We start from the raw sequence: 55,153 nt of genomic DNA, 5'->3' as shown, positions 1-55,153 counted from the left end.
CATCGACATGACAACCGGCGCCCCCTGGTTCATCCCCCCACCCCACATCGACCCCCACCAAAAACCCCGACGCAACCACCACCACACACCCCAACGAACATAAACCCAACCCACAACAACCCCACGCCAGCGACACAGTCCCGCGCCCGTGGACACATTCCCGCGCTGCGTCGCAGCCAGGCGCCCGTCGGCAGAACCGGGCGTTGGGCGACACATCCGGCTCTGCACACCCCGGCGGTCGCTGCACAGCTGCGCGCCCGTTGGTACATACCCGCGCTGGCGGCGCAGCCCGGCAAAACCCTGCGCCGGGTCCACCCGGTTCCGGCGCGCAATGCGTGCCCCTACCCCCTCGTTACAGGGGCCAGAGCAAGGGGCCGGCCGTACTAGTGTGAGGCCTCGTTCAACATGCCGTCTCCGTCGGGCTCGGAAAGGGAGGTTCACCAGTACCGAAACAGCTTTGCTGCCTCTTATGCGCCAGTGCGGAACTGCCAGGTTGAGGTCCGCTCAGACACCAACGACCGCATCTTGTAAAAGAATAAGGGCCTGAGCACGGCTCAATACCGTGCCCAGGCCCTCGCTTCTTGGTATCCCTGCCTATTGGGCAAGTCCGGCTTTCGGGGTCCAGTTCATATCCGCTTCCAGTTCATATCCGAGTCCGGTTCACTTCCTGGGACCCCGTGGCCGGGACCTCCTTCACTGTGACGTTAGCGGCCGCCTCCTCCGATGACCCCGGCTTCGACTGCTTTGGTTACTGCGTCAGCTTCGGCTTGCGTCAACTTGCCGTCAGTGACCGCTTTGTCGAGCTTGGTCTTCAGGGCGGCGGAACGTTCTGCCTGGCCTGCTGCGCGGATCTCTTCCAGGGCTGTGGTGACCTTGGATTCGTCAACAGCCAGCGATTCGGCGAGCGACTTCGCCAGGGCAGCGTCCTGTGCTGCGCGGTCCGGCTTGGTTCCTTCCGTTCCTTCTGCAGGAGGCGTGGTGGGCTTGTTCGCCTCACGGAACGCTTTCAAGGCTTCAGCGACTTTCGCTTCGTCCACGCCGAGCTTTGTGGCCAGTTCCGCGGCGATCTGGCCGCCGTCCCGCCCGTGTCCGTGACCGCCGGGCCTACCACCGCGATCTGACGGGGTGGTGGCGTCCGCGGATGACGTGGCACTGGGCGATGGTGTGGTGGCAGCTGTAGCGATGCTGGTTGCACCCAATCCTGCCCCCAGCGCCAGAGCTCCGGCCGCAAGTCCCAGTGTGATTCTCTTGGTTTTCGACATATGCCTCTCCTCAATGAGCCGTTGGTACGGCTTGTGTCTGAGGGACGGTCAATGGTTCCGTCCTCTTAACACGATGGGAGACCCACCACAGTCCAGGCTGTTCTGAACCTGTCATTCGGCTGTGAAAGTGAACGGGAGTCTGTGAGGGTTGCACCCAACGGACTTGCCCCTATCGGACGTTGCTCCTATGGGATATTGCCCTTATCGGAAACGGTCCAGAGCGTCCAGCAGTCTCTTGACCGATCCACCCAGGTTCCATTCTGTGGCCAACTGCTCAAGTTCTGTCCGCGCGTCTCCTGTGACGGGGCGCAGCTCAGCGCCAGCGTCTCGAAGTGTCGGGACGTCCAAATCACGCACAACATTCACGACGGCGGGCGCCACCTTGAGATAGTCAGCCGCCGCGGACAGCTTGGCCCGCACGGTAGCCGACAAACCGCCGTCGGGAGCTTCCGCAGCCTCAAGCAGTCCCTCCAGCGACCCATGGGCAGCAAGCAGCGACGCAGCCGTCTTTTCGCCGATGCCTGCGACGCCGGGGAGGCCGTCGGAGGCATCGCCGCGAAGTGTTGCGAAGTCGGCGTACTGCTGGGGCAGGACACGGTACTTGCCCACCACGACGACTTCGGTGAGAACTTCCAGGTTCTTCATACCGCGTGCTGTGTAAATGACGCGGACCTCTCGGTCATCATCGACAAGCTGGAAGAGGTCCCGGTCACCGGTGACCACGTCCGTCGGGATGGTTGCGTGGCTCGCGTAGGTTCCGATGACGTCGTCGGCCTCGTGTTGGTCGACGCCCACAACGGCGATCCCGGCGAGGTCCAGGACGTGTCGGATCATCGGGATTTGTGCCTCAAGAGGGTCCGGAACAACCTCCACATCCGGACCGTTGGGCACAATCTCCGCCACCCTGTGCTGCTTGTAGCTGGGGATGAGGTCCACGCGCCATTGCGGACGCCAATCATTGTCCCAACAGGCCACCAAGTGCGTGGCTTCGTAGTCGGTAGTGAGGCGGGCAATCATGTCCATCAATCCCCGCACTGCGTTCACAGGCGTCCCATCGGCTCGGCGAATGGAATCTGGCACGCCGTAGAAGGCACGGAAATACAAAGAGGCAGTGTCCAAGAGCATCAGTCGCGGCATACCTGATCCTGACATGCCCGTGACCTGATGCGCAGGAGGCAGCACGAGGTTCTGGCAGAAGAGACGCCAGGGACTTGAACCGGGATGTGAGCCGCATTACGATTATGTGAGCGATAATAGAACAGGTTGTTCTATTATCGAACATCGTTCTCTGTTATTGCCCACAAAGAAGTGAGGAAAGCCCGTGCAGTTTCATCACCACGGTTACGTATCCGGTGACCCGCGAGTTGAGCCGGCCGCCGGCGTAGGGATCGATCGTCCCGCCGAGCTTCCTGACGAGGTGGATGTTTTGATTGTGGGCACTGGCCCCGCGGGTATGCTCACGGCGGCGCAGCTCTCCCAGTTCCCGAACATCACTACGCGCATTATTGAGCGCCGTCCAGGGCGTTTGGCCATCGGTCAGGCGGACGGCATCCAGGCCCGCAGCGTGGAGACGTTCCAAGCGTTCGGATTTGCCGAGCGAATTATCGCGGAGGCCTACCGCATTACGGAGATGGCGTTCTGGAAACCGGACCCGGCCGATCACTCCCGCATTGTCCGGGCTGCCCGGGCCGTGGATGACCCGGCAGGGATCAGTGAGTTCCCGCACTTGATCGTGAACCAAGCCCGTGTCCTGGATTACTTCGCGGAGTTCATGGCCAACTCCCCCACACGAATGAAACCCGACTACGGCTATGAGTTTCAGGGCCTCAACGTCACCAGCGAAGGTGATTACCCGGTTGAGGTGACCTTGGGTCACACCTCAGGACCCAATGAAGGCCAGGAACGGGTCATCCGTGCCAAGTATGTTGTGGGTGCTGACGGTGCCCGCAGCAAGGTCCGTGAGTCGATCGGATGTCACCTGGCCGGCGATCAGGCGAACCATGCATGGGGTGTCATGGATGTGCTGGCAGTGACGGATTTCCCGGACATCCGCACCAAGTGCGCCATCCAGTCCGGCTCCGGTGGCAGCATCCTGCTGATCCCGCGCGAGGGCGGGCACCTGTTCCGCATGTATGTGGACCTGGGCGAAGTCAACCCTGAGGACAAGGGTGCAGTGCGAAAGACCACCATTGAGCAGATCATTCAGAAAGCTAATGACATCCTCCACCCGTACACTCTTGACGTCCGTAACGTCGCTTGGCATAGCGTTTACGAGGTAGGTCATCGGCTCACGGACAGGTTCGACGACGTTCTGCCGGAGGACCGCGGTACCCGCACCCCGAGGGTGTTCATCACCGGAGATGCGTGTCACACCCACAGTGCCAAAGCCGGGCAAGGCATGAACGTGTCCATGCAGGACGGCTTCAACATCGGCTGGAAACTCGGCCACGTCCTGGAAGGCCGCAGCCCCGAATCTCTTTTGGACACCTACTCGGCTGAACGGCAAGTGGTGGCGAAGAACCTCATTGACTTCGACAAGCAGTGGTCAACGCTGATGGCCAAGAAACCCGAGGAATTCGAAGACCCGGCGGAACTGGAAACCTTTTACACCAGCACTGCCGAGTTCCCTGCCGGTTTCATGACCCAATACGCGCCCTCGATGGTGGTTGCCGACGCACGGTACCAGGACCTTGCCACCGGCTTCCCCGTAGGAAAGCGCTTCAAATCAGCGCCCGTCCTTCGGGTCTGCGACACCAACCCCATGCACCTGGGCCACCACGCCAAAGCGGACGGCCGGTGGCGCATCTACGTTTTCGCCGACACCGCAGAGGCAGGAGCGCCGGGCCCGGTCGCTGACTTTGCCGAGTGGATCGCGAACTCGCCTGCTTCGCCGCTGGCCGCTACGCCGTCGGACGCTGACCGCGACGCCTGGTTCGACGTGAAGGTGGTCTACCAGCAGGACCACACCAAGGTGGACATCAATGCGGTACCCGCGGCCTTTAAGCCTACTGTTGGACCCTTCAGGCTGACCTATCTCGAAAAGGTGTTCGGCACCGACCCCAACAACGACATCTTCGAGCTGCGTGGCCTCAGCCGTGACGGAGTGGTGGTTGTGGTCCGCCCTGATCAGTACGTCGCCAACGTCCTGCCCCTGACCGCGACCAGCGAACTCGGTGAATTCTTCGCATCGCTTTTAGCCGTGGAGCGGAGTAAAGGTGTCCGAACCGAGCCGGGTTTGGTCAGTAACCAGGCCTAGCGAGCGAAGGGCAGTGCCGGGGAGCCGAGTGCCGGCTTCCCGGCAGTTCCAACGCCACACCCTCACCGCTGTTCTATAGTGTCGGAGCCGTCGGGCAGAATGTGAGGCATGGGGCGTTGGAGCGAAGAGACAGTCATTAACGCGGCCCCGGACTCCTCCTCACTGGCAGCAGCACGGAAGCTTGCGCATCCGGGTCCGTGGACGGACTGCGGCAGCAACGACGACCTTGTGTGGGGTAAGTGCCAAGGCAGCGGAAAAACGCCATACCAAGTGAGCGTAGACATTGTGGCGCCCGCCTACCGGTGCTCGTGTCCCAGCCGAAAATTCCCGTGCAAACATGCCTTGGCTCTGCTCCTGCTCTGGGCACGGGGCGAGGCGGCAGAGGCGGGAGCCGAGACCGCTGATTTCGCTAAGGAGTGGGCAGACCAACGGGCTGTTCGCGCCACGGTCAAAGAACGCCGGAATGCGGTGCAGCCCGCCGATCCGGAAGCGCAGGCAAAGCGTCTCACCGCCAGACTCGCCCTGATGGACGCGGGGGTCGACGATTTTTCGCGCTGGCTGACGGACCTTGTCCGCACTGGACTTGCCGCTGCCCGCAACCAGCCCTATTCATGGTGGGATGCCGTTGCAGCACGTTTGGTGGACTCCCAGCTTCCTGGTCTGGCCGAACAGGTACGGGACATGGCTTCCCAAGTCCACGGCAGGACCGACTGGGCTGACCATCTTCTACGCCACGCGGGCCGTTGGTGGGCCTTAACCAAGGCATGGTCAGGCAGGGACAACCTCACGCCGGAAGAATTCGCGGACGTCAAGGCTGCCCTCGGGTGGGCCACGGCGTCTGCCGATGTACAGGGCACTGAATCGCTGCCGGGTCCTTGGCTGGTTCTGGGAGCGCACCGGAGCGATGACGGACGCCTGCAGCAACAACGAACGTGGATACAAGGCCCGGACGGAACGGTAGTAGTGCTCCTCGATTTCGCCGCGCAGGGCCAAGGTTTGGCGGCGCCGCAACTTGCCGGGGCTCTGCTTGATGTCACAGTTGCCCGTTACCCCGGAACAACACCGCAGCGCGGGATGTTCACGGGCCCTGTCACTCCCTTGGACGTGGCTTCAAGCCTCGGCACGGGGCACAGTATTGTGCAAGCCCTTGAGCACGAGTCTGCCGCTGTTGCCCGTTCACCGTGGCGGACCAGGATTCCCGTGCTTTTGGACGAAGTCACGGTCAATTCCGAGGGAACCGGGTGGCTGCACGATCCGCACGGCGACGCACTCCCATTGGTGGACGCCCCGCTCGACTCGTTGCTGGCACTGACCGGTGGCCATGCTGCCAGTATTTTTGGTGAACTGGAAGATGGTCGAGTGCGTCCCCTGACCGTGGTGGTTGACGGAAGGGTGGTGACCCCATGATGTGGTTGGCGGAGCTGCGAACAGCAGCGCTGGTGGGTACCGGACGGCACGACGCCCCCCAACCGCCCGCCGAGCTGGGATTTCAAGCACCCGATGGACTGAGCCGGGAGGAATCTCTGTTGGATCAGGCCGCGCTGGCTGACATTGTGACCCGGGCGACGCGGACAGCCTCTGCCGCCTCCAGTGCAGGATTTCCTTCACCGGCGCCTGCTGACGCAGTGCCACAAGCCAGCGGAGAGGCCGCACGGCTGTTGGAACTTTTGCTGACCCAGGCACCTGTGGGTCCTGGCCTGAGGACCCAGCTGGTAGTGGATTGGCTGACGTTGGCTGAAGAAGCACGACGACGGGTCCCCCACCGGCTGCTGCCGGCGTTACTGACGTTGGCTGAGACACAGTCCATTGTCTTCAGGCGTATGGAACCGGCAATTGGAACCCGCGGCCGGTGGATGCAGGAGATCAAAGGCCAGCCTTCTCAAGAGCCCGCAACCCAAAGTACTGGCCTCCGCGGCTCTGATGCTGCGGCAGGCTACGGACCGCTGAGAGGCCGTGATCCAGCAGCTGCACGCATACAACTTAGCGAGTGTTGGACGTCGCTCAGCGCCCGGGAACGGGCAGGCAATCTGGCGTTGTTCGCCGGAAACCTCCATGACAACGACGAAGCTCTGCTGGAGAAGGCCTTGGACGACAAAGCAAAAGGCGTACGGGACGTGGCACTCCGGCTCCTGGACCAGCTTCCCGGAAGTGCGCGTGCTGCTCGGATGGCCGCCAGGCTGAAGCCTTTGCTGCAGCTCAAAGGGCTCCTGAGCAAACGGCTGGAGATAGACCTCCCCCCGGACCCTGACAAGGAGGCTCTGCGGGACGGCGTTCCAGCGGACCCACGCAAGGGCGAACCGGACCGGATGGCACGGTTGGAGGCCATCGTCAGAGGGGCACCGCTGGACGTGTGGACGTCGGTAACAGGCCGTAACCGCCCGGCTACCGTTGCGCTGCTGCAGGACGAGCCCCGCGTCCTGAACGCGATGATCGCTGCAACTGCCGCCCGCAACGATGTTGAATGGGCCCGTGCGCTTCTTGGGGTCCTGACAGACAGGAGGCTGCTCGATTGCCTCCCTCCCGATGAGCGGGCACATTGGCTCGAGCGCCACGTCCGGGAAAGCAGTGACGAGCCACTGACACTGGCTCCACTCCTGCAAGACCTGCCGCAGCCGTGGTCCGTGCCGTTGGCAGAGGCGGTATTGACAGTGATTTCCGGCAAGGATGGGGGCCGTCTGGCCGTCATCCTGTCCGAAGGCCTGCCTACCGCGCTTCCACCGGAGGTCACCGAGCGTTGCCGGCAGCTTTTGGCACAGGCTGACAAAGACGCTTCCCGGCGCCGTGCGCTGCGCGACGCTGTCCAATACCAATCATTCAAACAATCCCTGACGGAGGCTTTCCGATGACCGATACCCAGAACGCCACGGAGGTTCTTCGCGCGCACGCCGAAAACGCGTACGCCGATGAACTCAGCGCTTTGGACGCTGTTGACGACCGCCCCCGCCCACCCAGCTGGCGGCTCTCTCCCTGGGCTGTCACCACCTATATCCTGGGGGGTACGTTGGCCAACGGTGTTCAGATCAGCCCAAAGTATCTTGGCTCGGAACGCCTGGTGGAAATCGCCGTGGCGTCACTGGCCACAGACCGGGCCCTGCTGTTGCTGGGTGTGCCGGGAACCGCGAAGACCTGGCTTGGTGAACACCTCGCCGCAGCCATCTCCGGTTCATCCACGCTGGTAGTGCAGGGCACTGCGGGTACCCCTGAAGAGGCTCTGCGGTACGGCTGGAACTATGCCCGGTTGCTGGCCGATGGCCCGTCCCGCGCCGCCATGGTTGCCGGCCCGGTGATGCGCGCCATGGAGACCGGAAGCCTTGTGCGGGTTGAAGAACTGACCCGTATTCCTTCCGACGTGCAGGACTCCCTCATCACTATTCTCAGCGAGAAAACGTTGCCCATTCCTGAGCTCAACGAGGAAGTCCAGGCACGGAAGGGCTTCAACGTGATCGCCACCGCGAACAACCGCGATAAAGGCGTCAACGATCTCTCGTCCGCCCTTCGCCGCCGGTTCAACACGGTGATCCTGCCGCTCCCGGACAGCATCGACCAGGAGGTGGAGATCGTGACCACCCGTGTTCGTAGCTTGGGAGAGTCATTGGAGCTGCCCGCCGATTTGGCTGCACTTTCCGAGATCCGCCGAGTGGTTACCGTCATGCGCGAACTTCGGTCGGGGGTGACCCAGGACCAGCGGACCACCATCAAGTCCCCATCTGCCACATTGTCTACAGCAGAGGCCATTTCCGTGATGACCAATGGGTTGTCCCTGGCAGCACACTTCGGTGATGGCACGGTCCGGGCAGAGGATGTAGCCGCCAGTCTGGTGGGCGCGGTGATCAAGGACCCTGTGCAGGACCGTGTGATCTGGCAGGAATATCTGGAGACCGTTGTGCGGAACCGGCCTGACTGGAAAGACCTGTACCGGGCCTGCCGCGACCTCGAATCGTCCAACTGAAAGATGACAGACGTCCACGTTCTGGGGATCCGGCACCATGGTCCGGGCTCGGCCCATTCCGTCGCGGAAGCCCTTGCGACCCTTCGGCCTGATGTGGTGCTGGTGGAAGGGCCACCGGAGCTTGACCAGGTCATCCCGCTGATCACGGACCCGGACATGCTTCCCCCGGTCGCAGGCCTGATCTATGCGGTGGATGAGCCTCGCCTGGCGTCCTTCTACCCCATGGCCGCGTTCTCGCCCGAGTGGGTGGCAATCCGCTGGGCCTTGTCCACGGGTAAGCCCGTGCGTGCCATTGACCTGCCCGCCGCCCACACGTTCGCGCTCCGAGCAGCAGAGGAACGAGCAGCAGAGGAAGGAGCCGCACAGGAACGAACCGCACAGGAACGAACCGCACAGGAGCCAGCCTCGGCGGCTTCGGAGAAGGAAAAACCATTAGTTGCCACTTCCGACGACGGCGGCGAATATGCCGCCGTCGACGGTAAGCCTTCGGATGACATGGAGAACCCCCCGGCCGCCCCGCAGCAGGCGTACAGACCCGATGCGATTGGCATGTTGGCCGAAGCTGCGGGCTACAGCGACGCGGAACGATGGTGGGAAGACTCCGTGGAGCACCGCAACACGGACCCCGTTGAGCGCTTTGAAGCTCTCATCGAGGCGATCACGGAAATCCGGGCCATGGATCAGCGTCCCGCGGACCATCCTGACGTGCTGGAGAATAACCGCCGGGAAGCTGCCATGCGACGCTTCCTGCGGGCAGCCATGCGCGAAGGGCATGAACGCATCGCCGTGGTGTGCGGCGCCTATCACGCACCGGCCTTAGTGCCGTCGGGGTTCCCTTCGGTTTCCGCCGACAACAAAGTCCTCGCCGGTTTGCCGAAGGCCAAAGTGGCTGTCACGTGGGTTCCCTGGACATCGAACAGGCTTAGCTTGGCCAGCGGATACGGAGCAGGGGTCACTGCCCCGGGCTGGTACCAACACCTGTTCGCGCATTGGATGGCCAAGGACCCCGGGCAGGATGTTGCCACCACGTGGCTGGTCCGGGTAGCCCATGCGCTGCGTAAAGAGAATCTGGATGCATCCACGGCGTCCGTGGTGGAGGCCAGCAGGATGGCTACTGCGTTGGCAGCTGTTCGTGGGCGGCCCACCCCTGGCTTGCCGGAGCTGGACGATGCCGCGCAGACAGTCCTGTGCGATGGTTCGCCGCTGCCGCTGGCCTTGGTTCATCGCGAATTGACTGTTGGTCGCGAGCTAGGGAACGTCCCGGACTCCGTGCCCACCCTACCGTTGGCAGCGGACCTCGCCGCTACCCAGCGAAAGCTGCGCATGAAACCCAGTGCCATGGAAGAGGTCATGGTCCTGGACCTGCGCAAGCCGAACCAGTTGGCCCGTTCGGTCCTCCTGCACCGCCTGGAACTGCTGGGTGTGGCCTGGGGTCAGCTGACGGACGCCGGCAGGACTTCCGGCACCTTCAAAGAAGCATGGACCTTGCTGTGGAAACCAGAGTTGGCTGTCTCCTTGGTGGAAGCGAGCCGTTATGGCACCACTGTCGCCTCAGCCGCTGCTGCTTTTGTCTCTGAACAGGCGCAGGCAGCCGAAGGCCTGCCGGTTCTCAGCAGCTTGCTGGAAAGCTGTCTGCTGGCCGAGCTACCCGACGGAATTGCCGGCGTCGTGTCCGCTTTGGCTGAACGCACCGCCCTGCAGCAGGACGTTGCTCCCCTCTTGGAAACCATCGCGCCGTTGGCCCGCACATGCCGGTACGGCAACGTCCGTGGAGTAGACGTCAGTGATGTGGGGAAAATTCTGCAAGCCACGGTGATTCGCTCGTGCGTTGGACTGCCCACCGCCTGCGCCGGCCTTGATGATGAGGCCGCGGGTGTGATGCGCCGCGCGATCGACTCTGCACAGAATGGCTTGAGCTTACTGCCGGAACTGCCACTGGATGACTGGCATACGGCCCTCTCATCCGTGGCCAACTCTGACTCGATCCATGGCTCGGTGGCGGGCCGGGCCACCAGGCTCCTGTTGGATGCGGGCCTGGTGGAAGGAGACGACGTAGCATCACGCCTTAGCCGGCGCTTATCGATCGCTACCCCAGCCTCGGAAGCCGCAGCCTGGTTGGACGGCCTGCTGTCCGGCGACGCCACCTTGCTCATCCATGATCGGCGGCTTCTGCAGATCGTTGATGAGTGGGTGGAAGGAGTGCACGATGACGTTTTCGAGGACGTCTTGCCCTTGATCCGGCGGACTTTTTCCGCCTTCAGCAGGCCTGAGCGGCGCGAAATCGGCGAACAGTTAAGCCGGGTCGGTTCTACCGGCTACGCAGCAGACTCCTCTCCCATTGACCTGTTCGACGCCGGCCCTGCGCTGCAAACCATGGCAAGAATTCTGGGATGGAAGGCAATCGCATGAGCAACGATGCAGCTGTGACAGGTGACTCTGGCGCGCTGGAGGATTCCGCCGGGCCCGGGCGTGACCGGTTGAGCCGTTGGCGTTTGGTGCTGGGCGGGCATGATGCTGACGGCATCTCAACCGAGGAAGGGGTGCCGGTTCAACTGTCGGACGATGATGTCCGCCGTGATGAGGCCTTGGAAGAACTCTATGGTGGCGGGTCGGCCCGGCGCGGAGGTCTAGGCTCGTCCAGTCCGCGGGTGGCCCGATGGCTTGGCGACATCCGCGGCTATTTTCCCTCCTCGGTGGTCCAGGTCATGCAGGCCGATGCCATGGACAGACTCGGCTTGAGGCAGTTGCTTCTGGAACCGGAAATGTTGCGAACTGTCCAACCGGACATCGGTCTGGTGAGCACCTTGGTGGGCCTGGGGCGGGTGATTCCGGAGGAGTCCCGGGAGACAGCCAGATCGGTCATTCGGCAGGTCACCAAAGAGCTGGAAGAACGGCTGCGCGCCAAAACAATTCAGGCAGTCTCCGGGGCGCTCAACCGTTCAGCACGGACCCGCCGTCCACGGCATAGGGATATCGACTGGAACAGGACCATTGCCGCCAACCTTAAGCACTATCAACCCGAGTACCGGACGGTGGTGCCCGAGCGGCTCCATGGACACGCACGGCGCAGCACCGAAATTCAGCGCGAGATCATTCTGTGCATTGACCAATCAGGCTCCATGGCCGAATCAGTGGTGTACTCCAGCGTCTTTGGAGCGGTCCTTAGTTCACTCAAGTCAGTAAGTACCCGGTTGGTGGTCTTTGACACCGAAGTGGTGGATCTGACCGAAGACCTGGACGATCCAGTGGACGTGCTGTTCGGCGTGCAACTGGGCGGTGGCACGGACATCAACCGGGCCCTCGCCTATTGCCAGGACCAGATCACCAAACCCGCCGAGACCATCCTTGTGCTCATCAGCGACCTCTACGAAGGTGGAATAGCAGAAGAGATGCTGCGTCGTGCCGCTTCCATTGTGGGCGGCGGGACCACCATGATCGCCCTGCTGGCTTTGAGCGACAGCGGTCACCCATCCTTCGACTCCAGCCACGCCGCAGCACTTGCGGGGATCGGTGTTCCTGCCTTCGCGTGCACGCCGGATCTGTTCCCGGACATGATGGCGGCAGCCATTGAGCGCCGGGATGTCAGCGAATGGGCAGCCTCCCAGGACATCCCTACGAGTCACGAAAAGTAGCCCGCAACCACTGGTTTCTCTGGCGGCGTGAGGGCAACGGGACGAGAATTAGCTGGTGGTCCATCCTGGCACGGGTGAGGGCGGCGACACCCTCAATGACGCCGCCCGAAAGATCCAGCGCGTCTACCTGACCTTGACGCTGGGCAATACCGTTGCGGCGTCCTTCATCTGGGGCATCAACACCCTTTTCCTGCTGGATGCGGGCCTGAGCAACCTGGAGGCGTTTTCCGCCAACGCCTTCTTCACTGCAGGCATGGTTCTTTTCGAAGTTCCCACGGGCGTGATTGCCGATGGGTGGGGGCGGCGCGTCTCATTCCTCCTGGGCACGGTGACGTTGGGCGTCTCCACCTATTTGTACTTCGTGATGTGGCAGATCTCCGCGCCGTTCTGGATGTGGGCCGTGGTTTCGGTTCTCCTGGGCCTGGGCTTTACGTTCTTCTCCGGCGCTGTTGAGGCATGGCTCGTCGACGCACTGCGCTTCTCCGGCTACGAAGGCGGGTTGGAATCCGTACTTGGCCGAGGGCAAATGGTTCAGGGCGTAGCGATGCTGGTGGGCTCGGTGGCGGGCGGGGTGATAGCCCAAGCCACCAACCTTGGCGTTCCGTTCCTCCTGCGCGTGCTGGTGCTGCTCGCCATGTTTGCTGTTGCGTTTGGGCTCATGCACGACGTCGGCTTCTCGCCGGAGCGTTCGACGCACCCTCTCCGCGCGACCAGAGCGGTTCTGTCCGCATCAATCGAGAACGGTTTGAAGAACCCGCCCGTCCGGTACGTGATGTTGGCAGCCCCGTTTACGGCCGGCGTCAGTTTCTACGTCTTCTACGCACTGCAGCCGTACCTTCTGGACTTGTTTGGCGACCCCAAGGCCTATTCAATAGCCGGTCTGGCCGCTGCGATCGTTGCGGGATCGCAGATCCTGGGCGGCTGGCTGGCCCCACACGCGAGGCGGCTGTTCCATAAGCGCACCACTGTGCTGATCGTCGGTTGCCTGGCAGGCTGCGTCATCCTTCTGGTCCTGGGATTGACGCGTGTCTTCTGGGTGGCTCTGGTCCTGCTCGCCATCTGGGCCGTTGTGGGCTCGGCAGCCATGCCCGTCCGGCAGGCGTACGTGAACGATATGATCCCGTCGAAGCAACGGGCCACCGTCCTGAGCTTTGATTCGCTGATGGGATCCAGCGGCGGCGTCGTCATCCAGCCAGTGCTGGGCCGGGGCGCAGACCTCTACGGCTACCCGGCATCATTAGCCATGGGCGGCGTCCTTGAACTCATTGCCCTACCGTTCCTGCTGGCCAGCCGGAAGCAAGGATCACCAGCCGACAACGCCAGCACCGCGGAAACCACCCCAAACCCTGAACCGCTTCCGTAAGGACGGCGACCAGAAGCTTTGGGGGCAGCGGCCCGTTGCTGCTATTGGGGCCCAAGTACGCCAAACTGGTGGTAACACTACTGAAAGCGCGGTTGCCACGTGATCTCCCTACACCAGGACGCCCAAGGATTCATCCGGATGAAGAGGCACTTTCCCGCCACCGCTGCGGTGTCCGTGGTTTTTTCCGACGGGACCGAGGAAATCTTCACGGCGCAGCGGCTCAACCAGATCTACGACGACGCGCTGGCCGCCTACCGTGCGGCGAACCATCTGGATGCCAAGGGCTTTGACCGGGGCCCCAGGAAGAAGGTCCAGCAGGGCATTGAATTCGTCCCGGTGTCACCGGGCATGTCCAGCTGAACCACCTTCCTGGTACGTCAAGCCCGCTTGCCCGAGGCATGGTGGACGCAGAACGGTGTCCATGGCCTGACCTCGAGTCTTTCTTCGGGAATGTCTACGCCGCACACCGCGCACTGCCCATACGTTCCCTCCTCGATCCTCGCCAGGGCCTCCTCGATCTGTTCCAAGCCCACCCGGCTTTGTCCCATGAGGGCGGATGCCTGGGAAAGCTCGAAGGCGATGGTGCTGCCCTCGGGATCGTGCTCGTCGTCCACATTGGAATCCTGACGGGCAAGACTCACCGAGGTGATGTCGCTTCGCAGCGCCTTCAGCAGCTCGAGTTTACGGTTCCGTTCACTCTCCAAAAGAACCCGAAACCGTTGGATGTCAACCACGGCGGGTCATAGGTCCACGGTGCCGCTCTCGCCCACGCTGAACCGGGAGTTTGTGACCTTGGACTTGACCCACTGTAGGACCGTGGCGGCCGTTCCGCCCGGGCTGGTCCAATACTCTGCCGAGTCCGAGTCAACCCGAAGCAGGCAAACCTCCGGAGTGTCGGGGCCATCGGGGTACCACGCCTCAACTACCTGGTTCCACAGCTCATGGATCTTTTCCCGATCGGTGACGACCTCTGCAGTCCCGGCCACAGAGACCCATTCCGTGTTTTTGCCAAAGGAAACGTTAACCCGTGGGTCCTGGCGAACGTGGGCAACCTGTGAGGTTCCCAGGCCCGTAAAGAACCACATGTCGCCGTCGTCCTTGACTTCCTGAACGGCAAGCGGCCTGCTGACCAGCGCCCCTGTCTCGTTCACAGTGGTTAGCATCCCGATCTTCGAATCGTTGATGATGTCGGTGACCTTCTTAATGGATTGTTCGTCAGTCATAGGGTCCTCACTTCTCCTTTGAGACTCGACTCATCGCCGTGCCCGGGGTACTTCCCATAGCCACCCTATTAGTAAGGCTACTGATTTGCTAGGCGATCGAGAAATGTCGCTGTTGGACTTGGAAACAGGATGCGATTGATGAGGGAATCATGCTGGGGCTTCATCCGTTCACTTCATAGTGACATGCCGACGGCGGTCAGGCTTGCTCCCGGGGGCAAGCGAAAACGACGGGAAGTTTGGGGACTACCATGACGTTGAGTGAAACCATTGACCGCTTGGAAACGGCGCACCTTATGGTCCGCGACGCCGAAGAATGGGACGGACTAACCGCCGCCCTCGCGGACGCGTATCGCACCCGTGATGATGACCTCGTAGAACAGCTGCTGCCGCCTTTTCTTCAGTCCTGGCGTACCGTGACCCACTATGTCCTCCGCGATACCTTCGACTCAGCAGGCATCTCAGTGACTGAACCCAGCCACCCCTGGGGAATTGCCACGTTGACCGCCTTCGGCGTTAGACGCGAACCGGTACTCTGCCAGATGGACCAGGTGGATTCGGCGGATCAGGTAGGTGCAGCTGTCGGAGCACCCACGTTGCTCACTTTTGCCGAAGCCATGAGGTACTACGCCGGGTGCCTGGCATCTCTGCTGGAACACGCTAACGGTCAGCAGGAGCAGTACAGGAACTAGCCTGATCAGCGCGTGTATGGATAAGTACTGCGTAGGAGCCATTGTCCCAGCCCGCGCCTCTATGATCTCAACCCCGTCTTGCTGTTGGCGGCCCGTCAATCACAGTAGGAATGTACTCCAGCAACTGCGACCTGCCGTCGAACGTCCGGCTGTCCACCAGCTCCAGAGAAACATCCGGGTATCCGTCGTAGATCCGCTCCCTGCCGGTCTTGCCCGTGATCACGGGAAAGACAACCAGCCGGTACCTGTCCACCAACCCGGCCGTCAGGAGGGAACGGCAGAGGCTCAGGCTGCCCAGCGTACTGAAGGTTCCGGACCTGCTCCTTTTTAGCTCTCTGACATTCTCCACGGCGTCACCGGAGATGAGCTCACAGTTGGGCCAGGCCAAGGGCCCCTTCAACGTGGACGAGAAGACAATCTTGGGCATGTCCGCCAAACCGCCCAGACTGGCGCCCTCTTCCTCCGAAAACCCGGAACTGTCTGCGGCGGCCTGCTCCGACATACTGGACATCAGTCGATACGTGGTGGCCCCCATGAGCGTAGTGAATTCCTTCTTTCCCTCTTGCTCGAGCCACGCGAGGTATTCCGGGCCTTCCAAACCCCACCAACCTGGCCAACCATCCGCTGAAGCGTAGCCGTCCAGTGAAATGATCAGGTCCACCATCAAGGTTGCGGGGGTCTCACTCATAGCAGTCTCCTCGTTTGACCGCGGGCTTTAGCCGCGCTCATTGCCCGTGCGCGGGAAACGCTAGTCCTGAGCAAGCCTTCATTCAAGAGGTCGGCACTAGAAGAGGAGTAGGACGAATCCCCCGAGCGTGCTGAGTATCCCGACCCCGGTGAGGATCCAGCCCAGAATGAGCACCGTGTTGTCGTGACGCGGTGGCCTGAGCGAGCATCGCGACGGATGGCAGAGGTCATAGTGGACCACCACTGCACCTGAAACAACGTTGTTGTCGTGAGCCGGAATATCCAGCAGGACTTTTTGTTCCTCGTTCGATTGATCGTGCCACCGCAGCCCCAGGAATCCACCTGCGGCGAACTGTTCTCCGTCCGCGGTGGCCCACACGCAACGACGCTTGGCTATGATCCATGCGCTGATCAACAGTGGCACGCCCGGAACGAACCCCACCCACGTCATCATTTCCAGGATGGGGCCAAGGACATCGAGGGAACCGGCCATGACATGATCCTAAGCGCAAGGAATGAAAACGATGTGGGGGGTGACAACTGCAGGGCGACAATGTTGCTTGGCACCAGGCCTACCTGGAAACTGGAACCGTGCCGGCGAACGTCACTGCAATCGCGCCGGACTGGACGTCCGTGACGTGCAAAGCTTGATCCATGGACCTGGATATCCCGCCGTCGCTGACTATCCCCGCCGCGGAACTTAGCTGGCGGTTCTCCCGCTCGTCCGGACCAGGCGGCCAACACGTCAACACTACGGATAGCCGGGCGGAATTGACGTGGAATGTTGCCGGATCCACAACCCTGACTGATGAGCAGCGGCAGTTGCTCCTTAAGCGCCTGGGACGCAAACTCATCGGCGGTTCCATCACCGTGACGGCATCAGAGGAGCGGTCCCAGCTTCGCAATCGGGAGATCGCCATGGCCAAGCTCGCTGAGATCATCAGGGTGGGACTCGTCCCGGAATCAATCCGTCGCGCGTCCAAGCCGACGCGAGGTTCTGCCCGGCGTCACCGTGCAGCAAAAGAAATCAGATCTGCCACCAAACAACAACGACGCCGACCCGCCGCGGAATGAGGTTTCTTCCCCTGTGACTGGAGGACTACTGGCGGGATCATACAGTCATAGCACCCGTCCAACTCACCTGTCCGGACGGGCCAGTGACCGGTGAGGCCCTGGAGCGCCACTCCTATCTGCTACTGATCTCCACCCACTGTGAACGCCATTCCGGAGCCGGAAAGGCCTCACTCCAGTAGGCAGTTTCCCTGGCGATCCTGCCGTCCCGGAACTCGAAGATGAAGACTGTCTGGTACTGAGGTCCGTCGTAGTCAAGCAACGCCTCAGCTACTACCAGATTGCCGCCGCTGAGCAGTCGTCGGGGCGTGATGGTGGGCAACTGCGGAAAGGCATTGTAAATACCCCTGCGGTTCCCGGCCCCGCGCACAACTTCCCCGGACTGCGGCCAATGCATGACGGCATCATCATGGAACAGCTCATTCATGACTTCAATATGGCGTTCGTTGATGCACTCGATCAGCCGCCTGACCACGTTCTCGTTGACGTCCTGTGGTTCGCCGCCCTGTTCCCCGAGGCCGCCCGGGTTCCCGGCGATTTGTTCAGCCATGAACCGCATTGTCCTCCCGGGGACCGGAAAGCACCATGCCTTGCGTCCTCAACGTGACCTTGCCGGGACTGCGGGCCGATAGAGTCATGTCAATGGACAGTAAACTGACAATCCCCGGGCACCCCGCTTCCAAGCAGCCGAAACCACAGTCTGCCGACTCTGAAGATGGCTTCGTCAGAGTCCGTGGAGCGCGCGAAAACAACCTCCACAACGTGGACGTGGACGTACCCCGCGATGCAATTGTCGCGTTCACCGGGGTTTCCGGCTCGGGAAAGTCGTCCCTGGCATTCGGCACCATTTTTGCCGAAGCCCAACGCCGCTACTTCGAATCCGTGGCCCCCTATGCCCGGCGCCTCATCCAACAGGGCCACAACCCCAAGGTTGAATCGATCACCGGGCTGCCGCCCGCCGTCGCACTCCAACAGCGCCGCGGCACGGCAACCGCCCGCTCCAGCGTTGGCACGGTGACCACGTTATCCAACTCAGTCCGCATGCTTTTCTCCCGGGCCGGCAGCTATCCCGAAGGGGCCAGCCAGCTGGACTCAGACGCCTTCTCCCCCAACACTGCTGCTGGAGCTTGCCCCCAATGCCACGGACTGGGTGTTGCCCACACGGTCACGGAAGAGACCTTGGTTCCTGATCCCTCGCTCAGTATCAGGGATGGTGCGATCGCCGCATGGCCCGGCGCCTGGCAAGGAAAGAATCTCCGCGACATCCTGACTCACCTGGGCTACGACGTGGACACACCCTGGCGGAAGCTGCCCAGGAAGGATCGTGACTGGATCCTCTTCACGGAAGAGCAGCCCGTGGTGGAGGTTACGCCCCAACGAGACCGCGTCGCCAAGCCCTACAAGGGCCGCTTCTGGAGCGCCAAAAGCTACGTGCTCCACACTCTGGCCGACTCAAAAAGTTCCACAATGCGTGAGAGGGTGCTGCGATTCATGGAAACCGGCCGGTGCCCCCAATGCAGTGGCAGCGGGCTTCGCCCGGAGGCACTAGCGGTCACCTTCGCCGGAAAAACCATCGCCGAACTCAACTCCCTGCCCATGACCGAACTGGCCGACATCATCCGCCCCACCACTCAAGTGACGGCGGCCAGTACTGCCTCACGGACCCAGACTTCCGGTGAAGTCAACGAAGTAGCCCTCGCCATCACCCGCGACCTCCTGAGCCGGGTCACGGTACTCCTGGACCTGGGGCTTGGCTACCTGGCGCTGGGTCGCCCAACACCAACGCTCTCCCCCGGCGAGATGCAACGACTCCGGATAGCCACGCAGCTGCGATCCGGGCTTTTCGGTGTCATCTACGTCCTTGATGAACCTTCTGCCGGACTTCATCCTGCCGATGCCGAGCCGCTTCTGGAGGTGCTGGACCAGCTTAAGCGCTCCGGTAACTCTGTGTTCGTGGTGGAACACAACATGGACCTGGTCAGGGCGGCCGACTGGTTGGTCGATGTTGGCCCGCACGCTGGCGAGGGTGGGGGACATATCCTCTACAGCGGCCCAGTAGCCGGACTGGCGGATGTACAGGACTCCGTGACGCGGCCGTTCCTCTTCCCTGGGCGCGGCGACGGCGTCGCCGGTGTTGAAGCAACCCACGACGCCGGTCTGGTCGCCGCCGGGACCAGGCCCGCGTCTCCCCGGCCACCAAAAGAGTGGCTCACGCTCCAGAACATTAACAGGCACAACCTTCGCGACGTTAAGGCTGAGTTCCCGCTTGGCGTGCTGACAGCGGTGACAGGCGTCTCCGGTTCGGGCAAGTCAACCCTGGTCAGCCACGTTCTGGCCGAAGTGGTGGGAGCCGCGCTGCATCCGGAAACCCCTGACACAGACGCCCCAAGCGCAGACACCCGGCCTATGCAGGACGCTGTGGGTTTGGTGTCCGGACTCCACCAGCTCGATCGCCTGGTGAAAGTCGATCAGAAGCCCATCGGCCGGACCCCCCGCTCCAACCTGGCCACTTACACGGGGCTCTTCGACGGAGTCCGGAAAGAATTCGCGGCCACTCAAGGCGCGCGTTCCCGAGGCTTCGGAGCTGGACGGTTCTCCTTCAACGTGGCCGGAGGCCGCTGCGAAACCTGCCAGGGAGAAGGGTTTGTTGCCGTGGAGCTGCTGTTCCTGCCAGGCAGTTACGGCCCCTGCCCCGAATGCCAGGGTTCGCGATTCAATCCAGAAACCTTGGAGGTTACCTATCGTGGACGCAATATTGCCGAGGTCCTGGGCATGACCGTAAACGCAGCGTCCGACTTCCTGGCTGATCTCCCCGGCGTTGCCCGCAGCCTGCAAACCCTGCGCGAAGTGGGCCTGGGCTACCTCCGGCTAGGCCAGCCCGCCACAGAGCTTTCCGGCGGCGAAGCCCAGCGCATCAAACTCGCCACCGAACTGCAACGCGTCCAACGAGGCCACACCCTGTACTTGCTGGACGAACCAACCACCGGACTGCACCCTGCCGACGTCCAGCTGCTCATGGCCCAATTGCACAAGCTGGTTGACGCCGGCAACACTGTCATCGTGGTGGAGCATGAGATGGACGTCGTGGCCGGCGCCGACTGGGTGATCGACCTGGGTCCAGGTGGTGGCGACGCCGGCGGCGAGATCATGGTCGCAGGCCCGCCGGCCGTCGTCGCGGGTTCGCGAACAGGCCGGACAGCACCCTACCTCGCCGCCGCCCACGGGCGGTAGCCTACCGCCGGGGAATGTTGCGCAGGTTGCTTCGTGCCATGCTGACAGCCTCCCCGGCACCACGGTTCAGGACCACTTTGGACATTGCGGTAGCGAATCCAATGACCTGCGAACCCGAAATCTTCGGCGGAATGGACAGGGCGTTGGGGTCGGTGATGAGTTCCACCAAGGACGGACCTGGATGGGCAAACGCCGCCCGGTACGCCGCCTCGATGTCAGCGGGATCCGTGACCCGGACTGCGTGGAACCCCAAGGCCTTGGCCACCGCCGCATAGTTGACGTCCGGAACGTCCACGCCGAAGTCGGGTAGCCCGTCCACCAGCATCTCCAGCTTGACCATGCCCAGGGTGGAATTGTTGAAGACCACCACATTCACCGGCAGCTGGTGCGCGGCCACGGTGATCAGCTCGCCCAACAACATGGACAGTCCGCCATCTCCGGACACGGAAATTACCTGGCGTCCGGGATAAGCCACCTGCGCGCCAATAGCGTGCGGGAGTGCGTTGGCCATGGACCCGTGGAGGAAGGAGCCGATCAGCCGACGCGTGCCTAACGGGTTGATGTAGCGCGCGGTCCAGACGTTGCACATGCCGGTATCGGCCGTGAAAATTGCATCCTCGGCCGCAACCTGGTCAAGGAGCGACGCCGCGTATTCGGGGTGGATGGGCTGTTTTTTCTCCACCTTGCGCGTGTAGGCGCCCACGGCTTTGTTCATCAGGCGGTCATGCTTCTTCAGCATCTGGTCAAGAAAGCGCCGGTTCTTCTTAGGCGTCACCAGGGGCAGCAGGGCCGTCAAGGTTGGCAACACGTCGCCATGAACTGCAATGTCGACGTCGGTCCGCCGCCCCAGCCGCTGTGCCGCCCGGTCAACCTGGGCCGTCCGGGTGTCCGGCAGGAATTGGTCATAGGGAAAGTCTGTGCCCAGTAGGATCAGCAGGTCCGCGTCCTCAATGCCCTCAGCCGCTGCGCCGTAGCCGAGCAGCCCGGTCATGCCGATGTCGAAGGGGTTGTTATACTGGACAAAGTCCTTGCCTCGCAAGGAATGGCCGATGGGTGCGTTGACCAGCTCTGCCAGGGCAATGAGCTCGTCATGGGCACCTTCGACGCCAGCGCCGGCGAAAATGGCAACCTTCCCGGCGTCGTTGATGGCGTCAGCAAGTTCCCGGACGCTGGCTGGATGGGGAACCAAAGCGGCCGGACGGAACGTTGCCGGCAGCGGGGTGGGCGCCGTTGCCTCAAGCCCGGCGATGTCACCCGGGAGCGTCACAACAGCCACTCCCCCAAGACCCACTGCATTTTGGATGGCGCTGTGCATGACCCGGGGCGCTTGCTCAGCGGTACTGATCATCTCCGAGTACACCGAGCACTCGTTGAACAGTCGGTCCGGATGGGTCTCCTGGAAAAAGCCACTACCAATCTGCTTACTGGGAATGTGCGATGCGATGGCGAGCACCGGGGCCCCGGTACGGTTGGCGTCGTACAGTCCATTGATCAGGTGGAGATTGCCGGGACCGCAAGAACCCGCGCAAACAGCCAACTTTCCCGTCAATTGGGCCTCTGCAGCAGCAGCAAAAGCGGCAGCTTCCTCGTGGCGGACATGGATCCAGTCGATGCCGCCCTTCGAGGAGCCTCCTGTTTGCCGAACAGCATCCACGATCGGATTAAGGCTGTCGCCAACGATTCCGTAGATCCGCTGCACACCGGCAGCTTGGAGTTGTTCGATGAGTTGGGTGGCAAGTTCCTTGGCCATAGTGTGCAGGCTCCCTCAATGGTGGTGGTGGGCTGACAGGGCCAATATAGTCGGCCCGGCCGGACGTCACCTCCGAATGCCCCCCGCTTAAGCTGCCAGCCGAGTCTCAAACAGGCGCTCCGCCAGCGTCAGCAGATGGCTCGGCACATCCTGGTCATCACCGCTTGTTCCGTGACCGAGGAAAACCGCAGTCCCGCTGACGGTGCCTTCGACAGGAGTGCCTGCTTCACGAATCAAGACCTCAGCCCGAGGGTTCAAAGGCAAAGGAATATGATTTGCCTGGTCATTGACCAGAACGTGCCATCCACGGCCGGTTATTGCTTCAACATTCCCCTCCACCAAGGATTGCTGCATTTCCATGACCGGCTCAATCCTTTCCACGCGGATACACTCGTGGATACGTGCCGGGATAATGAGTACCGTGATGAGATACCGCATCGCTTTAATTTCCGTTTCTCTACCCTTACCGCCTTTCCAATTCGCAACTGGTGATGCCGGGCGGCGGTACTAGGTGGCCGGCATCACCGAACAGCATCACCGAACGGCGGCAGCAATTCGGCCCTTTCGATGGTTATCGCTGGTTTTTCCTGGGTTTTGAAAAGAGATTCTCACTACCCTCAGCCTTTGCCCTCTTTTCGGCTCTCTTTTCCAGAATAGTCTTGCCGGACTTTTTGGACCTGGCACTATTGGGTGACTTACCGGACATTTTAGGCTCCTTCAATATTTTGGATATGACAACACCATACCCACTTATTTTTTTAAAGCCAGTTACAGAAATTTGGGCTTCATGCCTACGAGGTTTCTCTGCCTTTCTCCACGACAACTCTGGCTGGGAGGGCTGTTCGTTGCTAGCGTGGCCGCATGAACCCGTCGAAGTCCCCGGCAGAGATCCTCGACATCGCCGGCAACGAGGTCCGCATCTCCAACCCGGACAAGGTGGTGTTCCCCGAGCCCGGGCTGACCAAGCTCGATCTCGTGAACTATTACCTCGCAGTCGCGGACGGTGCGCTGCGCGGCGCGGGAGGGCGCCCCATGGTGCTCAAGCGCTTCCCCAAGGGCATCGATGCTGAACCGTTCTTTCAGAAACGCGTGCCCGAGAACCATCCCGACTTCATTGACACGGCAACACTCCACTACTCGTCCGGAACTTCCGCCGAGGAAGCGGTCATCCGTGATGCGGCAGGCCTCGCGTGGGTGGTGAATCTGGGATGTCTGGACCTCAACCCGCACCCCGTACGCGCGGAGGACCTCGACCATCCGGATGAGCTTCGGGTGGACCTGGACCCCATGCCCGGCGTTGACTGGTCCCGGATTGTGGACACCGCGTATGTAGCACAGGAAGTGCTGGACGACGCCGGACTGGTGGGGTGGCCAAAGACGAGTGGCTCCCGCGGCCTTCACATCCTGGTGCGCATCACGCCGCAGTGGTCCTACCGGGATGTGCGCCTTGCCGCCGAGACCCTGGCCCGCGAAGTGGAGAACCGTGCTCCGGGGCTGGCAACGGCCAAATGGTGGAAGGAGGAGCGGGGCGAGAGCGTCTTCGTCGACTTTAACCAGAACGCCAAGGACCGCACCGTAGCCTCCGCGTACTCGGTCCGCTCCCGGCCCGACGCCCGGGTCTCGACGCCGCTCACGTGGGACGAGGTGCGCTCCGCCCGGCCGGAGCAGTTCACTGTCCGCACTGTGCCCGCGCGCTTCTCGGATGTGGGCGACCCGCACGCAGGAATCGATGAAGCTCCCGGCTCGCTCGATGCCCTTCTGGCTTTGGCTGCCGAGCTCGGCCCCGCCGAGAAGGCCCCCAGAGCAGGCGATGGCTCGGGTCGCCGGGTGTCAATGATGCCACTCATCGAGGTAGCCCGGACCAAGACCAAGCCCGAAGCCGAAGAAGCACTCGATGCGTGGAAGGAACGGCATGCAGACGTTGTTTCCCTGCTTCACCCGGCCGACGTCCTGGTGGACGGAATGCGGGGATCGAGCTCACTCTGGTACCGGGTACGGGTAAATCTTCAACACATCCCGGAAGAGCGACGACCGGCCCAGGAGGAGCTGATCGCAGACTACGACCCGTGGGCGGGCAAGGAGTGGCCGGCATCCGGAGGCTGAGAGTTCTGGCGCGGGCGGTGGCGTGGCGGTAACTTTGGAGTACTTTTCCTTGAAGCTGCCGAGGTACCGGAGGCACTGCCGATGCAAGGCTTGTCCGCGTCACTGGTCCTCATCGCCGTGTTGGCTGTGGTGGCCCCCCTTGCTGCACGGCTCCTGGATCGTTGGGTCAAAGTGCCCATTGTGGTCTTTGAAATTGTTCTTGGCATCCTGTTCGGACCAAGCCTCCTGGGATGGGTCCAGTCCACTCCCTTCACGGACACGCTGGCTGATTTCGGGCTGGCCATGCTGTTCTTCGTTGCCGGCAACGAGATTGACTTCGCGGCAATCCGCGGCCGTCCCCTTTACCGTGCCTCTGCAGGGTGGGCCATCTCCTTGGCCGCAGGCATCGGGGCAGGTTTTGTCCTGGGGCCCTCACCGGAAGCCGCCGTGATCATTGGTGTTGCTCTGTGCTCCACCGCTTTGGGCGCATTGCTGCCGATCCTCCGGGATGCCGGTGCCTCCAAGTCGCCGATCGGTGTCGCCGCTACCGCACTGGGCGCGGCCGGCGAGTTTGGGCCGCTCATAGCCATCTCCTTGTTCTTCAGCGGCAAGCAACTCGGTGTGGCATCAGGAGTGCTTCTGGGCTTTGTCCTGCTGACCGGCGTGGCAATCTACCTTGCCTCGCAGGCACTGCACACGCTGTTCCACGCCCAGGTCACTGCCACCCTGCACACCAGCAGTCAGTTTGCCATGCGGTCCATCCTGTTGATTCTTAGCTCGCTGGTGGTGCTCAGCATGGTCTTGGGACTCGACATGCTGCTGGGAGCCTTCGCCGCAGGGGTCCTCTGGAAGGTCACCATTGCACGCGCTCCTGTTGCAGACCGTAAAGTCATCGAGACCAAGATCGACGCCGTCGCCTTTGGCTTCCTGGTGCCCATCTTCTTCATAGATACCGGCATCGACTTCGATTTGGGCGCACTGACCTCCAGCCCCCTGACGTTGGCCATGGTCCCGCTGTTCCTGGCGCTTCTGCTGCTCATCCGTGGCGTGCCGTCCTTGCTCGCCACGCCCCCGGGCTCCTCGCGGGCGGACAAACAGGCCCTTCTGCTGTTCGGAGCCACGGCTTTGCCCATCATCGTGGCAGTGACAACCATTGGCCGGGAGCACGGGTACATCACCAGCGGAATATCCTCGGCCCTCGTAGGGGCAGGGATGCTCTCGGTACTCCTGTTTCCGTTGCTGGCGCTTCGCCGGCTGCGCCGCACGGCGGCGCCGGAGGCAACGCTTCGCACGCCAAAAGCCTGATGCTTCGCGGCTGCTCTGAAGCAGCCCCTGCAAACGCAACAAGCGCACGACGGCGGTATCCCGCCGTCGTGCACTCCTCTTACTTAGGTGTACGCGACTCCGCCAAGGTGTTGCCCCCAGCCGAAGCGGCCCATAGGCTCGTAGCGTGAGTGGCAGGGACGGCAAACCGACCAGCGGGACCGACCGGCGACCGGGTGAAGGAAATTAAGGCATGGCAACAGGAACAGTTAAGTGGTTTAACGCTGAAAAGGGTTTCGGATTCATCGCCCCGGACGATGGAGGCCCTGACGTGTTTGCTCACTACTCAGCAATTACGTCGAGCGGATACCGTTCGCTGGAGGAAAACCAGAAGGTCCAATTCGACATCACGCAGGGTCCCAAGGGTCCGCAGGCGGAGAATATTCAGCCCGCCTAAGTTCAGTACATAAATGTCACACCAGGAGACCGGCGGGGCCTAGCGGCCTCACCGGTCTCCTGGTGTTTTTACGCCCGGCCTTTGAGGATCAGGTGCCAGTAGACCTGCGGGAACATATCTCGGTCCACCCACCAGGAGAGCCGGCTTTCCTTCCACGTGGCTACCTTTGGAATGGTCGGCATGGGTTGGTAGTGGTGGTCAAACTCGGCAAAGACCACCGTGTTCCGCGAAACGGTGAACGGGCATACGGAGTAACCATTGTACTTTTGGCTCAGCGGTTCGCCCTTGCGGGCCGAAAGCAGGTTCTTCGCCAGGACCTTGGCCTGCTTGCGCAGCGCACCGCCGGCTTTCGAATTGGCGGTCCCTGCAGCGTCGCCCAGCGACCAGACATTCGGGTACCTGGGGTGCCGCAACGTCCGGGTGTCCACCTCCACGAAGCCGTGCTCGTCCCCTACCGCCGGCAAGTCAGTGGCTTTGAGCCAATCCGGCGCGGACTGGGGCGGGACGGCGTTGAGGACATCATAGGAGAGGTCCTCTGACGTGTTGTCAGCGCTATTCCGAATGGTTGCCGTGCGGCTGGCAGGGTTTACCGCCACCAGCTCGCTGTTTGTCCGCAGTTCTATTGCGTACTCGGCAATCTTGCGGTCCAGCTCCCGGTCAACCTCGGGAATGCCGAACACTGTGGGATAGGGCTGGACCATGACAACCCGGATGTTGTCCAGGACGCCCTGTTCCTTCCAGTAGTCACAGGCCAGATACATCGGCTTCTGACTGGCCCCGGCACATTTAACCGGACCCGAAGGCATGGTAAAGATGACGGTGCCCGACCTCATGGAGCTCAACAGCGTCCAGAGCTTGGGTGCGAGCTCGAACTCGTAGTGAGAGGAGCCATAGGGTGAGTGCACTGCCTCGGCCAGCCCCGGAACGGCGTCCCAGTTGTACTGCAGCCCCGGGCAGAGAACAAGGTGCTCGTAGGTTACTTCGGAGCCGGAAGCCAGCGTCACCGAGTTGGCCTTCGCGTCCACATTCGCTGCCTTGTCCTTGATCCAGGCGACGCCCATTGGGGTTACGGATTCCTGGCTCCGGACGGCTTCCTTGACTTGCGCACGGCCACCGGCGATGTGGGAGAACAAGGGCTGGTATAAATGGTGTTCCTTGGGTTCGATGAGGGCGATGTCCTGGACGCCGTACCGCTTCAACCGGGCGGCCAGGGACACGCCTCCATTGCCGCCGCCGATGATGACGACCTCGTGCCGGCGCGCCATTCCGCTAGCTCTTCTCGGTCAAAGCGGAGCCCTTGTGCGCTGCCCTGGCTCCGGTCTTAGCTGACTCCACCACATACTGCGGCTCGTCTTCGCTGGCCACGTGCTTGTTGCCGTCCAGCACAAAGTCGCTGGTCTTCTTCTCCACGATCTTTCCGTGCGTCTTGCCCTGCGGGGTGTTCCACTCCACGCGTGTTCCCTTGCTCAGTGCCATGTCCGCTCCTAGTGTGGTCTCGGCCGGGGGTGACCCTGGTCAACGTCGACTTCTCCACAATAGTAAGCATGATGATCATCTATGTCTCAAGGTTCACTGCTGTTGTCCCTGGCCATCGGCGTCAACTGCTGCTCCACCTGGTCCTCTCCCCCCGGTGTTGGTCTTCCGGGTGATCAACCAGGTAATGAACCACAGCACCACGCCGATGGCCATCAGCCCGCCCGCCACTTGGTACTGGATGAGGTTCCTTCCCACCCACGGACCAGCGAGGAAGGCACACAAGAGTGCGGCCACCAAAGGCAGCTGACCGGGCGAGGTGAAGAAGACCTTCCGGTGCGGATCGCGCTTTCGGCGGAGAACAACACATGCCACATTAACCAGGGTGAACACGCACAGCAGCAGGAAGGCCGTGGTTCCGGAAAGATTCGCCACGATGTTGCTTGAGGGGTCGCTGCTGACGTACCAGATCAGCCCCAAGGCAAGGACGGTGGAGAACAGGATACCGGCCCATGGCGACCGGCGACCGGGCAATACCCGCCCCAAAGACCGCGGCAGAACGTGTTGGCGCGCCATGCCGTAAATCAGCCGGCTCGCCATCAACATGTTGATCAATGCTGTGTTCGCTACGGCGAAGACAGCGAGGAAGGGAAAGATCTTGTCGATGGGAAAATCAGGGGAACCTTTGTGCACCACTTCAAGGAGTGCCGCTCCTTCGGCTTCCCTGATCTCTCCGAGCTCGGCCGGGGTGAGCACACTGACCACAGACACAGCTACCAGCATGTAGAGGATCACCGCGATACCAAGACCTGTCAGCATGGTGCGGGGAAAAATCCGCTCCGGGTTCCTGGTCTCTTCAACCATGTTGACGGAGTCCTCGAAGCCGACCATGGCGAAAAAGGCAATGGACGTGGCGGCAGTGACAGCCAGGAACAGCCCCTTGTCCTGGTAGTCGGTGAACACGAAAATTTCCTGAACGTTGCCGGTTCCCTGTGCCATGACGAAGAAGCCAACCGCAATGACGATGCAAAGGGCGACTACCTCCACTGCCGTGAGAATGACGTTGAACTTCACGCTCTCCCCCACGCCACGCAGGTTGATCGCTGCCAGCAGCAGCATGAATCCCAAAGCCACCGCGGTGATCACGCCGCGGTCAGGAACCTCCATCCAGCCGTTGATTTGAAGGCCACCAAAGAAGTTCTGGGCAAGGACGTTGGCAGAGGTCGAGGCACTGGTGATGCCGGAGCAGACAACGGCGAACGCCACGAGGAAGGTCACGAAATGGATCCCGAAGGCCTTATGCGTGTAGAGCGCTGCGCCGGCGGCCTGGGGGTACTGCGTCACCAGCTCAAGATAGGAAAACGCGGTAAGAGTGGCCACCACAAAGGCCAGCAGGAACGGCAACCAAACGATCCCACCCACTGTCCCTGCCATTGTGCCGGTGACCGCATAGACCCCGGCCCCCAGAATGTCGCCCACAATAAAGAGGAGGAGCAGTTTGGGTCCAAGCACGCGTTTAAGCTCCGGCTCCTCACCTGCTGGCGTTGCTTCCAAGGCGTCGTCTGACGTGGTGCTCATGGTCCACCCCCGGCCCGTACACGGTCCCTCGAACCGTGTCAGTGATCTGATTTATCTCACTGTGATCCCGAGGCCCGGGTTTGGCAACACCGTCCGGTGAAAAGCCGGAACAGCCCTAGCGAAGTTGCCCTGAGTCCCCGGTCACCGAAGTACGCGAACCGTAATACTCAGTCAGCCTGGCCAGTCCTTCATCAACGGATACATCAGGTGTCCAGTTGAGGAGTTCACGGGTTAAGCGTTGGTCAAACCAGTGGGCGGTGGAGAGCTGCTCGGCCAGGAACCGGGTCATGGGCGGCTCCTCTTTGCGTCCGGCCCAGGTCCACACCCTTTCCACTACTGCCCCGGCAGCCCGTGCCAGCCCACCAGGCACAGACCACGACGGCGGGGCCACGCCGCCAGCTGCACAAATGCCTGACAATAGCTCCCCGATGGGCCGGGGCTCGCCATTACTCACCACCACAGCCTTGCCATGAACGTGCTCCATGCGGTGCAGCGCTGCGACGATGGCCGATGCCGCATTGTCCACGTATGTTGTGTCGATCAGGGCAGCGCCGGAGTCCAACAACGGTAAGCGGCCGTGGCTGGCGCGAGCCAGGACGCGCTCAACCAACTGGGTGTCGCCGGGGCCCCACACAATGTGGGGCCGCACTCCTGCTACCCGCAAGTGGGATCCATCCGCTGCGAGGGCCAGTAATTCAGCCTCAGCCTTGGTGCGGGCATAATCTCCGCGTGCATGCCGCGGGTCAGCCTTCTCCGCACCCGCTCCCATAATGGCTGCTCCGGAATGGGCCACAGATGGCGACGAGACGTAGACAACGTCCCGCACACCGGCCGCCTTGGCATGGTGGAGCAAGCTGCGGGTTCCTTCAACATTTACTGCTTGGAACTGAGCGGGGCGCCCGGTGATGGAAACTTTGGCAGCAAGGTGTATGAGTCCCTCCGCACCGTCCACTGCCCGGCGGAGGGCAGCGTCGTCGTTGATGGATCCGCGGAAATCTTCCACGCCATCCACCCCTGACGAGCGGCGCTGAAACGAAGCCACATCATGGCCTTGATGCACCAACTGCCGGGCCACCTCGCCGCCGAGGAGTCCGCTGGCACCAGTGACGAGGACCCTCACGGCTTCCCCGTGCGGCCGCCGGCCAGCACCTGCGAAGCCCAACGTGCCAGACGCGTCCTGTCGATCTTGGCGTTATGCCTGATATCTGTGGGCTGCGCAGGGACTACGAGCACAGCGCTGACATCAACGCCGGCCTCGGCAGCTGCTCGACGGACGCTCCCTGCGAGTTGCGGCTCAGCCGGGCCGGCTTTGGGAACCGCAGGCACGGTCTCCACCACGGCCACCACAGCCTGTGTGCCTCTCGGACCGACTCCGGCGATGGCGGCCATTCGCACGGCGTCCAGGCGTTCGATGGATTGTTCGGCACCAACTGGAGTCACCGCACCCCCGGGCGCCGTCACCACATGGGCAAGGCGCCCCTCCACCCACAGTCGGCCTGCGGCGTCGAAGTGACCTACATCGCCCGTGGCATGCCACCCGGTCAGGCTGGTGCTCTTCCGTTGCGTCATCCAGAGCCTGTCATAGGCTTCTTTGACGTGCGGCGCGCTGACCAGGATCTCTCCGGTCACCCCGGCCTCAGTGCCACGGTGCTCTCCCGACGCGGTCCCATCGGCCGCCAGCGGAACGATCGCCAACCGGGCTCCGTGGACGGGCACGCCCACACAGACTCCGTTGCCGGCGCCCGGGACGGTCCCGGCGGCAGCATCAGCGCTTGCCGCCTGAATCTCTTCAAAGCTGATGTCAGTGACCGGCAACGCCTCAGTCATCCCATAAGGGGTATGGAGGGAAGCTCCGGGCATCAACACTTGTACCTCCGCAAGGAGGGACTCAGGGACGGGCGCGCCGGCGGATAGAAGCATCTTCACGTTACCAAGAGCCAACGCCTGGGAGCCACTGAGGTTATCCCGGGTGGCAACCACGTTACGCAAAGCCGCCGGGGACGCGAAGACCACGGTGGCGTCAATGGCAGCAACGGCAACCGCCAGTGCCCGGGCTGTCAAAGTCCGGGGGGCTGTAACGTCCATGGCGGGGGTCACCGAGACGGCTCCGAGCGCCGGCCCCAGCAACGCAAAGGGGGCGAAACCAGCCACCAGCCGTGCACCGGCACCGATCCCGAAAGTAGCGGCAACCGTGTCCCGCATCGCGGCAAGCTGCCGGTGCGTGTAGAGGACGCCTTTGGCTGGTCCGGTGGAACCGGAGGTGAAGAGCACGGCAGATGGCGCATCCGGGTCCACGGCTACCACGTGGTGGCCTTCCACGCGCTTCGCACCGCTGGTTGCGCGGCTTAGTGCCCCGGTCTTTGCCAGGGCATCCAGCGACGTCTCGACACCCAGGATTCGACGACGGACCCGCGGGAGGTCCCGAATGCTGATGCGGCGTCCCGGCCACCCAAGCACCGAAGCGGCCGCCAGTGCCTTATCGATGCCGATCAGGAAGTCTGCGGTGGCGCCCTTCACGGCGCGACTCATGCCCTTGGTACCGAGTCCGGCGTCGGCGACGACCACCACCGCCCCCAATCTCAGGCAGGAGTAGAGGGCAACTGTGAGGTCGGTTCCGGGCGGAACCATCAAGCTCACGCGGCTCCCTTGACCCACGCCGGCTTCCCTCAGGCCCTCCACCATGTCCAGAATGCGCTGGTCCAGCTGACGCCAGTTCAGTGTTCGGCTCATGCTTCCATCGGGTGCCATTTCAACGACGGCGACGTCGTCCTTCGATGGTCCAGCGGCCAGTTCGCCGAGCGAGTCCCAGAGGGGTCGGAATGTTGTGGCCCCTCCTTCGGCCGGATCCCTGGGCGGGAGGCCGCGGGTAGCAGAGGGCACCACGTGAGAGCTATCGCCGCTTATGGAGCCACTGTGCGCAGCAAGCCAGTCAAACACCGGCGTGGCGATGTCCCTGTCTTCCGCCACGAGATGTCCGGCACCTTCGAAGCGATGCACATCCGTGTGCGGAAGGCGGCTGATGAGGTCTTTGAGGTACCGGTCGGAGAAGATCGGATCCTTCGGGCCCCAGAGCATCAGGGCCGGCACGTTCAGCCCGCGCAAGCCTTCCGCCACGCGTGTGAGCGCGGGGAAGCTGGGATGGGAGGCGTTTGCGGGAATGTCCGCGACGAAATTCCCCACTCCGGCCCGCCGGCCGGCTCCGCGGTAAGGCGCCATAAATGCCCTGCCCACATCGGAGGGAAGCGGCGGATTGGCCAGTGAATGCGTCACACGCAGGAAGGCGTCGGAGGTCATAGTGCCCCACCGGTGCACGGCAGGGTGCAGGGCCAGCCGAAGAGCCGATGGGATGGGAGTATCGGAAGGATGGTGGACAGCGGTGTTGGTCAGTACCATTCCTGCAAGGAGCTGCGGGTGTTCCAGCGCCCAGCCCGCGCTGATCACTCCACCCCAGTCATGGCCCACCGTAACCACTGGCCCTTCCAGGCCCAGTGCATCCGTGAGGTCACCGAGATCGTTGATCCGGTCCGCCAAGCGCCGGAAGGTGCCGGTGCGTTCTGAGTAGCCCATGTCAAGTTGGTCTACGGCAATTACGCGCCATGGATGGGCCGGGCTTGCTCCCGCACTGACCAGTGTCCGCCACAGATACGACCAAGTGGGGTTGCCGTGTACGCACAGCAAGGTTCCGATCGGTGTCAGTTCACTGCGCGTGAGCTGGTCGCCGTTATCGAGCACATGCCAGCGGCGAATTGCGCCCGGATCGTCCACCTCCGATGTGGACCTTACCCGGATTGTCCGGGACCATTGCGGGTCTACGCCGGGCCACTTGGCGGCTACCAAACGATTTCCACCATTCCTGCGTTCAGTCCGGAACCCACACCCATGCACAGGACCCGGTCGCCGGTCGTCAGAGACTGCGCCTGGGCCGCGAGTGTCATGGGAAGCGATGCAGGACCCACGTTGCCCCAATGCGGGAAGGTGATGGGAACCTTGTCCGCGTCCAGGTCTATGGCGTTGATGATTGCCTGGGTATAGGCGTTGCTGACTTGATGGGTGACGTAGCGGTCCATGCTTGCCCAATCCCACTCGGGCTGCGCCTCATGCCAGGCATCCACCACAAGCTGCAGGCCGCCGTCGAGCAGTCCCTTGGTGTCCGTGGACATGCCATCGATGCCTCCAACGCACAGTTCGTGGTGTTCCGTTCCTGCACGCATGACTCCTCCCACAAGCCGGTGCGCGCCCGGGTGCTCATCGGCAGGGCCCAGCACCGCAGCGGCAGCACCCGATCCCAGCGTCAACGTGGCAAACTCGCGGTTGAAGTCTTCCCGAGTGGTTTCAGGACGCTGGAGCCGGGCCAAGGTGGCTTCCTGAGTACCCTGCGCGTCTTCTCCATTGACGATGACGGCGTACTTGATCTGCCCCGAATCAATCATGTTGGCCGCCAGTATCAGGCCATTCACGAAACCGAGGCAGGCGTTGGCCAGGTCAAAATTCATGGCCGACGACGGCAGGCCAAGCTCGTGGTGGATCTTGACCGCCACAGAGGGTTCGAGGTTGCGCCTCGTCACTGACGTGTTGATCAGCAAGCCGATTTCCGAAGCTTCAACGCCGGCCTCAGCCAGTGCCTTGGCGCCCGCTTCCACTGCAGCATCATCAAACGACGTTCCGGCGGCCCACCAACGGCGGTGGGTGATACCCGCAACCCGCTCAAGCAATCGCGGTGGAAACTTCAGCCTCTGCAGGGTCGAAGCCAATCTCCGGTCGAAATCCGTAGAGCTCACTATCCTCGGAGCCTCTACACTGCTCACCGAGAGCAGCGCGGTGTTGCTGTGCCGGAAGGTCGCATTCCCTGCCAAGTTAAGCCCCTGTTCGTTTCTGTCCTGCCTTCATGCGGTGACTGTACCCATAAAGTGCAACCCCAAGACGTTAACTATGCCGGTGACAACCCGTTCCTGCATATTTGGGCCACCGCGGACCACCTCAAGACCCGGCGTGATGATGGGGCTAGCCTTCCCGGGCCTTCCTGGTTGCGGCGTCGTTGGCCTTCTGCAGCGCTTCCACCAACTCCTTTTTGTTCATGGTTGAACGACCCTTGATGTCCATTTCCTTCGCCCGCCTGTAGAGGTGCTCCTTGGAGGCGTTGGCATCCACTCCGCCGGCCGTGGGCTTGGTGGAGTCCACCCCTTCCTCCGCATGGTTGTCGGAAGGTCCGCGCTCCTCTTTGGGCTCCCAGTGGTCGCCCACTTTCTCGTAACTGTGCTTCAGAGCCGCGAAAGCAGTCCGGGCCGCCCGGCCGGAATCGTTGTCATAGCTTTCCATTGCCGAATCGTAGGTCTTGGCAAAAGTGTCCTGGGCTTTCTGTTCCGAGCGCTGCAGGGTGGATGGCACTTCGTCTTTGCGGGCGTGGTCGTTTTTTCCGGTCTTGGGCATGGTCTCCAACTCCCTAGCTCGTAGATGTCTTCGGTTGATTCAAGTCTGATGTGAAGCGCGGCCATTTGACCACCGAAAGTTGGCTGCTACCATCAAGAGAGAAAGTATGTCCTATCAAGCGAACAAATGGCTACAATCCTCTGCCACCCGCACTGGGGCAAGGGGCGGAGCCTGAAAACCGGGGTATCCAGTGGTGACTAAACTTGGTCTCAACATCGACCGCTCCTCTCCCGTGCCCCTCTATCACCAGGTAGTACAGGGTATCGAGGCCGCCATCCACAGCGGGGTCTTGGAGCCTGGCAGCCGCCTTGAGAACGAGATCGACCTCGCGGCCCAGCTCAACCTTTCCAGGCCCACCATGCGCAAGGCCATGGACGAACTGGTTCGTTCCGGCCTGCTGGTCCGCAAACGCGGCGTCGGAACACAAGTGGTATCCAGTCAGGTTCGCCGCCCCCTGGAACTCTCCAGCCTCTTTGACGATCTGACCAACAACGGCAAGAAGCCCACCACCACCGTGCTGAGCTTTTCCCATGAAGAAGCCGACGCCGCCACCCTCGCGGCGCTTGAGCTGCCTGCCGGTTCCAAGGTGTACCACTTCACCCGACTGCGCAAAGTAGGTGGCAAACCACTGGCCTTGATGGAGAACTGGGTGCGCGATGACATCGCCACCATGGACGAAGCCATGCTGGGAGCAGAGGGCCTGTACTCGATCCTGCGCAGAGGTGGCGTCAACTTCCGCCTAGCGACTCAACGCATCGGTGCCATGATCGCCAATGATTACCAAGCACCTCTCCTGGAGACCGACGTAAATTCCGCTTTGGTCACCATGGAGCGCACCGCGGTGGACGATACCGGCCGCCATGTGGAAACCGGCCACCACGTTTACCGCGCCGATTCCTACAGTTTCGAAATGACACTCGTACAGCGCTAGTACACCTCATACAAAGGATTCAGCTTCCATGACCAATTGGGTTTACCCCTTGGGTTCTGCCGCGCACGGCGTGTGGGACATCTCGCTCGGCACTTCCGATTCCGCCATTGCTGTAGACGGCTGGGCACATACCGGCCTCAAGGTCGCCACCATCGCGTCAGGCGCCGCCGTCGACCTCCCTGGGGTTGCTGAGGAGCGCATTGTGGTGCCGCTCAACGGCGCCTTCACCGTTACTGTCGACGGCGTCGACCACGCCCTTGGAGGCAGGTCCTCCGTGTTCCACGGACCCAGCGACGTCCTGTACTCAGGCACCGGAAAGTCCGTCACCATCAGCTCGTCCGACGGCGGCCGCGTCGCCATCGCAACGGCCCCTGCCGATGTCTCGTACCCCACCCGACTGGTGACCGCTGCTGAGACACCCGTGGAATTGAGGGGCGCCGGCAACTGTTCGCGCCAAGTGCACAACTTCGGCACACCGGCTGCACTGGAGGCGGACCGCTTTATTGTGTGCGAGGTCATTACCCCCGCTGGTAACTGGTCCTCCTATCCCCCTCACAAGCACGATGAGGAAAAGGACGGCGAGACCCACCTCGAGGAGATCTACTACTTCGAAACGCAGGTGGCCGCAGGTTCCGGCGCACCGACCGACGCCGACGCGATCGGATACCAGCGGGTGTACGCCTCCGACGAGCGGCCCATTGACGTTTCAGCTGAAGTACGTACCGGTGACGTTGTTTTGGTCCCCTACGGCTGGCATGGTCCCGCGATGGCAGCACCGGGCTATGACATGTACTACCTCAACGTCATGGCAGGCCCGGGTCCCGTCCGTGAATGGCTGATCAGCGACGACCCCCATCATGGTTGGGTGCGGCAGAGCTGGGAAGGCCAGGACATCGACCCCCGGTTACCCTTCGGCGCCTAGCTATCGTCATAGGAAGGCCCTCCCCGCGTCCACCGGATGCGGGGAGGGCCTTTTTTGGTCAGTGATGTTAGCTGGACACTTTGAGGGCGACTTTCACGGGAACACCTGTTGCCAGTGATTCCTGGGCGGCGTCTGCCACACGGGAGGCTGCCACCGCGTCCTCCGGGGTGCACGGGTTCTCACGCTCACCCATCACCAGCTCCACAAATGCGACCATCTCGGAACGGTACGCCTGGTCAAAGCGCTCTGCGAACGTCTGGTGCGGATCCCCGTCGGGGAAAGCGACCGCGGCCTCAGCCGAAGCCACAGCGGACTTCTCGTCCAAGCCCACCATGACCGTCCTGCGTGAGCCTTGAATCTCCAACCGCACATCATGGCCGGCCCCGTTGTAGCGGCTGGCAGAAACCGTTCCCACCGTGCCGTCGTCGAACGTAATGAGCGCCAAAGCCGTGTCCACGTCGCCTACTTCCCCAATGGCTGGATCACCGTTGTTGGATCCCTTGGCATAGACCTCCACGATTTCGCGGCCCGTCAGCCAGCGAAGAATGTCGAAGTCATGGACGGAACAGTCCCGGAACAACCCACCGGACGTTGCCAGGAAATCGACCGGTGGCGGCGTCATATCGCACGTGACGGCGCGCAGCGAGTGGATCCAACCCAATTCGCCGGCCTGGTACGCGCGCTTGGCTTCCAGATAGCCGGAGTCGAAGCGTCGTTGATGGCCGATTTGCACCACGCCGTTGTTGTCCCTGATGTAATCCAGCACAGGCAGTGCGTCCGAAACGTTCATGGCCACAGGCTTTTCGCAGAAGACCGGGATTCCTGCGTCCACTCCGGCACGGATCAGCTCCGGGTGGGTCGCCGTACCCGTGGCAATGACCAAGCCGTCCACACCGGAGCCCAACAGTTCGGCCACGGAGGGGAAGAACTCAGCGCCCAATCCGACTGCGACTGAGCGGGCATGGTCCGTGGCAACGTCCGTGAGCTTCAGGCGGACATTGACGCCCCTGTCCCGGAGCGTTTCATTGAGAGCGACCATGTTGTTGGCATGCATGACGCCGATGCGTCCCACACCAACGAGACCAAGAATGACATCTTTCATATTTTTCCTTCAAAGGTAGGAGTTTCCGGAGTCGTGAACACCACGCCCAGTTGGCGGCGAATCTCATCGGCCACGTCCAGGGTGCGGATGGAGGCCGCCAGCGTCCGTTGGCTGATCTGCGTGCTGCCCGCCACAACTGCCCGGGCCACCGCTGCGGCCTCAAAGTGAAGGCCCTCGAAGTGTCCGCCGGCTGGTTCTTCGTGACGCAGGCGGGTCCCGTCAGGAAACCTGACCTCGAACGGGCCGGGCATGTTGAACGGGCCCTCGATCGCCAGGGTGGCCTTGGAGCCAACAATCGTGGCTGTGGTGGGCGTGAAGTTGTGCAGGTGAGTGTTCACCACAGCCTGCCCGCCGCCGTCGAACGTCATGACGGCCGATAGTTGGGCGTTGACCCCGGACTCATGTGCCTGACCAATGGCATGGAGCCGGTGCGGACTTCCCAGCACCTCCGTGATCAGGGCCAGGGGGTACGTGCCCAGATCAAGAAGAGGACCACCAGCCAGTTCCGCATCAAAAATGCGGTGCGAGCGATCAAAATGCTCGCCATACTCGGCAACCACGGTGGTGATGGTGCCCAGCGTTCCGGCATCGAGTATCTGCCGGATCACATCGAATTTTGGAAGGAAGAACGTCCACATGGCCTCGGCGGCGAAGACGCCGGCAGCCTCGGCCCGCGCAGCGATATCACGCGCCTGGCCGGCGTCGAGTCCGATCGGCTTTTCAACCAGGACGTGCTTGCCGGCCTCGATGGCCATGACGGCGGCCGGGTGATGGCCGGTATGGGGCGTACACACATAGACGATGTCCACGTCCGGGGCTGCGGCGAGTTCCTGGTAGCTTCCGTAGGCGGCGGGGACGCTAAAGGCCTCCGCGAAGGCCTTGGACCGGTTCAGGGATCGGGATCCGACGGCGGCTATCACCTGCCCGGTATGCGCTTGGATGGATTCGGTGAACCGTTCGGCAATCCATCCCGGGCCCATGATGCCCCATCGCAGGCCGGGAGCATCACGGGATTCGGGCACGCGTGAGTGCGGAAGCGTGGGTTGGGTCACGAGTAACTGACTTTGGTCGACGACCCGTCGCTGTGCAGCGACTGGATCATGGCTTGGGCAACCAGGGCAGCGTTGAGTCCGTCCTGTGCACCGGCGAGGGGCGGCGCTTCTCCGCCTGCAAGTGCTGAGACCCACGCTTGCAGCTGGATCCGGTACGCGTCGGCGAAGCGGGGTCGCCAGTCCGCAGGGATGGAGGCCTGCCGGACTCCATCTTGTTCGATGCCCAGCAAGGACGATTCCTGAAGTGACGTGGTGCCTAGCTCGGAAACCACCTCACAGCGGGTGGTGTACCCGTACTGCGCATTCAGGTAGAGCTCCAGCGTTGTTAGGGTCCCGTCAGCTGTTCGGAGGATCATGAATGACGGGTCTTGCAGTCCGGCTTCGGCACGTCGCGTGCTTTTTCCGGCCTGCCACGAGACTTCCGTGACCGGAGAATCCAGGAGCCAGGGAACGATGTCCAGCTCGTGAATGGCCGAGTTGGTGATGGCCGATTCTGCGGTTGTTCCGGGCCCTGCCGCGGCATTGCGGCTGACGCAGTGAACCATGAGGGGCTCGCCCTGTGCCCGGCCTTGCACGGCGCGCCGAAGTGCCACATAGCCCGGGTCAAAGCGCCGCATGAAGCCGAGGGAAAGCAACGAAGCGCCGGTCGCGGCCACGATGTCGGCATCGGCCGCCACCACTTCGAGGCTTTCAAGAAGCGTGGGCGCCAACGGCTTCTCGCAGAGTACCGGGGTCATTGCTTCGAAGCATTCCGAGATAAGGCCCGCGTGTGTCGAGTCGTGCGAGGCGACGACTACCGCGTCAACGTCGCTGGAGTTGATCAATTCCGTCGGGTCCGTGGTGATGCGTGCCAACGGTGGCGCAGCAGCCGCTGCCCGGCCGGCGTCGAGATCTGCCACGAAGGTGACTTCGGCACCCCCAATACTGGTGGAAAGATTCCTGATGTGGTCTGCGCCCATGATTCCGGCGCCAATAACACCCACCCTGATCGGCATGGTGTTCCCTTCTATTGACGATGTGAATGGGCCGTGTGCACAGCTGGCGGGGTCCTTCGAAGAGATCTCCGGAGGAACCCGCCAGTGCACTTTTTACGCGTGCTTCGGGCTTCCGGCGTTCACGCTGTCAACGTCCGCTACTTCGGCCTTGACCTCTTTTACGACGTCGCCATGGCCTCCCAGCTGTTCCAGCTCATGGGCGAGTTCAGCAAGCTCAGCGCCACCAGCCATCTGGGCCGTGAGTTCGTCCAGGGTGATGTCCTTCTTGTCGTAGTACCCAATGGACTTGCCGCGCTTGAGCAGAAGGAACCGATCCCCCACCGGGAAAGCATGGTGCGGGTTGTGGGTGATGAAGATGACGCCGAGGCCGCGGTCGCGGGCCTGGAGGATGTAGCGCAGGACCACACCCGACTGCTTCACGCCCAGGGCCGCCGTGGGTTCGTCCAGAATGAGGACCTTGGCGCCGAAGTACACGGCGCGGGCAATCGCGACGCACTGGCGTTCACCTCCGGAGAGCTGTCCGATGGGTTGCTCAACATCACGAAGGTCGATGCCCATCTCCGCCAGTTCCTTGAGCGTGATGGCCTTCATCTGTTCGACGTCCATGTACTTAAATGGGCCGAAGCCTTTGGTGATCTCGGATCCGAGGAAGAAGTTCCGCCAAATAGGCATGAGCGGCACCACTGCAAGGTCCTGGTACACGGTGGCGATGCCGGCGTCCAGGGCATCGCGGGGGGAACTGAACTTTCGTTCCTCACCCATGATGTTCAAGACGCCGTCGTCGTGCTGGTGGAGACCGGCGATGATTTTGATCAGCGTGGACTTGCCCGCGCCGTTATCGCCCAGCACACAGGTAACGCGGCCGTTGTCCACGGCCATGGTGACCTCACTCAGCGCGATGATGTTGCCGTAGTGCTTGCCCACTCCTTCCAGGGAGAGAAGGTGGACGGGTGTGTGGGTGAGGGGATCACGCTCATTCTGAAGCAGCGTTTCCTGATCGATGGCTTTTGCATTCATTTTCCGGGGTCCCTTTACTTGAGTTCCGCGCGGCGCTTGACGATGAGGTTGACGATAGTGGCGAGCAGCAGCATCAGACCCAGGAAGAACTTGAACCAGTCCGGGTTCCACTGTGCGTAAACAATGCCCTTGTTGGCCATGCCAAAGATGAACGCGCCAATCGCACCACCCACTGCTGAACCGTAGCCACCGGTCAGAAGGCAACCGCCAATGACAGCGGCAATGATGTACAGGAATTCGTTGCCCACGCCTTCGCCGGACTGCACTGAGTCGAAGGCGAAAAGGTTGTGCATGCCCAGGATCCAGCCACAGAAGCCCACACCCATGAAGAGTCCGATCTTGGTGGCCTTGACTGGAACGCCCACCGCCCGGGCTGCATTCGCGTCGCCTCCCACTGCGAAGATCCAGTTACCCACTCGGGTACGCATGAGCACCCACGTGGCGACGGCCACGAGGGCAATCCAGATGAAGACGGTGATCTTGACTTCAACTCCACCCAGGTTCACGGACGATGCAAAAACTGCCTGGGCTGACGAAAAGCCATCCATGTCAGAGATAGAGGGCGATGAAACGCCGCCGCCGATCATCCTTGTCAATCCGAGGTTCAGACCCGTCAACATCAGGAACGTGGCCAAGGTGACAATGAAGCTCGGAAGCTTGGTCTTCATCAGGATCCAGCCGTTGATATAGCCGATAGCCAGAGATACCAGCAGGGCCAATCCAACGCCCACCCAGACGTTTGTGCTGAAGTACCAACTGAACATGGATGCCGTAAGGGCTGAACTGATGACCGCAACGCCTGTTGATAGGTCGAACTCTCCGCCGATCATCAGCAAGGAGACGCCTACGGCCATAATCCCGATAGTGGAACTTCCGTAGAGGACGGTAGCGAATGATGCGGGCTGCAAAAACGTAGGGGAAACCAACGAGAAGAAGATAAAGAGGACGATGGCTCCAACGAGTGCGCCAACTTCCGGGCGCCCAAGCATTTTTTGGAGCGGATTGCGCTTGCCGATGCGTTCATCGCGTATGGGGAGGGGGGCTTTGGATAGGGTCTGTGTCATGGCTTTCTCCTGCTAGGGCGGGGTTCCCGGGTTTGAGTCCCGGGAACCCCGCTGGGAGCATCCTTAGCGGATGCCTTCCTTGGCGAACTTGAGGACGTCGGGAGCCGAAGACTGATCGATGATTGATGGTCCGGTCAGAACAGGAAGTCCACCGCCCACGTGGATTCCGCCACGTTTGACCTGCCACAGCGCATCGATTGCACCGTATCCCTGCAGCCACGGCTGCTGGTCAACAGTGAAGGCCACCTTGCCATCTATGATGGCTTGGGCAAGTTCGCCGTTCATGTCGAAAGATGCAACTTTGACTTTGCTTTGAAGTCCCAGCGACTCCACTGCCTTGTTGATGGTCAGAGTGAACGGAGCGCCGAGGCCAATGATGGCGTCCGCGTCGGGCGTTGCCTGAAGCTTTGCCGTGACGGTGGAGGAAACCTGGGTCATATCGGTGCCCTGCACGAAGAGGTTTTCCGTCCCAGGGACCTTGGATTTCACGCCTGCACACCGTGAGTCAAGAGCGACGTTGCCCTGCTCCATGATCACGCAGATTGGATGCTTCACACCCAGTGAAGCGAGCTTCTCACCTACGGCAGCACCGGCCAGGTTCTCATCGGAACCGAAGTGCGTGAAGGCGCCTACCTGCTTCCACACATCTGCGCCGGAGTTCAGGCTGACCACCGGAATACCCGCGTCTTCTGCTTTCTTCAGGACATCCTTCAGCGCGTCCGGTTTAGCCAAAGTGACCGCAATGCCAGCCACTTTCTGATCAATGGCCTGCTGGATCAACTGTGCCTGCCGGCCACCTTCGGGGTCGGACGTGTACAGCAATTCCACGTTGTCCTTCGCGGCAGCTTCCTCGGCACCTTTGCGGAGAATATCCCAGAACGTGTCGCCGGGGGCAGCGTGCGTAATGAGTGCCACCTTGATGCGTTCTGTTGAGGCGACTTGGCCGCCACCGGCACCGCTGCCCGATCCGTCGGTTTTGCCTCCACTGCTGGAACACGCGCTCAACGCGAGCAACGGTACAACTGCCGCCACAAGGGCGGCTTTACGCCAGGAAAATTTACCCACTTTGAATCTCCTTTGATTACAGCTCCGGGCTGCCACCTTGCAGCCACCGGATTGCGCCTACATAGATCATGGTGATCTCCAGCACATAAGTCAATACTTTGTCCTGACATTAGGATGTAAACACGTAACTTCTTTGTGGATTCTCTCTTCAGGGCATGCAAAAGGGCAGTCCCGTTCAACTCAGCGGGACTGCCCTTGAGCAGTTGATTTGTGTGGCGGCAGGAAGGTTCAGCGACTTCTGGAGTCCGCTGATGCCGTGCCAGCGATGTTTTTGAAGTAATGCTCCAGATCCTCAAGGCTCTTGTCCTTGGTTTCGGGAATGTACTTCATGGCGAACGCGATGGCCCCGACGCCCAGAACGGCAAAGACGAAGAAGGTGTTGGAAAGGCCAATGGCGGCGAGCAATTGCGGGAATCCGAAGCCGACCAAGAAGTTGACGATCCACAACACGAAGGCAGAAGCGCCCATTCCAAGGCCTCGGATCTTAAGGGGGAAGATCTCCGAGAGCATCAACCACGTGACCGGAGAAATCGCTCCCTGTTGAAAGGAGAGAAACGTGACAGTCAGAGCAAGAATGACGAATCCCCGGGCAGTACCTTCCGGCAGAACCATAGAGAATATTCCGATTAACAGCAACGCACTGGTAGTGCCGACCTGCCCGGTGATGAGCATTTTTCGGCGCCCTACCTTGCCCAGAAGCCAGATACCCACGAACGTAGCCAGAACGGAGATTACACCGTTGGCGATGTTGGCCGTCAGCGCAGCTTCCCTCCCGAAGCCAGACTCGGCGAGGATCTGCGTGCCGTAGTACATGATGGAGTTCACGCCGGTGATTTGCTGGATCACAGCCAACCCCAGACCCACCATAAATATTCTCCTCAGCCAAGGAATGCCAAGGTCCTTCCAGGAACCCATTTTGGACTTGTAGTCCTCCACGGCCATGGCTTTGACGTCTTCAAACTCAACCCGCGCTTCTTCCTGAGAACGTATGCGACGCAGGACGCTCAACGTCTCACCAAAGTTTCCTATGGAAGCCAGCCATCTAGGACTCTCGGGCATGAAGTTCATGCCAATCCACAGGGCAATGGCCGGAAGGGTTGCGATCACCAGCATCCAGCGCCAGATTCCACCTGCCTCACCGAAGCTGTTTCCCAGATAAGCATTGAAGACAAAGGCCAGCAATTGTCCAGTGACGATCATGAGCTCGTTCTGGGTGACGATCCGACCGCGCCGTGCACTGGGCGAAACCTCGGCAAGGTAGACCGGCACAGTGACTGAGGCGCCGCCGACGGCTAAGCCAAGGACAAACCGCGCCACAACCATCACCTCTGTGGTGGGAGCGAACGTGCAAGCGAGCGTACCTAGCAGGAAGATCATGGCCAGGACCATGATCATCCTGCGGCGACCGTGGCGGTCCGCGAGGCGGCCACCCAGAAGAGCTCCGAACGCTGCGCCGAACAACAGCGAGGAAGTAACCAGTCCCTCAGTGAGGGGTGTGAGACCCAGGTCCTCCTGCATGTAGGGCAAAGCACCGTTGATCACACCGGTGTCGTAACCGAAAAGCAGGCCGCCGAACGTCGAAATGATTGTCACGGTACGGAGCGCCCTCTTGTGCTTAACAGCGCCCGGTTTGGTATCCGCAGGTAGAGGAACACTCATGCGATGACCTTTTGAATATGCTGCTTCATTGTCTCCAACTGGTAAATGGAGACATCCTCCGCGTTCTCATCCTCGGCGAATACCGAAGAGACCATTACGGTGTTCTCCTTGTCCAGGAAGCCGATCTCCTTCAAACCGCCAAAGAACTCGTCCCAGTTCACGTCGCCGTCGCCGATTTTCAGGTGCTGGTGGACGCGGACGGCGTTGCCGGGAGGGTTGGTGATGTAGCGAAGGCCGTGGGAGGCGTGGTGGTTCATGGTGTCCGAAACATGCACCAGACGGAGCTTGTCCCCCGCGGCCCGCATGATCTCCAACGGCTTGTTGCCCATGTGGAAGCTGTGCGAAGCGACGTAGACCATGCCGATGTTCGGCGAGTTGACGCCCCTGATGACGCGGAGCGCGGCCAGGCCGTCCTCCACGAAGTCGTCCGGGTGCGGATCAATCAGGACGTCCAGACCCTCGCGTTCGATGATCGGGAGCAGCTCCTCCATGGAGCGGTAGAACGCCCGCTCGGACTCCTCGGCCTTCTCCGGACGGCCGCTGAACTCCGTGTTCATCGTCTGGACGCCGAGGTCTACTGCAATCTGGATGGCGCGCTTCCAGTAACGGACTGCGGCTTCCCGGGCGTCCTCGTCCGGACCCGACCAGCGCAGGACGGGTAGGACCGAGGCGATTTCGACGCCGGCGTCCTTACAGGCTGCCTTAAGTTTCCCGACGAGTTCGTCATCGGCCTTGGGGTGGTTGAAGAACGGGATGAGGTCCGCATGGGGGGTCATCTGCAGGTACTTGTAGCCAAGATCTGCCGCCACCCTCGGGAATTCAAGGAGTGAGTGGCTGTGATGGAACGGCGTGGGATCCAGTGCAATTTTCATGGTGGCTATCCCCTACTTGTAGAGATCCGGCTTGGTGTTCAGCTGGACCTTGACCTTCTCGCCGGACTTCTGGGCCTCGACGCCTGCCTCGCAGCAGGCTGCGGTGGCGTAACCGTCCCAGGCAGTGGGACCGCCGATTTCACTGCGAAGGGCGGCGTCCACCCAAGCCTGCACCTCGACGTCGTACGCCGCTCCAAAACGCTCTTCAAAACCGGGGGTGACGTTGCCGCCCCATTTGCCCGCTGACTGGACGTACGGGCCGTTGTCCCCGCCAATGCTCACAATGCCATCCTCGAAGGACGCCTGCGTGGCCACCTGGTATCCGAACTTGGCGTTGACGTAGATTTCGACGTCGGCCAGCACACCGGATTCGGTTTCCAGCAAAACGTGCTGGGGGTCATGCTGGCCGCTGGGCGCAGTGCGGGTGGGCTTGCCCAGGCGGACCTGGACTGAGGTGATTTCTTCACCGGTGAAGTAGCGGATGGCATCGAACTCGTGGACAACGGAGTCGTTGATCAGCATCTCGTTGGTGAAGCCCTCGGGCGTGCTCGGGTTGCGGTGCTGGTGGTGAAGCATCAAAAGCTCCCCCAATTCGCTGTTGCGGATGATGGCGCCCAAGGCCGAGTACTCGGCATCGAAGCGGCGCATGAACCCCACCTGAATGCGCTTGTGGCCCAAAGCCTGCTCAGCCTGGACCACTTTCCAAGCGCTCTCGGCATCCGGCGTCAGCGGCTTCTCGCAAAGAATCGGGAAGTCCTTCTTCAGTGCCTTATAGAGGATTTCCTCGTGGAGGAAGCCCGGGGTGGCGATCAAGACGGCGTTCACGTCACCGTTGTTGAGCGCTTCGTCGGCACTGGCAAGAGCAACGGCACCGTCGATGCCTTCAATTGCGGCTTGCGCGCGGGCCAGGTCAACGTCGACGACGGCGGCTACTTCAGCGCCGTGGATGCGCGTGCTGAGACGCTTGATGTGGTCCGCACCCATGCGGCCCGCGCCGATGACGGCAACGCGGAGATTCTGTGTCACTGTATCTGTCCTTCGTGAGGTTTTTCTGGGGTGCTGCTGGCAGCCGTTAGTGGACCGCGTTACTACTGAATGCGCGTACGGGAGCCGCAGGAGAGCAGGTAGTTACGGGTTCGTTTAGCGATGGGCATCGGTACATCGAACGCTACCGGGTACATGTCCTGTTCAACGATGCCGAAAATCGGCCGGTTGAGCCCTTCCACCGCTTCGATCACCGCGCGCAGGTCCGGAAGGCCGTTGGGCGGTTCGGTCATGACGCCTGCCAGGTTGGCAGCTGCCCAGGTCATGTTCTTCTCGTTGACCTCGGCAAGGACCTCGGGGTTGATCTGCTTGAGGTGCAGGTAGCCGATGCGGTCCGGGTAGTTCTTGATGAGTTCCAGGCTGGATGCACCACAGTATTCAGCGTGCCCGGTGTCCAGGCACAGGTTCAAGTATTGCGGATCCGTCGCTGCCAGCAGGGTTTCGATGTCCTTCTGCGCACCGACGTGCGAGTCAGCGTGCGAGTGGAACTGCTGGTTCAATCCAAAGTCCTCCAGCAGCACCTTGCCCATGCGGTTGTGGCCGGCGAACAAGTCAGCCCACTGCTCGTCGGTAAGTTCACCGCTCTCCACGGCTTCGCCGGTAACGTCATCGCGCCACATCGCGGGAATGACCACAATGTGTTCGCCGCCCATGGCTGCCGTCAGTTCAGCAACCTTACGGGCCGGCTCCCATGCTTCGTCGTATTGCTTCGCGCCACGGTGGAAAGCAGTGAAGACCGTTCCTGCGGTGACCTTGAGGTCGCGCTGCTTGAGCTCCTCTGCCAAGCGCGTTGGGTCGTTTGGCAGGTAGCCGTACGGACCCAGTTCAATCCACTTGTAACCGGATTCGGCAACCTCATCCAGGAAACGCTCCCACGGTGTTTGCTGGGGATCATCGGCAAACCACACACCCCAGGAGTCGGGGGCGGTGCCGATGATCAGCTTGTTCTCGACATCAGTCATGACGGCTTTGTCTTCCTTTGTGGCGGCGGGGATCTAGTTGGAGGGGAAGTTGTAGGAGGCGCCGGAGGCATGGGTGGGTTCGGGCCAGCGGGAGGTGATGACTTTGCCTCGGGTGTAGAAGGAGACGCCTTCGGGGCCGTAGATGTGTTTGTCGCCGAAGAGGGAGTTCTTCCACCCGCCGAAGGAGTGGTAGGCCACCGGGACGGGCAGCGGCACGTTGATGCCCACCATGCCCACGGTCACCGAGCGCTGGAACTTACGAGCGTTCGCTCCCGAGGAGGTGAAGATCGCGGTGCCGTTGCCGTACGGGTTGGAGTTAATAAGCTTGATGCCCTCTTCGAGGTCGGCCACGCGGACCACTACCAGGACGGGTCCGAAGATTTCCTCGGTGTACGCGGTCATTTCGGTCTTGACGTGATCGATCACCGTGGGGCCCACCCAGAAGCCGTCTTCGTGGCCCGGGACCACCAAGTCCCGGCCGTCCACCACCATCGCGGCGCCGGCGGTTTCGGCTTCGGTGACGATCTTGACGATGCGTTCTTTGGAGGCCGGGGTGATGACCGGGCCCATGTCGGCGTCGGGTTCGGTGCCGTTGCTCACCTTGATGGCCAAGGCGCGTTCCTGGACCTTTTTCACGATCAGGTCCGCTGCGTCACCCACAGCAACGGCGACGGAGATCGCCATGCAACGCTCACCGGCGGAACCGAACGCGGCGGCGGCGAGGTGATCGGCAGCGTTGTCGAGGTCAGCGTCGGGCATCACGATGGCGTGGTTCTTCGCCCCGCCCAGGGCCTGCACGCGCTTGCCGTGCTTGGTAGCTGTCTCGTGGACGTACCGCGCGATCGGGGTGGAGCCGACAAACGAGATGCCGTCCACGTCCGGGTGGGTCAGCAGGCCGTCGACGGTTTCCTTGCCACCGTGCAGGACCTGGAACACGCCATCGGGCAGGCCGGCCTGCTTCCAGAGCTTGGCCAGCAGCATCGGGGCGGACGGATCACGCTCGGAGGGCTTGAGGATGAACGCGTTACCGGTAGCGATGGCCATCGGCGCCATCCACAACGGCACCATGACCGGGAAATTGAACGGGGTAATGCCTGCAACCACACCCAGCGGCTCGCGGAAGGAGAAAACATCGATGCCCGTGGAGATCTGGTCCGAGTAGTCGCCCTTGAGCAGCTGCGGGATGCCACAGGCGAACTCGATGACTTCCAGGCCGCGGCCGATCTCGCCCTTAGCGTCGGAGAGGACCTTGCCGTGCTCCGCGGTGATCAGCTCGGCCAAGTCATCGACATGTGCGGCGACGAGTTCACGGAACTTGAACAACACCGCGGTGCGCTTGGCAAGGGAAATATCGCCCCAGGACTCCGCGGCCTTCTTCGCGGCAGCCACCGTGGTGTTCAGATCGGCTTCGTTGGCCAGACGCAGCTCCGCGGAAACCTGTCCGGTGGCCGGATTGTAGACGGGCTGGGTGCGGTCGCCTTCGCCGGTGGTTTCAGCGCCGTTGATGAAGTGGTGGATGGTGGTCAGTGTGGTCGTCGTCGACATGTGCGGACTTCCTTGTGGTCTGTGGCTTTTAGGGCGGGGCTGTGACTAGCCGAGCAGCTTACGCTGGCGGTTCTTGTGGTCTGTATACGTCTTGTAGGCCTGCTGGGTGGATTCGAGGTCTGAGACCTGCGAGACGGGAACATCCCACCAGGACTCGGAGCTCGGGGCATCCAGCAAAGGATCGGACTCAACGTGGATCACGATGGGGCCTGTTTCCGGGGCCGCTTTGGCTTCCTTGATGGCGGCGCCGAGGGCCTCAATGACGTTCTCACCAGGTTCGATCCGGATGACCTTGGCTCCCAGAGATTCTGCGTTGGTGGCGAGGTCGATGGGAAGGTTCTCGCCGGCGTCGAAGCTGTGCTGTTCCTTGTCCAGGACCCGGTACTGCGTGCCGAAGCGCTGGGAACCGAGTGATTCGGACAGTGAACCGATGGAGGCGTAGCCGTGGTTCTGGATGAGGACCACGATCAGTTTGATGCGTTCGGCGACGGCGGTGACCAGTTCGGTGTGCATCATCAGGTAGGAGCCGTCCCCCACCATGACCACCACATCCCTGTCCGGACCACCGGCAGCGGCTTCGGCCAGGGCTGCGCGCTTCACGCCCAGCCCTCCCGGAATTTCGTAGCCCATGCAGGAGTAGGCGTATTCCACGTGGTAGCCGAAGGGGTCGCGGACTCGCCACATCTTGTGCAGGTCACCGGGCAGGGAACCGGCGGCGCAGATGACAACGTCGTGGTCATCCATGGCCTTGTTGGTGGCACCGATGATCTCGTTCTGGGCCGGCAACGGCGTGTAGCGGGTCTCGAAGGCCTCGTCCACGGTTGCGTTCCAGCGTTTCTTCTCCGCTGCGACCTTGTCTTCCAGATCGGCACCCACCCGGTACCCGCCTAAGGCCTGGTTGAGCTTCACCAGTGCCTTGCGGGCATCGGCGACGATCGGCAGTGTGGTTCCATGCTTGTAGGCGTCAATCGCTGCAACGTTGATGTTCACGAACTTCACGTCCGGGTTCTGGAACGCCGTGCGGGACGCGGTAGTGAAGTCCTCGTAGCGGGTCCCGATGCCAATGATGAGGTCCGCTTCGGCAGCGATGGCGTTGGCCGCCGTCGTGCCGGTGGAGCCGACCGCACCGAGCGAGTGCTGGTGGTCCCACGGCAGGACACCGACACCGGCCTGCGTGTTACCCACCGGAATGCCCGTCAGCTCAGCAAATGTGGCGAGTTCATCATTGGCGTAGGCGTAAAGGACTCCACCGCCGGCGATGATCAGCGGTCGTTTAGCTGCCCGGATGGCCTCCACGGCGCGGCGGATGTCGTCATCCTCGGCCTCGGGACGGCGGATCCGCCACTCCCGCTCGGCCAGGAACTCTTCGGGAACGTCGAAAGCCTCGGCCTGGACATCTTGCGGCAGTGAAATCGTGACCGCGCCGGTCTCGGCTGGGTCTGTCAGAACGCGGAGTCCGTGGTGGAACGCTGAGAAGAGCTGTTCCGGGCGGGAGACCCGGTCGAAGAACTTGGACAGCGGACGGAAGGCATCGTTGACCGTGATGTCATACGCGTACGGGAGCTCCAGCTGCTGCAGTACGGGATCCGCGGCGCGCGTGGCGAACGTGTCACTGGGCAGCAGGAGTACGGGCAGGCGGTTGGTGGTGGCCAATGCGGCACCGGTCAGCAGGTTCGAGGAACCCGGACCAATGGAAGTGCTGATCGCGAACGTCTGCCGGCGACGCGTGTGCCGTGCGTAGCCCACGGCTTGGTGCACCTGGGCCTGCTCATTGCGGCCCTGGTAGTACGGCATGATCGTAGGATCCGCAGCCTGGTACTGCTTCAATGCCTGACCAACACCGGCCACATTGCCGTGCCCGAAGATCCCGAACGTGCCCGGAATCAACCGCTCGCGGTAGTCCACACCGTTGATGGAGTCCACGGTGTACTGCTTGGAAAGGAATTCGACCACAGCCTGCGCCACGGTCATCCGACGGGTTGCTGTACCCATTGCTAGCTACTCCGATACTTTCACTGGAATACGGTCTGCCAAGGTGCGCTTGTCCGCAGCGGCGGCCACGGGCGCAGTGTTGTTCAGCAGCGAGGCCGCAGTCGCAACGGCACCCGCCACATCGCCGTCGTGCGGGTAAAGCAACGTCCTGCCCACCGTGAGGCCGCGGACGCCTGGCAATGCCAGAGCTGCCTGCCAGCTGGCGAACACCTCGTCCTGACTTCCGTCAGGGTCACCACCCAACAACACAGTGGGCATGGTGGTGGACGCCATGACGCGTTCCATCTCAGCCACCACCGGGAGCTTCATCCAGGTATAGGCGCTAGTGGAACCAAGGCCTTCGGCAATACCCACAGACTTGATCACGGCATCTGCACGGAGGTCGTTGCGGACCTTTCCGTGCGCATCACGGACAGAGAGGAACGGCTCAACCATAGCGATGAGCTTGCGCTCGGCCAGCGAATCGATGGCTTTCGCCGTGGCTTCAAGAGTGGCCACAGTGTCCGGGTCGCCGAGGCAGATGCGTGTGAGCATTTTGCCGCCATCGGCACCGAGCGCTTCCAGCGCAGCGGCAGTATGGCCGGTGAAACGGTCATCGAACTCGTTGACCAGGCCGGCCAGTCCACCACGGTTCATGGAACCGAAGACGAGTTTGCCTTCCAAGGCCCCCAGCAGCAGGAGGTCGTCCATGATGTCCGGCGAGGCGAGGATGCCATCAACGGCAGGGTTCGCCAAGGCAATCTGCAGACGGTCCAGGAGGTCCCTGCGATCCGCCATGGCCATGGGCTGTGGACCAACGGCGAGGGCGCCGCGGGCAGGATGGTCTGCAGCGACGATGAAGTTCTGCGTGTTGTGTTTCAGGCCGGGGTGACGGCGGCGGGTGGCTGCAGCGCGGGCCACGGCCTCGGGGTCCTCCAACCTGATACGGCTCAAATGCTCGTAACGGCGGGGGTCATCGTTGGCGCTCAACGAACTGCTCCTTCTGCAAGGGTGGAGGCTTCGAGAGCCGCACCGGGGATGGGGCGGCCTCGTTCAGTGAGCAGCGAGGTGACCTCGTCCGGCGTCGGCATGGCATCAGCGCAGGAGAGGCGTGAGGCGACGATCGCACCGGAGGCGTTCGCGTAGTCCAGGACCTCGGACAGCGGCCAACCGGACAGCAGCCCGTGACAGAAGGCGCCGCCAAAGGAGTCGCCGGCACCCAGGCCATTGACGGTTTCCACCGGGACAGGGGCGGAGACCACGCGCTCGGTGCGGGTTTTGGCCATCACGCCTTCCGCGCCAAGCTTCACGACGGCAATTTCGACGCCGGCGGCCAGCAGGCGGTCTGCCTGTTCGTCGGGCGTTCCCTCACCCACGGCAACAGCGCATTCCTTGTCGTTGCCGATCGCGACGGTCACATGCGGGAGCACCTTGGCAACTTCGGTGCGGGCTTCGGCTTCGGAGGCCCAGAACATGGGACGGTAGTCCAGATCCAAGATGGTGAACTGACCTTGCTTCAGTCCGGCACGGGGCCGGGCCTGATGGGCTTTGATGTGGGCTTCGCGGCTGGGTTCCTGGCACAGGCCGGTGACGGTGGACCAGAAAATGCCAGCGTCACGGATGGCCGCCAGGTCCAGCTCTGCAGCCTTGATCTGCAGGTCCGGTGCCGAGGGAAAACGGCCGTAAAAGTAGAGTGGGAATTCGTCCGTGGCCGGTTTGATCGCGCAGAAGGTCACCGCCGTGGGGTATTCCTTGACCGCGGAGACGAAAGAATCGTCCACATTGAACTTGTGCAGTTCCCGGTGCAGGTAGTTTCCGAAGGCGTCATCGCCGGTACGGGTGATGACGCCCGCGCGTCGGCCGTGACGCGCCGCGGCGACGGCTACGTTGGAGGGCGAACCTCCAAGGTATTTCCCAAAGGACGTTACGTCCTCAAGGTCCACTCCGATGTCGTTCGGGTAGATATCAACGCTGATGCGCCCGATCGTAAGCAGTTCGTGGGTCACGATGATCGTTGACCTTTCTCTTGTGAACTCTAAACCTTTGAGCGCTGGGCCCCAATGCCTTGCCACCCCTCAGTGAGCGGGGCCACAGGACTACTTTGCACCAGATTCAATGTCCTGTCAAAGGTTTGTACTGACATATTTACAACATGACACCGGGTGCCATTATTTGCTCGGCACGGCCAGTTCGCCTGTGACATACTGACTGCGGCCAAAGCCGAACGACCAGTCACCTGGCGAGTTCTCCACATAGCCCACAAAGACGTCCTCACCCGGCACTCCCACCTCAGCCAGACTGCTGGCGATTGCCGCAAATAACGAACTCTTGGCATCCTGGCTGCGGCCACCCTGCGTAAAGATCTGGATCATCACCATCCCGGAAGTGCGCTCAAACCCGAGGCCGGCGTCCTGGGCAATAATCTGACCCTGGGGATGCTCGGTGAGAATGTGGAAGTAATCGCGCTCCGGTATCCCATATTCCGCAAGGATGGCATCGTGAACAGCGCGGCTCAGCGCGGTCAATTCCTCCGGGGTGCGGCCTTGATTGACGTCGATTCGAACAAGCGGCATGTTTTTCTCTCCTAATTTGTCCTGTCATACTAACAAACTGCATCTTCGAAATTCAAGGGTGCCGTGATTCCCTTGGTGCCAACAACAAACAACCCCCCGGCCGCGGGCGGCAAGGGGGGTGGCGGTAATCGAAGGTGGGTGGACGACTGCCACCCAATGGCACATGCGCCTCACCAAGGCCACGTGATAGGTGATAACCACCAGGGTCAGCGAACGCTACGCCTGTACCAAGGGTCGACCCACTGCCCTAGCGCGTCCGATGCCATGCACCACCTCAGAGATACTCGTTGCCTCGTTCACGGGCTATTTCCAACAGGGTGGAGTGGAACGCCACCTCCGCAGGCGCATAGACCTTGTCCTGGCGTTGGGCCAAGAGAACCCGGCGCAGGGGTGCCTCGGCCCCCAGGCTGAGGACCCTGACATCCGGATGCTGCAAGGCCACCGCTGTCTTGGGGGCCATCGCCACCCCCATGCCGACGCTGACCATGGCTTGAGCCTCTTGGTAATCGTTGGCAAGGAATCCGATGTTTGGTTCAAAGCCGGCGTCGTGGGCGGAGCGTTGAAGTACCTCCACTACCGGGTGCGCCTCTGCGCGGACTATCCACGATTCCTTTCGGAGGTCTTTCATGGTCACCTCGTCGCGATCGGCCAAAGGGTGCCCCTTGGCCACAAGGATCACCGTGCTCTCTTGGAAGACTTCCGTGACCCGAATGGATTCGTCGTTGAAGCGGTTCCAGGGGTAGTCCCAGAGCAAGCACAACCCGGTCACTCCGGATTCGAGGTCCGAGACCAATTCATCGAAGCGGGCGCTGCGCACTGAGAGACCAATCGCCGGGTAGCGCTTCTTGAAGGCGCGGATCACTAAGGGCAAAAATGAACCGGCCAGTGTAGGGAACGTGCCAACCGTCAATGAGCCGCGGTTCAAACCGGCAATCTGGCCAAGGTCGGACCGGGCGGCGCGCATCTGTCCCACGATCTTCCGCGCATGTCCTGCCAGCACCTGCCCCGCCTCCGTGGGGACAACACCGCGGGACCGCCGGTTGAGCAGGGGCTGCCCCACTTCCTGCTCCAATTTGCGCAGCTGCTGCGAGACAGCCGATGGCGAATACATCATGATGTCCGCCGCCGCGGTGATCGATCCCTGTTCCACCACCTCCACCAGGAGGGCAAGTCGCCGGATATCAAATAAATCCAAACTTTCATCGTTAAGCATCGCTTCACCCTTCTCCATACTTGGTTCATTCTAAGCAGTTGCACGGCATTCAGCGCCTGCAGCAGGGTGGAAACCAAGGTTTTCGCAATCTTCAAGCTCCGCCTAACCCTGCCTACACAGTGAATGAAGGATCACTACACTCCCCCTCATTTATCCAACATTGTCTTCATATGTGATTCGGATCATCCTCGTAACAGGCAAACAAACTTTGCAGGATTGCCACGAGAGGCAGGGAAGCACAATGAAGATCGAAGCTGAATGGATGCGCGGAGGAACCAGCAAGTGCTGGGTCTTTGAAACTGAACACCTGGATACGGCCAACGCCAACCTGGACGATCTCCTGCCACGACTCTTTGGAAGCCCCGATACCCGGCAAATCGATGGGGTGGGCGGGGCTACATCGACTACCAGTAAGGCAATGATCCTCAGCCGACCGGCGAACCCGGGGGTGGACGTCGAATTCACCTTCGCCCAGGTGGGCATCGAGGAGGCCACCGTTGACTGGGGCAGCAACTGCGGGAACTGCTCCGCCGTCGTCGGCCTCTACGCCATCGAGAAAGGCTGGGTCGTGCCCGACGCCGATTCCACCCGCATCGTCACCCGTAACACCAACACGGGCCAGATCATCATCCAGCGGGTTTCCACACCTGCCGGCGCGCTGCCGATCACCCCGGACGCGCACATGCCCGGCGTCGTGTTTCCCGGCTACAAAGTCGGTCTTGGCTTCCAAGATCCGGCCGGCAAGACCACCGGACATCTGCTCCCCACGGGTG

49 protein-coding genes (1 of these 49 running past the window's edge) are annotated in these 55,153 nt (G+C 61.8%); 17 read left to right on the top strand and 32 right to left on the bottom strand.

The features are described from left to right. Positions 1-704: 704 nt before the first annotated feature. Both HAV21_RS14025 and HAV21_RS14020 read right to left on the bottom strand, forming a co-directional pair. A complete protein-coding gene (locus HAV21_RS14025; protein WP_166842127.1) occupies positions 705-1,262 on the bottom strand; it encodes a hypothetical protein in 558 nt (185 codons plus the stop codon). Between the two features lie 201 nt (positions 1,263-1,463). Beyond that, complete coding sequence (locus HAV21_RS14020) at positions 1,464-2,414, bottom strand: 5'-3' exonuclease (RefSeq protein ID WP_166842126.1); 951 nt, start codon at positions 2,412-2,414, stop codon at positions 1,464-1,466. Between the two features lie 169 nt (positions 2,415-2,583). On the opposite strand from HAV21_RS14020, the gene HAV21_RS14015 reads away from it, so the two are divergent. The 8 genes from HAV21_RS14015 to HAV21_RS13980 all read left to right on the top strand — a co-directional run bounded on the left by HAV21_RS14015 (position 2,584) and on the right by HAV21_RS13980 (position 13,822). After that, positions 2,584-4,518, top strand: coding sequence for an FAD-binding monooxygenase (locus HAV21_RS14015; RefSeq protein WP_166842125.1), 1,935 nt, complete (start codon positions 2,584-2,586; stop codon positions 4,516-4,518). 108 nt (positions 4,519-4,626) lie between these two features. After that, a complete protein-coding gene (locus HAV21_RS14010) occupies positions 4,627-5,925 on the top strand; it encodes an SWIM zinc finger family protein (RefSeq protein ID WP_166842124.1) in 1,299 nt (432 codons plus the stop codon). Next, a complete protein-coding gene (locus HAV21_RS14005; RefSeq protein ID WP_166842123.1) occupies positions 5,922-7,364 on the top strand; it encodes a DUF5691 domain-containing protein in 1,443 nt (480 codons plus the stop codon). The genes HAV21_RS14010 and HAV21_RS14005 overlap by 4 nt, the downstream gene beginning before the upstream one ends. Then, positions 7,361-8,467 (top strand): AAA family ATPase, encoded by a 1,107-nt coding sequence (locus HAV21_RS14000; protein WP_142939301.1) that lies wholly within the window; start codon positions 7,361-7,363, stop codon positions 8,465-8,467. The genes HAV21_RS14005 and HAV21_RS14000 overlap by 4 nt, the downstream gene beginning before the upstream one ends. A 3-nt stretch (positions 8,468-8,470) precedes the next feature. Next, positions 8,471-10,876, top strand: a complete 2,406-nt coding sequence (locus HAV21_RS13995; protein WP_142939302.1) for a DUF5682 family protein — start codon at positions 8,471-8,473, stop codon at positions 10,874-10,876. After that, a complete protein-coding gene (locus tag HAV21_RS13990; protein ID WP_166842122.1) occupies positions 10,873-12,099 on the top strand; it encodes a VWA domain-containing protein in 1,227 nt (408 codons plus the stop codon). The genes HAV21_RS13995 and HAV21_RS13990 overlap by 4 nt, the downstream gene beginning before the upstream one ends. Before the next feature lie 55 nt (positions 12,100-12,154). After that, the gene (locus HAV21_RS13985; protein ID WP_166842121.1) at positions 12,155-13,462 is read left to right on the top strand and encodes an MFS transporter; all 1,308 of its coding nucleotides are present in this window, start codon (positions 12,155-12,157) and stop codon (positions 13,460-13,462) included. A gap of 99 nt (positions 13,463-13,561) precedes the next feature. Further along, positions 13,562-13,822, top strand: a complete 261-nt coding sequence (locus HAV21_RS13980) for a hypothetical protein (RefSeq protein WP_142939305.1) — start codon at positions 13,562-13,564, stop codon at positions 13,820-13,822. Positions 13,823-13,839: 17 nt separating this feature from the next. Here HAV21_RS13980 and HAV21_RS13975 read toward each other — a convergent pair whose 3' ends face one another. Together HAV21_RS13975 and HAV21_RS13970 are read right to left on the bottom strand one after the other, a co-directional pair. Further along, positions 13,840-14,196, bottom strand: coding sequence for a TraR/DksA C4-type zinc finger protein (locus HAV21_RS13975; RefSeq protein WP_142939306.1), 357 nt, complete (start codon positions 14,194-14,196; stop codon positions 13,840-13,842). A 6-nt stretch (positions 14,197-14,202) separates the two neighbouring features. Then, positions 14,203-14,685 carry a pyridoxamine 5'-phosphate oxidase family protein gene (locus HAV21_RS13970; protein ID WP_142939307.1) on the bottom strand — a complete coding sequence of 161 codons (483 nt, stop codon included), beginning with the start codon at positions 14,683-14,685 and terminating at the stop codon, positions 14,203-14,205. A gap of 248 nt (positions 14,686-14,933) precedes the next feature. Between HAV21_RS13970 and HAV21_RS13965 the strand changes: the two genes are divergently transcribed. Next, the gene (locus HAV21_RS13965) at positions 14,934-15,374 is read left to right on the top strand and encodes a hypothetical protein (protein ID WP_223942541.1); all 441 of its coding nucleotides are present in this window, start codon (positions 14,934-14,936) and stop codon (positions 15,372-15,374) included. A 67-nt stretch (positions 15,375-15,441) separates the two neighbouring features. Here HAV21_RS13965 and HAV21_RS13960 read toward each other — a convergent pair whose 3' ends face one another. Both HAV21_RS13960 and HAV21_RS13955 read right to left on the bottom strand, forming a co-directional pair. Beyond that, positions 15,442-16,062: a dihydrofolate reductase family protein gene (locus tag HAV21_RS13960; protein WP_142939308.1), complete on the bottom strand. Its 621-nt coding sequence runs from the start codon at positions 16,060-16,062 to the stop codon at positions 15,442-15,444. A 96-nt stretch (positions 16,063-16,158) separates the two neighbouring features. Continuing rightward, positions 16,159-16,554: a hypothetical protein gene (locus tag HAV21_RS13955; protein ID WP_142939309.1), complete on the bottom strand. Its 396-nt coding sequence runs from the start codon at positions 16,552-16,554 to the stop codon at positions 16,159-16,161. A 161-nt stretch (positions 16,555-16,715) separates the two neighbouring features. Between HAV21_RS13955 and arfB the strand changes: the two genes are divergently transcribed. After that, complete coding sequence (gene arfB / locus HAV21_RS13950; protein ID WP_142939310.1) at positions 16,716-17,135, top strand: alternative ribosome rescue aminoacyl-tRNA hydrolase ArfB; 420 nt, start codon at positions 16,716-16,718, stop codon at positions 17,133-17,135. 112 nt (positions 17,136-17,247) lie between these two features. Here arfB and HAV21_RS13945 read toward each other — a convergent pair whose 3' ends face one another. After that, the gene (locus HAV21_RS13945; protein ID WP_243753294.1) at positions 17,248-17,682 is read right to left on the bottom strand and encodes a nuclear transport factor 2 family protein; all 435 of its coding nucleotides are present in this window, start codon (positions 17,680-17,682) and stop codon (positions 17,248-17,250) included. A gap of 92 nt (positions 17,683-17,774) precedes the next feature. On the opposite strand from HAV21_RS13945, the gene HAV21_RS13940 reads away from it, so the two are divergent. Then, positions 17,775-20,363 (top strand): excinuclease ABC subunit UvrA, encoded by a 2,589-nt coding sequence (locus HAV21_RS13940; protein WP_243753293.1) that lies wholly within the window; start codon positions 17,775-17,777, stop codon positions 20,361-20,363. 1 nt (position 20,364) lies between these two features. Here the strand turns inward: HAV21_RS13940 and HAV21_RS13935 are convergent, their stop codons facing one another. Beyond that, positions 20,365-22,113 carry a pyruvate dehydrogenase gene (locus HAV21_RS13935; protein WP_166842118.1) on the bottom strand — a complete coding sequence of 583 codons (1,749 nt, stop codon included), beginning with the start codon at positions 22,111-22,113 and terminating at the stop codon, positions 20,365-20,367. Between the two features lie 87 nt (positions 22,114-22,200). Continuing rightward, the gene (locus HAV21_RS13930) at positions 22,201-22,473 is read right to left on the bottom strand and encodes a hypothetical protein (RefSeq protein WP_243753292.1); all 273 of its coding nucleotides are present in this window, start codon (positions 22,471-22,473) and stop codon (positions 22,201-22,203) included. A 501-nt stretch (positions 22,474-22,974) separates the two neighbouring features. On the opposite strand from HAV21_RS13930, the gene ligD reads away from it, so the two are divergent. The 3 genes from ligD to HAV21_RS13915 all read left to right on the top strand — a co-directional run bounded on the left by ligD (position 22,975) and on the right by HAV21_RS13915 (position 25,915). Further along, on the top strand, positions 22,975-24,216 hold the full coding sequence (gene ligD / locus HAV21_RS13925; RefSeq protein WP_166842116.1) for a non-homologous end-joining DNA ligase: 1,242 nt from the start codon (positions 22,975-22,977) through the stop codon (positions 24,214-24,216). An 81-nt stretch (positions 24,217-24,297) separates the two neighbouring features. Further along, positions 24,298-25,500 (top strand): cation:proton antiporter, encoded by a 1,203-nt coding sequence (locus tag HAV21_RS13920; protein ID WP_166842115.1) that lies wholly within the window; start codon positions 24,298-24,300, stop codon positions 25,498-25,500. Between the two features lie 211 nt (positions 25,501-25,711). Beyond that, on the top strand, positions 25,712-25,915 hold the full coding sequence (locus HAV21_RS13915) for a cold-shock protein (protein ID WP_014921815.1): 204 nt from the start codon (positions 25,712-25,714) through the stop codon (positions 25,913-25,915). Between the two features lie 68 nt (positions 25,916-25,983). Here HAV21_RS13915 and HAV21_RS13910 read toward each other — a convergent pair whose 3' ends face one another. The 7 genes from HAV21_RS13910 to HAV21_RS13880 form a co-directional block, all read right to left on the bottom strand. After that, a complete protein-coding gene (locus HAV21_RS13910) occupies positions 25,984-27,180 on the bottom strand; it encodes an FAD/NAD(P)-binding oxidoreductase (RefSeq protein ID WP_166842114.1) in 1,197 nt (398 codons plus the stop codon). A 4-nt stretch (positions 27,181-27,184) separates the two neighbouring features. Then, positions 27,185-27,391, bottom strand: coding sequence for a DUF2945 domain-containing protein (locus HAV21_RS13905; RefSeq protein WP_043470236.1), 207 nt, complete (start codon positions 27,389-27,391; stop codon positions 27,185-27,187). Between the two features lie 93 nt (positions 27,392-27,484). Next, positions 27,485-28,966, bottom strand: coding sequence for an APC family permease (locus HAV21_RS13900; RefSeq protein WP_142939318.1), 1,482 nt, complete (start codon positions 28,964-28,966; stop codon positions 27,485-27,487). Between the two features lie 115 nt (positions 28,967-29,081). Further along, entirely contained in the window at positions 29,082-30,086 is a 1,005-nt protein-coding gene (locus HAV21_RS13895; RefSeq protein WP_142939319.1) for an NAD-dependent epimerase/dehydratase family protein, read from the bottom strand. Further along, positions 30,083-32,803 (bottom strand): alpha/beta fold hydrolase, encoded by a 2,721-nt coding sequence (locus HAV21_RS13890; RefSeq protein ID WP_166842113.1) that lies wholly within the window; start codon positions 32,801-32,803, stop codon positions 30,083-30,085. The genes HAV21_RS13895 and HAV21_RS13890 overlap by 4 nt, the downstream gene beginning before the upstream one ends. Further along, positions 32,797-33,819, bottom strand: coding sequence for a 3-oxoacyl-ACP synthase III (locus HAV21_RS13885; protein ID WP_142939321.1), 1,023 nt, complete (start codon positions 33,817-33,819; stop codon positions 32,797-32,799). Before HAV21_RS13885 ends, HAV21_RS13890 begins: the two co-directional genes overlap by 7 nt. 148 nt (positions 33,820-33,967) lie before the next feature. After that, a complete protein-coding gene (locus tag HAV21_RS13880) occupies positions 33,968-34,393 on the bottom strand; it encodes a ChaB family protein (protein WP_142939450.1) in 426 nt (141 codons plus the stop codon). A gap of 190 nt (positions 34,394-34,583) precedes the next feature. On the opposite strand from HAV21_RS13880, the gene HAV21_RS13875 reads away from it, so the two are divergent. Together HAV21_RS13875 and iolB are read left to right on the top strand one after the other, a co-directional pair. Next, positions 34,584-35,324, top strand: a complete 741-nt coding sequence (locus tag HAV21_RS13875; RefSeq protein ID WP_062065541.1) for a GntR family transcriptional regulator — start codon at positions 34,584-34,586, stop codon at positions 35,322-35,324. A gap of 28 nt (positions 35,325-35,352) precedes the next feature. Continuing rightward, on the top strand, positions 35,353-36,246 hold the full coding sequence (gene iolB, locus HAV21_RS13870) for a 5-deoxy-glucuronate isomerase (RefSeq protein ID WP_142939322.1): 894 nt from the start codon (positions 35,353-35,355) through the stop codon (positions 36,244-36,246). Positions 36,247-36,313: 67 nt separating this feature from the next. Here the strand turns inward: iolB and HAV21_RS13865 are convergent, their stop codons facing one another. The 16 genes from HAV21_RS13865 to HAV21_RS13790 all read right to left on the bottom strand — a co-directional run bounded on the left by HAV21_RS13865 (position 36,314) and on the right by HAV21_RS13790 (position 54,380). Then, positions 36,314-37,348 (bottom strand): Gfo/Idh/MocA family oxidoreductase, encoded by a 1,035-nt coding sequence (locus tag HAV21_RS13865; protein WP_142939323.1) that lies wholly within the window; start codon positions 37,346-37,348, stop codon positions 36,314-36,316. Beyond that, positions 37,345-38,400, bottom strand: coding sequence for a Gfo/Idh/MocA family oxidoreductase (locus HAV21_RS13860; protein ID WP_166842112.1), 1,056 nt, complete (start codon positions 38,398-38,400; stop codon positions 37,345-37,347). Before HAV21_RS13860 ends, HAV21_RS13865 begins: the two co-directional genes overlap by 4 nt. Then, the gene (locus HAV21_RS13855) at positions 38,397-39,395 is read right to left on the bottom strand and encodes a Gfo/Idh/MocA family oxidoreductase (protein ID WP_166842111.1); all 999 of its coding nucleotides are present in this window, start codon (positions 39,393-39,395) and stop codon (positions 38,397-38,399) included. Before HAV21_RS13855 ends, HAV21_RS13860 begins: the two co-directional genes overlap by 4 nt. A 93-nt stretch (positions 39,396-39,488) precedes the next feature. Further along, entirely contained in the window at positions 39,489-40,412 is a 924-nt protein-coding gene (locus HAV21_RS13850) for an ATP-binding cassette domain-containing protein (RefSeq protein ID WP_166842110.1), read from the bottom strand. Positions 40,413-40,426: 14 nt separating this feature from the next. Continuing rightward, positions 40,427-41,476, bottom strand: coding sequence for an ABC transporter permease (locus HAV21_RS13845; RefSeq protein ID WP_105691435.1), 1,050 nt, complete (start codon positions 41,474-41,476; stop codon positions 40,427-40,429). Positions 41,477-41,539: 63 nt separating this feature from the next. Next, a complete protein-coding gene (locus HAV21_RS13840) occupies positions 41,540-42,541 on the bottom strand; it encodes a substrate-binding domain-containing protein (protein WP_166842109.1) in 1,002 nt (333 codons plus the stop codon). A 228-nt stretch (positions 42,542-42,769) separates the two neighbouring features. Further along, positions 42,770-44,200, bottom strand: coding sequence for a sugar porter family MFS transporter (locus tag HAV21_RS13835; protein WP_166842108.1), 1,431 nt, complete (start codon positions 44,198-44,200; stop codon positions 42,770-42,772). Beyond that, a complete protein-coding gene (locus HAV21_RS13830; RefSeq protein WP_166842107.1) occupies positions 44,197-45,072 on the bottom strand; it encodes a sugar phosphate isomerase/epimerase in 876 nt (291 codons plus the stop codon). Before HAV21_RS13830 ends, HAV21_RS13835 begins: the two co-directional genes overlap by 4 nt. A gap of 12 nt (positions 45,073-45,084) precedes the next feature. After that, positions 45,085-46,098, bottom strand: a complete 1,014-nt coding sequence (locus HAV21_RS13825; RefSeq protein WP_142939333.1) for a Gfo/Idh/MocA family oxidoreductase — start codon at positions 46,096-46,098, stop codon at positions 45,085-45,087. A gap of 62 nt (positions 46,099-46,160) precedes the next feature. Continuing rightward, entirely contained in the window at positions 46,161-47,078 is a 918-nt protein-coding gene (locus tag HAV21_RS13820; protein ID WP_142939334.1) for a sugar phosphate isomerase/epimerase, read from the bottom strand. 33 nt (positions 47,079-47,111) lie between these two features. Then, entirely contained in the window at positions 47,112-48,623 is a 1,512-nt protein-coding gene (locus HAV21_RS13815; protein ID WP_166842106.1) for a CoA-acylating methylmalonate-semialdehyde dehydrogenase, read from the bottom strand. A 45-nt stretch (positions 48,624-48,668) separates the two neighbouring features. Then, positions 48,669-50,615, bottom strand: a complete 1,947-nt coding sequence (iolD, locus tag HAV21_RS13810; protein ID WP_208096818.1) for a 3D-(3,5/4)-trihydroxycyclohexane-1,2-dione acylhydrolase (decyclizing) — start codon at positions 50,613-50,615, stop codon at positions 48,669-48,671. A gap of 6 nt (positions 50,616-50,621) precedes the next feature. After that, positions 50,622-51,584, bottom strand: coding sequence for a deoxyribose-phosphate aldolase (locus HAV21_RS13805; protein WP_142939336.1), 963 nt, complete (start codon positions 51,582-51,584; stop codon positions 50,622-50,624). Beyond that, complete coding sequence (iolC, locus tag HAV21_RS13800) at positions 51,581-52,600, bottom strand: 5-dehydro-2-deoxygluconokinase (protein WP_166842105.1); 1,020 nt, start codon at positions 52,598-52,600, stop codon at positions 51,581-51,583. Before iolC ends, HAV21_RS13805 begins: the two co-directional genes overlap by 4 nt. 162 nt (positions 52,601-52,762) lie before the next feature. Next, complete coding sequence (locus tag HAV21_RS13795; protein ID WP_166842104.1) at positions 52,763-53,167, bottom strand: tautomerase family protein; 405 nt, start codon at positions 53,165-53,167, stop codon at positions 52,763-52,765. A 274-nt stretch (positions 53,168-53,441) separates the two neighbouring features. Then, positions 53,442-54,380 carry a LysR family transcriptional regulator gene (locus HAV21_RS13790; protein WP_166842136.1) on the bottom strand — a complete coding sequence of 313 codons (939 nt, stop codon included), beginning with the start codon at positions 54,378-54,380 and terminating at the stop codon, positions 53,442-53,444. A 241-nt stretch (positions 54,381-54,621) separates the two neighbouring features. On the opposite strand from HAV21_RS13790, the gene HAV21_RS13785 reads away from it, so the two are divergent. Next, positions 54,622-55,153, top strand: the beginning of a protein-coding gene (locus HAV21_RS13785; protein WP_166842103.1) for a PrpF domain-containing protein. The gene runs 581 nt beyond the window's last position; only the first 532 of its 1,113 coding nucleotides appear in the window; it begins with the start codon at positions 54,622-54,624; its stop codon lies off the right edge, out of view.

The organism is Paenarthrobacter sp. MSM-2-10-13 (assembly GCF_011605365.1).
In the GTDB taxonomy this organism is placed as follows: domain Bacteria; phylum Actinomycetota; class Actinomycetes; order Actinomycetales; family Micrococcaceae; genus Arthrobacter.
This window is presented reverse-complemented; position numbering and strand designations above follow the sequence as displayed.

Coding starts and splice junctions, on each gene's coding strand:
- HAV21_RS13915 (WP_014921815.1), top strand. CDS start 25,712: ATGGCAACAGGAACAGTTAAGTGGTTTAACGCTGAAAAGGGTTTCGGA.
- HAV21_RS13815 (WP_166842106.1), bottom strand. CDS start 48,623: ATGTCGACGACGACCACACTGACCACCATCCACCACTTCATCAACGGC.
- HAV21_RS14010 (WP_166842124.1), top strand. CDS start 4,627: ATGGGGCGTTGGAGCGAAGAGACAGTCATTAACGCGGCCCCGGACTCC.
- HAV21_RS14000 (WP_142939301.1), top strand. CDS start 7,361: ATGACCGATACCCAGAACGCCACGGAGGTTCTTCGCGCGCACGCCGAA.
- HAV21_RS13940 (WP_243753293.1), top strand. CDS start 17,775: ATGGACAGTAAACTGACAATCCCCGGGCACCCCGCTTCCAAGCAGCCG.
- HAV21_RS13995 (WP_142939302.1), top strand. CDS start 8,471: ATGACAGACGTCCACGTTCTGGGGATCCGGCACCATGGTCCGGGCTCG.
- HAV21_RS13910 (WP_166842114.1), bottom strand. CDS start 27,180: ATGGCGCGCCGGCACGAGGTCGTCATCATCGGCGGCGGCAATGGAGGC.
- HAV21_RS13830 (WP_166842107.1), bottom strand. CDS start 45,072: ATGAAAATTGCACTGGATCCCACGCCGTTCCATCACAGCCACTCACTC.
- HAV21_RS14005 (WP_166842123.1), top strand. CDS start 5,922: ATGATGTGGTTGGCGGAGCTGCGAACAGCAGCGCTGGTGGGTACCGGA.
- HAV21_RS13850 (WP_166842110.1), bottom strand. CDS start 40,412: ATGAATGCAAAAGCCATCGATCAGGAAACGCTGCTTCAGAATGAGCGT.
- HAV21_RS13795 (WP_166842104.1), bottom strand. CDS start 53,167: ATGCCGCTTGTTCGAATCGACGTCAATCAAGGCCGCACCCCGGAGGAA.
- ligD (WP_166842116.1), top strand. CDS start 22,975: ATGAACCCGTCGAAGTCCCCGGCAGAGATCCTCGACATCGCCGGCAAC.
- HAV21_RS13880 (WP_142939450.1), bottom strand. CDS start 34,393: ATGCCCAAGACCGGAAAAAACGACCACGCCCGCAAAGACGAAGTGCCA.
- HAV21_RS13970 (WP_142939307.1), bottom strand. CDS start 14,685: ATGACTGACGAACAATCCATTAAGAAGGTCACCGACATCATCAACGAT.
- HAV21_RS13835 (WP_166842108.1), bottom strand. CDS start 44,200: ATGAGTGTTCCTCTACCTGCGGATACCAAACCGGGCGCTGTTAAGCAC.
- HAV21_RS14020 (WP_166842126.1), bottom strand. CDS start 2,414: ATGTCAGGATCAGGTATGCCGCGACTGATGCTCTTGGACACTGCCTCT.
- HAV21_RS13935 (WP_166842118.1), bottom strand. CDS start 22,113: ATGGCCAAGGAACTTGCCACCCAACTCATCGAACAACTCCAAGCTGCC.
- HAV21_RS13865 (WP_142939323.1), bottom strand. CDS start 37,348: ATGAAAGATGTCATTCTTGGTCTCGTTGGTGTGGGACGCATCGGCGTC.
- HAV21_RS13845 (WP_105691435.1), bottom strand. CDS start 41,476: ATGACACAGACCCTATCCAAAGCCCCCCTCCCCATACGCGATGAACGC.
- HAV21_RS13855 (WP_166842111.1), bottom strand. CDS start 39,395: ATGCCGATCAGGGTGGGTGTTATTGGCGCCGGAATCATGGGCGCAGAC.
- HAV21_RS13990 (WP_166842122.1), top strand. CDS start 10,873: ATGAGCAACGATGCAGCTGTGACAGGTGACTCTGGCGCGCTGGAGGAT.
- HAV21_RS14025 (WP_166842127.1), bottom strand. CDS start 1,262: ATGTCGAAAACCAAGAGAATCACACTGGGACTTGCGGCCGGAGCTCTG.
- HAV21_RS13920 (WP_166842115.1), top strand. CDS start 24,298: ATGCAAGGCTTGTCCGCGTCACTGGTCCTCATCGCCGTGTTGGCTGTG.
- iolB (WP_142939322.1), top strand. CDS start 35,353: ATGACCAATTGGGTTTACCCCTTGGGTTCTGCCGCGCACGGCGTGTGG.
- HAV21_RS13930 (WP_243753292.1), bottom strand. CDS start 22,473: ATGGAAATGCAGCAATCCTTGGTGGAGGGGAATGTTGAAGCAATAACC.
- HAV21_RS13960 (WP_142939308.1), bottom strand. CDS start 16,062: ATGAGTGAGACCCCCGCAACCTTGATGGTGGACCTGATCATTTCACTG.
- HAV21_RS13955 (WP_142939309.1), bottom strand. CDS start 16,554: ATGGCCGGTTCCCTCGATGTCCTTGGCCCCATCCTGGAAATGATGACG.
- HAV21_RS13945 (WP_243753294.1), bottom strand. CDS start 17,682: ATGGCTGAACAAATCGCCGGGAACCCGGGCGGCCTCGGGGAACAGGGC.
- iolD (WP_208096818.1), bottom strand. CDS start 50,615: ATGGGTACAGCAACCCGTCGGATGACCGTGGCGCAGGCTGTGGTCGAA.
- HAV21_RS13965 (WP_223942541.1), top strand. CDS start 14,934: ATGACGTTGAGTGAAACCATTGACCGCTTGGAAACGGCGCACCTTATG.
- arfB (WP_142939310.1), top strand. CDS start 16,716: ATGGACCTGGATATCCCGCCGTCGCTGACTATCCCCGCCGCGGAACTT.
- HAV21_RS13905 (WP_043470236.1), bottom strand. CDS start 27,391: ATGGCACTGAGCAAGGGAACACGCGTGGAGTGGAACACCCCGCAGGGC.
- HAV21_RS13900 (WP_142939318.1), bottom strand. CDS start 28,966: ATGAGCACCACGTCAGACGACGCCTTGGAAGCAACGCCAGCAGGTGAG.
- HAV21_RS13820 (WP_142939334.1), bottom strand. CDS start 47,078: ATGACTGATGTCGAGAACAAGCTGATCATCGGCACCGCCCCCGACTCC.
- HAV21_RS13790 (WP_166842136.1), bottom strand. CDS start 54,380: ATGCTTAACGATGAAAGTTTGGATTTATTTGATATCCGGCGACTTGCC.